54 protein-coding genes and 1 tRNA gene (2 of these 55 only partly in view) are annotated in these 56294 nt (G+C 62.1%); 27 read left to right on the forward strand and 28 right to left on the reverse strand.

Annotated features, from left to right (window positions below; translation table 11 throughout):
* Together CFR76_RS03960 and CFR76_RS03965 are read right to left on the reverse strand one after the other, a co-directional pair.
* Nucleotides 1-93, reverse strand: the start of a protein-coding gene (locus CFR76_RS03960) for a pyridoxal phosphate-dependent decarboxylase family protein (RefSeq protein WP_110555948.1). The gene continues 1341 nt to the left of window position 1, outside the view; 93 of the gene's 1434 nt are visible here — the first part of the coding sequence; its start codon is at nucleotides 91-93; its stop codon lies off the left edge, out of view.
* Between the two features lie 97 nt (nucleotides 94-190).
* On the reverse strand, nucleotides 191-1147 hold the full coding sequence (locus tag CFR76_RS03965) for a bile acid:sodium symporter family protein (protein WP_110555949.1): 957 nt from the start codon (nucleotides 1145-1147) through the stop codon (nucleotides 191-193).
* Between the two features lie 89 nt (nucleotides 1148-1236).
* On the opposite strand from CFR76_RS03965, the gene CFR76_RS03970 reads away from it, so the two are divergent.
* On the forward strand, nucleotides 1237-2169 hold the full coding sequence (locus tag CFR76_RS03970; RefSeq protein WP_110555950.1) for a hypothetical protein: 933 nt from the start codon (nucleotides 1237-1239) through the stop codon (nucleotides 2167-2169).
* A gap of 157 nt (nucleotides 2170-2326) precedes the next feature.
* On the opposite strand, the gene mfd is transcribed toward CFR76_RS03970, so the two are convergent.
* A complete protein-coding gene (mfd, locus tag CFR76_RS03975; RefSeq protein WP_110555951.1) occupies nucleotides 2327-5809 on the reverse strand; it encodes a transcription-repair coupling factor in 3483 nt (1160 codons plus the stop codon).
* Nucleotides 5806-6117: an FAD assembly factor SdhE gene (locus CFR76_RS03980; RefSeq protein WP_010507900.1), complete on the reverse strand. Its 312-nt coding sequence runs from the start codon at nucleotides 6115-6117 to the stop codon at nucleotides 5806-5808. Before CFR76_RS03980 ends, mfd begins: the two co-directional genes overlap by 4 nt.
* Nucleotides 6118-6221: 104 nt before the next feature.
* Between CFR76_RS03980 and recG the strand changes: the two genes are divergently transcribed.
* A complete protein-coding gene (gene recG / locus CFR76_RS03985) occupies nucleotides 6222-8369 on the forward strand; it encodes an ATP-dependent DNA helicase RecG (RefSeq protein WP_110555952.1) in 2148 nt (715 codons plus the stop codon).
* On the opposite strand, the gene acuR is transcribed toward recG, so the two are convergent.
* Complete coding sequence (acuR, locus tag CFR76_RS03990) at nucleotides 8308-9033, reverse strand: acrylate utilization transcriptional regulator AcuR (protein WP_456305899.1); 726 nt, start codon at nucleotides 9031-9033, stop codon at nucleotides 8308-8310. The genes recG and acuR overlap by 62 nt on opposite strands.
* Nucleotides 9034-9408: 375 nt before the next feature.
* On the opposite strand from acuR, the gene CFR76_RS18650 reads away from it, so the two are divergent.
* Both CFR76_RS18650 and CFR76_RS17665 read left to right on the forward strand, forming a co-directional pair.
* On the forward strand, nucleotides 9409-10089 hold the full coding sequence (locus CFR76_RS18650) for a cold-shock protein (RefSeq protein WP_038508088.1): 681 nt from the start codon (nucleotides 9409-9411) through the stop codon (nucleotides 10087-10089).
* Nucleotides 10090-10149: 60 nt separating this feature from the next.
* Nucleotides 10150-10332, forward strand: a complete 183-nt coding sequence (locus CFR76_RS17665; RefSeq protein WP_146222633.1) for a hypothetical protein — start codon at nucleotides 10150-10152, stop codon at nucleotides 10330-10332.
* 274 nt (nucleotides 10333-10606) lie between these two features.
* On the opposite strand, the gene smpB is transcribed toward CFR76_RS17665, so the two are convergent.
* From smpB to CFR76_RS04015, 4 genes are all read right to left on the reverse strand, one after another.
* Nucleotides 10607-11101 (reverse strand): SsrA-binding protein SmpB, encoded by a 495-nt coding sequence (gene smpB / locus CFR76_RS04000; protein WP_110555954.1) that lies wholly within the window; start codon nucleotides 11099-11101, stop codon nucleotides 10607-10609.
* A 3-nt stretch (nucleotides 11102-11104) separates the two neighbouring features.
* Nucleotides 11105-11983, reverse strand: a complete 879-nt coding sequence (gene dapA / locus CFR76_RS04005) for a 4-hydroxy-tetrahydrodipicolinate synthase (RefSeq protein WP_110555955.1) — start codon at nucleotides 11981-11983, stop codon at nucleotides 11105-11107.
* Nucleotides 11984-12136: 153 nt separating this feature from the next.
* Complete coding sequence (locus tag CFR76_RS04010) at nucleotides 12137-12982, reverse strand: prephenate dehydratase (protein ID WP_110555956.1); 846 nt, start codon at nucleotides 12980-12982, stop codon at nucleotides 12137-12139.
* On the reverse strand, nucleotides 12979-13716 hold the full coding sequence (locus tag CFR76_RS04015) for a 3-deoxy-manno-octulosonate cytidylyltransferase (RefSeq protein WP_110555957.1): 738 nt from the start codon (nucleotides 13714-13716) through the stop codon (nucleotides 12979-12981). The genes CFR76_RS04010 and CFR76_RS04015 overlap by 4 nt, the downstream gene beginning before the upstream one ends.
* Before the next feature lie 137 nt (nucleotides 13717-13853).
* Between CFR76_RS04015 and CFR76_RS04020 the strand changes: the two genes are divergently transcribed.
* The 3 genes from CFR76_RS04020 to serA all read left to right on the forward strand — a co-directional run bounded on the left by CFR76_RS04020 (nucleotide 13854) and on the right by serA (nucleotide 16528).
* Entirely contained in the window at nucleotides 13854-14357 is a 504-nt protein-coding gene (locus CFR76_RS04020; protein WP_110556072.1) for a c-type cytochrome, read from the forward strand.
* Nucleotides 14357-15166, forward strand: coding sequence for an inositol monophosphatase family protein (locus tag CFR76_RS04025; protein ID WP_110555958.1), 810 nt, complete (start codon nucleotides 14357-14359; stop codon nucleotides 15164-15166). Before CFR76_RS04020 ends, CFR76_RS04025 begins: the two co-directional genes overlap by 1 nt.
* A 96-nt stretch (nucleotides 15167-15262) precedes the next feature.
* On the forward strand, nucleotides 15263-16528 hold the full coding sequence (gene serA / locus CFR76_RS04030) for a phosphoglycerate dehydrogenase (protein WP_110555959.1): 1266 nt from the start codon (nucleotides 15263-15265) through the stop codon (nucleotides 16526-16528).
* Between the two features lie 200 nt (nucleotides 16529-16728).
* Here serA and CFR76_RS04035 read toward each other — a convergent pair whose 3' ends face one another.
* A complete protein-coding gene (locus CFR76_RS04035) occupies nucleotides 16729-17055 on the reverse strand; it encodes a superinfection immunity protein (protein WP_110555960.1) in 327 nt (108 codons plus the stop codon).
* A gap of 149 nt (nucleotides 17056-17204) precedes the next feature.
* Between CFR76_RS04035 and CFR76_RS04040 the strand changes: the two genes are divergently transcribed.
* Nucleotides 17205-17711 (forward strand): hypothetical protein, encoded by a 507-nt coding sequence (locus tag CFR76_RS04040; protein WP_025438561.1) that lies wholly within the window; start codon nucleotides 17205-17207, stop codon nucleotides 17709-17711.
* A 13-nt stretch (nucleotides 17712-17724) separates the two neighbouring features.
* On the opposite strand, the gene CFR76_RS04045 is transcribed toward CFR76_RS04040, so the two are convergent.
* Nucleotides 17725-19086, reverse strand: coding sequence for an MATE family efflux transporter (locus CFR76_RS04045; RefSeq protein ID WP_110555961.1), 1362 nt, complete (start codon nucleotides 19084-19086; stop codon nucleotides 17725-17727).
* Between the two features lie 113 nt (nucleotides 19087-19199).
* Here CFR76_RS04045 and CFR76_RS04050 point away from each other — a divergent pair, with 113 nt between their 5' ends.
* The 4 genes from CFR76_RS04050 (at nucleotide 19200) to CFR76_RS04065 (ending at nucleotide 23847) form a co-directional block, all read left to right on the forward strand.
* Nucleotides 19200-20453 (forward strand): restriction endonuclease subunit S, encoded by a 1254-nt coding sequence (locus CFR76_RS04050; RefSeq protein ID WP_244191775.1) that lies wholly within the window; start codon nucleotides 19200-19202, stop codon nucleotides 20451-20453.
* A 44-nt stretch (nucleotides 20454-20497) separates the two neighbouring features.
* A complete protein-coding gene (locus CFR76_RS04055; protein WP_110555962.1) occupies nucleotides 20498-20992 on the forward strand; it encodes a GNAT family N-acetyltransferase in 495 nt (164 codons plus the stop codon).
* A gap of 130 nt (nucleotides 20993-21122) precedes the next feature.
* Nucleotides 21123-22172, forward strand: coding sequence for an AI-2E family transporter (locus tag CFR76_RS04060; RefSeq protein WP_110555963.1), 1050 nt, complete (start codon nucleotides 21123-21125; stop codon nucleotides 22170-22172).
* 13 nt (nucleotides 22173-22185) lie between these two features.
* Nucleotides 22186-23847: a class I SAM-dependent DNA methyltransferase gene (locus CFR76_RS04065; RefSeq protein ID WP_110555964.1), complete on the forward strand. Its 1662-nt coding sequence runs from the start codon at nucleotides 22186-22188 to the stop codon at nucleotides 23845-23847.
* Between the two features lie 62 nt (nucleotides 23848-23909).
* Here the strand turns inward: CFR76_RS04065 and CFR76_RS04070 are convergent, their stop codons facing one another.
* Both CFR76_RS04070 and mtnK read right to left on the reverse strand, forming a co-directional pair.
* The gene (locus CFR76_RS04070) at nucleotides 23910-24224 is read right to left on the reverse strand and encodes a GrpB family protein (protein WP_110555965.1); all 315 of its coding nucleotides are present in this window, start codon (nucleotides 24222-24224) and stop codon (nucleotides 23910-23912) included.
* Nucleotides 24225-24286: 62 nt separating this feature from the next.
* A complete protein-coding gene (gene mtnK / locus CFR76_RS04075; protein ID WP_110555966.1) occupies nucleotides 24287-25519 on the reverse strand; it encodes an S-methyl-5-thioribose kinase in 1233 nt (410 codons plus the stop codon).
* 158 nt (nucleotides 25520-25677) lie between these two features.
* Here mtnK and bfr point away from each other — a divergent pair, with 158 nt between their 5' ends.
* Nucleotides 25678-26166 (forward strand): bacterioferritin, encoded by a 489-nt coding sequence (gene bfr, locus CFR76_RS04080; protein ID WP_110555967.1) that lies wholly within the window; start codon nucleotides 25678-25680, stop codon nucleotides 26164-26166.
* Here bfr and CFR76_RS17935 read toward each other — a convergent pair.
* Together CFR76_RS17935 and CFR76_RS04085 are read right to left on the reverse strand one after the other, a co-directional pair.
* The gene (locus CFR76_RS17935) at nucleotides 26135-26326 is read right to left on the reverse strand and encodes a hypothetical protein (RefSeq protein WP_025438553.1); all 192 of its coding nucleotides are present in this window, start codon (nucleotides 26324-26326) and stop codon (nucleotides 26135-26137) included. The genes bfr and CFR76_RS17935 overlap by 32 nt on opposite strands.
* 71 nt (nucleotides 26327-26397) lie before the next feature.
* Complete coding sequence (locus CFR76_RS04085; RefSeq protein WP_110555968.1) at nucleotides 26398-27033, reverse strand: hypothetical protein; 636 nt, start codon at nucleotides 27031-27033, stop codon at nucleotides 26398-26400.
* Between the two features lie 147 nt (nucleotides 27034-27180).
* Between CFR76_RS04085 and CFR76_RS04090 the strand changes: the two genes are divergently transcribed.
* A complete protein-coding gene (locus tag CFR76_RS04090; RefSeq protein ID WP_025438552.1) occupies nucleotides 27181-27630 on the forward strand; it encodes a Fur family transcriptional regulator in 450 nt (149 codons plus the stop codon).
* Between the two features lie 59 nt (nucleotides 27631-27689).
* Here the strand turns inward: CFR76_RS04090 and CFR76_RS04095 are convergent, their stop codons facing one another.
* Nucleotides 27690-28037 carry a hypothetical protein gene (locus tag CFR76_RS04095; protein ID WP_110555969.1) on the reverse strand — a complete coding sequence of 116 codons (348 nt, stop codon included), beginning with the start codon at nucleotides 28035-28037 and terminating at the stop codon, nucleotides 27690-27692.
* 287 nt (nucleotides 28038-28324) lie between these two features.
* On the opposite strand from CFR76_RS04095, the gene pgm reads away from it, so the two are divergent.
* Nucleotides 28325-29992: a phosphoglucomutase (alpha-D-glucose-1,6-bisphosphate-dependent) gene (gene pgm / locus CFR76_RS04100; protein WP_110555970.1), complete on the forward strand. Its 1668-nt coding sequence runs from the start codon at nucleotides 28325-28327 to the stop codon at nucleotides 29990-29992.
* A 15-nt stretch (nucleotides 29993-30007) separates the two neighbouring features.
* Entirely contained in the window at nucleotides 30008-30235 is a 228-nt protein-coding gene (locus CFR76_RS17940; protein ID WP_167402046.1) for a hypothetical protein, read from the forward strand.
* Nucleotides 30236-30268: 33 nt separating this feature from the next.
* Here the strand turns inward: CFR76_RS17940 and CFR76_RS04105 are convergent, their stop codons facing one another.
* Complete coding sequence (locus tag CFR76_RS04105) at nucleotides 30269-30772, reverse strand: YaiI/YqxD family protein (RefSeq protein WP_110555971.1); 504 nt, start codon at nucleotides 30770-30772, stop codon at nucleotides 30269-30271.
* An 844-nt stretch (nucleotides 30773-31616) separates the two neighbouring features.
* Here CFR76_RS04105 and CFR76_RS04110 point away from each other — a divergent pair.
* Nucleotides 31617-31967, forward strand: coding sequence for a zinc ribbon domain-containing protein YjdM (locus tag CFR76_RS04110; RefSeq protein WP_456305901.1), 351 nt, complete (start codon nucleotides 31617-31619; stop codon nucleotides 31965-31967).
* A gap of 150 nt (nucleotides 31968-32117) precedes the next feature.
* Here the strand turns inward: CFR76_RS04110 and CFR76_RS04115 are convergent, their stop codons facing one another.
* The 3 genes from CFR76_RS04115 to ruvX form a co-directional block, all read right to left on the reverse strand.
* Nucleotides 32118-33752: a dihydroxyacetone kinase subunit DhaK gene (locus CFR76_RS04115; RefSeq protein ID WP_110555973.1), complete on the reverse strand. Its 1635-nt coding sequence runs from the start codon at nucleotides 33750-33752 to the stop codon at nucleotides 32118-32120.
* 137 nt (nucleotides 33753-33889) lie between these two features.
* Entirely contained in the window at nucleotides 33890-34819 is a 930-nt protein-coding gene (locus CFR76_RS04120) for an MIP/aquaporin family protein (RefSeq protein ID WP_110555974.1), read from the reverse strand.
* A gap of 146 nt (nucleotides 34820-34965) precedes the next feature.
* Complete coding sequence (ruvX, locus tag CFR76_RS04125) at nucleotides 34966-35457, reverse strand: Holliday junction resolvase RuvX (protein WP_110555975.1); 492 nt, start codon at nucleotides 35455-35457, stop codon at nucleotides 34966-34968.
* 75 nt (nucleotides 35458-35532) lie between these two features.
* Between ruvX and gatC the strand changes: the two genes are divergently transcribed.
* The 5 genes from gatC to pdxR all read left to right on the forward strand — a co-directional run bounded on the left by gatC (nucleotide 35533) and on the right by pdxR (nucleotide 41411).
* A complete protein-coding gene (gatC, locus tag CFR76_RS04130; RefSeq protein WP_010511548.1) occupies nucleotides 35533-35820 on the forward strand; it encodes an Asp-tRNA(Asn)/Glu-tRNA(Gln) amidotransferase subunit GatC in 288 nt (95 codons plus the stop codon).
* 1 nt (nucleotide 35821) lies between these two features.
* Nucleotides 35822-37306 (forward strand): Asp-tRNA(Asn)/Glu-tRNA(Gln) amidotransferase subunit GatA, encoded by a 1485-nt coding sequence (gatA, locus tag CFR76_RS04135; RefSeq protein WP_110555976.1) that lies wholly within the window; start codon nucleotides 35822-35824, stop codon nucleotides 37304-37306.
* Nucleotides 37303-38751, forward strand: a complete 1449-nt coding sequence (gene gatB / locus CFR76_RS04140; protein ID WP_110555977.1) for an Asp-tRNA(Asn)/Glu-tRNA(Gln) amidotransferase subunit GatB — start codon at nucleotides 37303-37305, stop codon at nucleotides 38749-38751. The genes gatA and gatB overlap by 4 nt, the downstream gene beginning before the upstream one ends.
* 99 nt (nucleotides 38752-38850) lie before the next feature.
* Nucleotides 38851-38943: transfer RNA gene (locus CFR76_RS04145), tRNA-Ser, on the forward strand.
* Between the two features lie 995 nt (nucleotides 38944-39938).
* Nucleotides 39939-41411, forward strand: coding sequence for a MocR-like pyridoxine biosynthesis transcription factor PdxR (gene pdxR, locus CFR76_RS04150; RefSeq protein ID WP_110555978.1), 1473 nt, complete (start codon nucleotides 39939-39941; stop codon nucleotides 41409-41411).
* 116 nt (nucleotides 41412-41527) lie between these two features.
* Here the strand turns inward: pdxR and CFR76_RS04155 are convergent, their stop codons facing one another.
* The 3 genes from CFR76_RS04155 to CFR76_RS04170 all read right to left on the reverse strand — a co-directional run bounded on the left by CFR76_RS04155 (nucleotide 41528) and on the right by CFR76_RS04170 (nucleotide 44748).
* Nucleotides 41528-42448 (reverse strand): DMT family transporter, encoded by a 921-nt coding sequence (locus CFR76_RS04155; RefSeq protein ID WP_208623933.1) that lies wholly within the window; start codon nucleotides 42446-42448, stop codon nucleotides 41528-41530.
* Nucleotides 42449-42704: 256 nt separating this feature from the next.
* Nucleotides 42705-43517: a phosphonoacetaldehyde hydrolase gene (gene phnX, locus CFR76_RS04165; protein ID WP_110556074.1), complete on the reverse strand. Its 813-nt coding sequence runs from the start codon at nucleotides 43515-43517 to the stop codon at nucleotides 42705-42707.
* Nucleotides 43518-43545: 28 nt separating this feature from the next.
* The gene (locus CFR76_RS04170) at nucleotides 43546-44748 is read right to left on the reverse strand and encodes a 2-aminoethylphosphonate--pyruvate transaminase (RefSeq protein WP_110555981.1); all 1203 of its coding nucleotides are present in this window, start codon (nucleotides 44746-44748) and stop codon (nucleotides 43546-43548) included.
* 110 nt (nucleotides 44749-44858) lie between these two features.
* On the opposite strand from CFR76_RS04170, the gene CFR76_RS04175 reads away from it, so the two are divergent.
* Nucleotides 44859-45767, forward strand: coding sequence for a LysR family transcriptional regulator (locus CFR76_RS04175; protein ID WP_110555982.1), 909 nt, complete (start codon nucleotides 44859-44861; stop codon nucleotides 45765-45767).
* Nucleotides 45768-45854: 87 nt separating this feature from the next.
* Here the strand turns inward: CFR76_RS04175 and CFR76_RS04180 are convergent, their stop codons facing one another.
* The gene (locus CFR76_RS04180; RefSeq protein ID WP_110555983.1) at nucleotides 45855-46712 is read right to left on the reverse strand and encodes a LysR family transcriptional regulator; all 858 of its coding nucleotides are present in this window, start codon (nucleotides 46710-46712) and stop codon (nucleotides 45855-45857) included.
* 110 nt (nucleotides 46713-46822) lie between these two features.
* Here CFR76_RS04180 and CFR76_RS04185 point away from each other — a divergent pair, with 110 nt between their 5' ends.
* On the forward strand, nucleotides 46823-48145 hold the full coding sequence (locus CFR76_RS04185; protein ID WP_110555984.1) for an aspartate aminotransferase family protein: 1323 nt from the start codon (nucleotides 46823-46825) through the stop codon (nucleotides 48143-48145).
* A gap of 946 nt (nucleotides 48146-49091) precedes the next feature.
* Here CFR76_RS04185 and CFR76_RS04190 read toward each other — a convergent pair.
* From CFR76_RS04190 to CFR76_RS04205, 4 genes are all read right to left on the reverse strand, one after another.
* On the reverse strand, nucleotides 49092-50492 hold the full coding sequence (locus tag CFR76_RS04190; RefSeq protein ID WP_167402048.1) for an amino acid permease: 1401 nt from the start codon (nucleotides 50490-50492) through the stop codon (nucleotides 49092-49094).
* Between the two features lie 241 nt (nucleotides 50493-50733).
* A complete protein-coding gene (locus CFR76_RS04195; protein WP_167402049.1) occupies nucleotides 50734-51570 on the reverse strand; it encodes a DMT family transporter in 837 nt (278 codons plus the stop codon).
* A 101-nt stretch (nucleotides 51571-51671) separates the two neighbouring features.
* Nucleotides 51672-53054: an aminotransferase family protein gene (locus CFR76_RS04200; RefSeq protein WP_110556076.1), complete on the reverse strand. Its 1383-nt coding sequence runs from the start codon at nucleotides 53052-53054 to the stop codon at nucleotides 51672-51674.
* Nucleotides 53055-53092: 38 nt separating this feature from the next.
* Nucleotides 53093-53854, reverse strand: a complete 762-nt coding sequence (locus CFR76_RS04205) for an SDR family NAD(P)-dependent oxidoreductase (protein ID WP_110555986.1) — start codon at nucleotides 53852-53854, stop codon at nucleotides 53093-53095.
* Nucleotides 53855-54163: 309 nt separating this feature from the next.
* Between CFR76_RS04205 and CFR76_RS04210 the strand changes: the two genes are divergently transcribed.
* The 3 genes from CFR76_RS04210 to CFR76_RS04220 form a co-directional block, all read left to right on the forward strand.
* Nucleotides 54164-54838 (forward strand): GntR family transcriptional regulator, encoded by a 675-nt coding sequence (locus CFR76_RS04210; protein WP_167402050.1) that lies wholly within the window; start codon nucleotides 54164-54166, stop codon nucleotides 54836-54838.
* 187 nt (nucleotides 54839-55025) lie between these two features.
* A complete protein-coding gene (locus CFR76_RS04215) occupies nucleotides 55026-56108 on the forward strand; it encodes a phosphotransferase (RefSeq protein ID WP_208623926.1) in 1083 nt (360 codons plus the stop codon).
* Nucleotides 56109-56131: 23 nt separating this feature from the next.
* Nucleotides 56132-56294, forward strand: partial view of an aspartate aminotransferase family protein gene (locus CFR76_RS04220; protein ID WP_110555988.1) — the 5' end (the start) only. Its footprint extends 1184 nt past the window's final position; the window shows 163 of its 1347 coding nt (coding positions 1-163); the start codon lies at nucleotides 56132-56134; its stop codon lies off the right edge, out of view.

Here is a 56294-nt window from a genome sequence, read left to right on the forward strand (position 1 = left end):
ACGCAGGGTGGACAGGCGGTCGATCATGTCATCCACCATCTGGTGGCCAAGGGCGCGCAGCCCATCCCAGTTGTCCGGATCCAGTCCTGTCATCTCTCTCCACCATTCATGCGGTTGCAGGGCCAATATGGCCTGTCTGGCGTGCCTACATACCGGGCCGTACGGATATGCGCGAGGGGGAATGACCCGCTCAGTCCCCGTCCCCGCGCGCGCCCATGCGCCGGGCCAGCGTCGCGCATGCGAAAAGCTGGACCTGATGGTAGATCATCAGCGGCAGGACAATTAGCCCGACATCATCAGGCGAAAACAGCACGCTGGCGATCGGCACCCCCGATGCCAGTGATTTCTTGGACCCGCAGAACACGATGGCGATCCGGTCCCCACGGGGAAAGCGGCCCAGCCATCCCGTCAGCAGGGTCAGCCCCAGCACGATCGCCAGCAGCCCCGCGTCCACCACGCCCACGCGGCCAAGCTGCAATGGTGGCAGGCGATGCCACAGCCCCTGGGTCACGGCTTCGCTGAAGGCGGTATAGACTACGATGAGGATCGATCCCCGGTCGGAAAAGGACAGCAGTTTCTTATGCCGGTGCGCCCATTCCCCGATCCATGGCTGGGCCACCTGCCCCGCGATGAAGGGCACCAGCAGTTGCAGCACGATGGGCATGATCCCCCCGCCACTGCTGCCGGCGTGCCGGCCGAATACGATGCCGACCAGAAGCGGGGCCAGGAAAATGCCCAGTATGTTGGACAGCGTGGCCGAACAGATGGCGGCGGCCACGTTCCCCCGCGCGATGGAGGTGAACGCGATGGATGACTGCACCGTTGACGGCAGGCAGCACAGGAACAGGACGCCCGTCCACATGGATGCATCCAGCATGCCCGGCAGCACCGCGTGCAGTGCCATGCCCAGCAGGGGAAACATGACGAACGTGCATGACAGGATGGCAAGATGGATTCGCCACCCCAGCATCCCCTCCATCACCGCGCGGCGCGACAGGCGGGCGCCCTGCAGGAAGAACATGTTCGCGATCATGATGATGGCAAGGATATTGAATACCCTGGCCCCCACCCCGTGGCAGGGCAGCACGCTTGCCAGCGCCACGGTGGCCAGCAAGCAAGCCAGGAAGGAATCAATCCGGCGCAGCATGGGCCAATGAGTACAAATGTTTCATCATGGCGGTGGGCATATCATACCCGATTGCATCAGGCGCGTAATCACGCCAACTTGTGCCGCAAATGAAGAAATTACTCATCACCACCGCCCTCGCGGCCCTGTCCTGCATCGGGTCGGCCGGGGCCTCGGCCCTTCCCGGCACGTGTGGCCATGTACAGGTGGCCAGCAGCCAGCCCCGTGGCGACAGCACGCTGGCCGGTCATGGCTATGACCTGGCGCTGGCAGGGGGCGCGGACCAGACGTTTCATGCCACCGACATTGCAGCCAGCGGCACCGGGCTTGGTCCGCAGGCGCTGCGCGATATGGAGGACGTGGCCTCCCTCGTCATGCTGGCGACGCTGACGGGCCATCATTCCCAGGGCTGCGCGCAGGATTATTTCATCTCCGCCGCCACCCCCATCATGGACGGGCTGCGCGCGGGCCGCAGCTATGACCTGACATGGCAGGGCGGCGTACTGACCAATGGGGGGACAAAACTGTCCTTCCGCCGGGCGCACCTGCATCTGGCTGGTGCCAAAAGCGACAGCGCCCCGGCCACGCTGACATTGGACACACAGGGCATCGGCATAACCGGCACGCATAATACGCTACTGGCCAGCGCATTGCCGCAGCAGGCCACGGCCAATGCCTCGGTACCCAGTGATTCGCTGGTGCCGCTGGCCGCCGCCATAGCCGGCCACCCGCCGGAAAACGTACGCGTGCCCCTGCATGTCGCATCGCTGAACGCGCAGCGCGGGACCATGCAGATCACGGGCAATGGCGACGCCAACCTGACCGGCAATACCGATGCGTCATCCGCCACAGGCCACATACAGGTGCAGAACCTTGACGCCGTGATCGAGACCCTGCGCAATGCGGGGCAGACGCGGGCCAGCGCGGCGCTGATCCTGGCCAAGCTGTTCGGCCACAAGGCGGCAGCCGGTGGTACGTCATGGGATGTAAGCTGGGAAGGCGGCGTGATGACCGTCAACCACATTCCCCTGCCCATCCGTTGATACGCGCGCGGAAGTAATCGAAGTTTCCGGGTGCCGCCTTTTTCAAAAAGCTTCACCAAGAACTTCCATAATATTTCACGCGCTTCCATGCCCGGACCCGGCACCGTACAGCGCAGGATACGGATATTTTCGCACCCTGCGCTGGCGGGCGGGCTGTTCAGGCCGGGATGCTGGCATCCTCCCGCGCCAGCCTGAGCAGCGCCGTCAGCACCTTGCGCGCCTGCGTGATCCGCTGGGCGTTGGTCATTTCGCGTATGATCGCAAGCTTGTGGTCGGGGCGCAGGCGGACATTGGCTTCCTTCTGCCTTGCAATCCACGCCACCAGCCCCGCCGGGTTGGCGAACGTATTGCCACGGAACTGGATGACCATGCCCTTGGGGCCTGCCTCCAGCCGTTCCACCCCGGCCTCGCGGCACATGCGCTTGAGGGTGACGACATCCAGCAGGTTGCGCACCTCGTCGGGCAGCGTGCCGAAGCGGTCCACCAGTTCGGCTTCCATCGCCTCGACCTCCGCATCATTGGCCAGCGCCGCGATGCGGCGGTACAGGCCAAGGCGCACCGGCAGGTCGGTGACATAGGTGTCAGGGATCAGCACCGGCAGGCCAAGGATGATGTTGGGGGTCCAGTCGCGATCCTGCAGCTTGCGCCGCCCTTTTTCGGTGCGCAGGTCGGCTACCGCATCTTCCAGCATCTGCTGGTACAGCTCGATGCCCACTTCACGGATATGGCCCGACTGTTCATCGCCCAGCAGGTTGCCAGCCCCACGCAGGTCAAGGTCGTGGGACGCCAGCGTGAATCCCGCGCCCAGCGTATCCAGCGTCTGCATGACTTCCAGCCGCTTCTGCGCCGCCGCCGACAGCACATGTGTCTGTGGCCATGTAAGGTAGGCATAGCCACGCTGCTTGCCGCGCCCCACGCGCCCGCGCAACTGGTAGAGCTGGCCCAGCCCGAACATGTCGGCACGGTGGATGATCAGCGTGTTGACCGCGGGCATGTCCAGCCCGCTTTCCACGATGTTGGTGGACAGCAGGATGTCATATTTGCCGTCACTGAACTCGGTCATGACCCGTTCCAGTTCGGTCGGCGTCAGGCGGCCATGGGCCTGTACCAGCCGGGCGTCGGGCACGATTTCGTGCAGGCGCGCGGCCATGCGGTCGAGGTCCTCGATACGCGGCACGACGCAGAACACCTGCCCGCCACGGAAGCGCTCGCGCTGGATCGCCTCGCGGATCACCACGCTGTCGAACGGCATGATGAAGGTGCGCACCGCCAGCCGGTCGGTGGGGGGCGTTGCGATCAGGCTCATCTCGCGCACGCCGGTCAGCGCCAGTTGCAGCGTGCGTGGCAGCGGGGTGGCGGACAGCGTCAGCACATGCACGTCTTCGCGCAGGGCCTTCAGCTTTTCCTTGTGGGCCACGCCGAAATGCTGTTCCTCATCGACGATCAGCAGCCCGAGATCGGCGAATTTGACGGTCTTGGCCAGCAGGGCATGCGTGCCGATCACGATATTGACCGTGCCATCGGCCAGCCCCTTGCGCACGGCGGTCGCCTCCTTGGGCGTGACCATGCGCGAAAGCTGCGCCACATTGACCGGCAGCCCGGCAAAGCGGGCGGAGAACGTGCGGTAATGCTGGCGTGCCAGCAGCGTGGTCGGCACCACCACCGCCACCTGCGCACCCGACATGGCGGCGACGAAGGCGGCGCGCAGGGCGACTTCCGTCTTGCCAAAGCCCACATCGCCACAGACCAGCCGGTCCATCGGCCTGCCCGATGCCATGTCATCCAGCACGTCGGCAATGGCGCGGGACTGGTCCTCGGTCTCGACAAAGGGGAAGCGGGCGCAGAATTCATCCCACATCCCGTCCTCTGGCGTCAGCGCGGGCGCTTCGCGCAGGGCGCGCGCGGCCGCCGTGCGGATCAGTTCACCCGCCATGTCGCGGATGCGCTGCTTCATCTTCGCCTTGCGCGACTGCCACGACGCGCCACCCAGCCTGTCCAGCGCCACGTGGGCCTGATCCGAGCCGAAGCGGCTGAGCAGTTCGATATTCTCGACCGGCAGGAACAGCTTTTCATTGCCGTCATAGATCAGGCGCAGGCAGTCATGCGGCGCCGTGCCCACGCCAATCGTCTCCAGCCCGTCATAGCGGCCGATGCCGTAATCCTGATGGACGATCAGGTCACCTTCGGCAATTTCCGATGCCTCGGATATGAACTGGTCCGCCTTCTTGCGGCGGCGCGGCGGGCGGGAAATCCGCTCGCCCAACAGGTCCTGCTCGGACACGAAGGCCACGTTGTCGGCCACGAAGCCACGGTCCAGCCCCAGCGTCAGCAGGCCGACGATGCCGGGCCTCAGCTTCTGGGCCTCTTTCCAGGTGGCGCAGGTCTGCACCGGCAGGCGGTATTCACGCAGCAGCACGCCAATGCGTTCGCATGATCCCCGGCTCCATGCCGTGACGTAGGCGCGACGGCCCGTCTGGGACCATTCCTCCACCTTCGCATGCAGCATGGGGAAGACGTTTTCACGCCCATCGGTCACGGTTTTGGCGAACATCTGGCCGGGCCGGCCGCCCGCATCCATGCCCGGCGCGCCGTCAGGCTGGGCGAAGGGCATGAACACCACGGCCTTGCGCCCCGCGATCATCGCATCCCACCCCTTGCGGTCGAGATACATGAGGTGCGGCGGCAGCGGGCGGTAGGGTACCTCGCCTTCGCGCGTCGGCTGCTTGCGGGCGTCGTAATGGTCGGCAATCATTTCCAGCCGGGTGGCCAGCACTTCCTCTGCCTGGTTGGCCAGCGATATGGACACGCCGGGCAGGTAGTCCACCAGCGTTTCCATCTGTTCATGGAACAGGGGCAGCCAGTGCTCCATGCCCGCATGGCGCCTGCCTTCGGATATGTGCTGGTACAGCGGGTCACTGGCGGCGGCAGGGCCGAACAGGTCGCGCCAGCCGGTACGAAAGCGGGATATGGAGGCGGGATCAAGGCTGAAATCCGCCACCGGCCGCATGGTCAGGCTGTCGATCTTCGCGGTTGAACGCTGGGTGCCGGGGTCGAAGCGGCGGATGTTCTCCACCTCGTCGCCGAACAGGTCGAGGCGGACCGGCTCGCTGTCGCCCGCGGGGAAAATATCGAAAATGCCGCCACGGGTCGCGAACTCGCCCTGGTCCATCACCGTGTCGGTGCGGTTGTAGCCATGTGCGACCAGCAGTTCCGTGAGCAGCGGCGCATCAAGGCTCTCACCCGCCTTTATGGTGATCGACTGCCCGGCAAAGGCCGCGCGCGGCGGCACGCGCTGGACGATCCCCATGACCGTGGTCAGCACGATGCGGGGTGCCGTGGCCTTTTCCAGCAGGCGGGTCAGTGTCGCCACCCGTTCCGCCACGATGGCGGGATTGGGGGAGACACGGTCATACGGCAGGCAGTCCCAGCCCGGGAAACGCAGGATTTCCGCCCCCGGCGTGACAAAGGCCAGCAGGTCCGCGATGCGCGCCATGGCGGCATCGTCACGGCAGACATGCAGCACAGGCCCGCCCTGTTCGCCCGCCCTGCGCGCCAGCAGGAAAGCGTCATACCCATCCGGCACGCCCCATACGGGAAGTGGCGCGCCGGGTGCGAGCGAGAAACCTGCCGTATCGTTCATTTTCCGCCCCGGATCGCCGCAAGCCGCGCGGGGTCGGTGGCGTCGGCCATGATTTCCTTCATCATGGGGGTATTGAGTTCGTCCGGCACCGGGCGGCGGCCGCTCAGCCAGTCGGCCAGGTCGGCATCCGGCAGGTCCATCACCGCTTCCAGCGCGTCAAGCTGGGCTTCGGTCATGCCTTCCAGCCGGGGGGCGACAAAGCCCCCGATCAGCACGTCGGTTTCGTGTGTGCCGCGATGCGTGGCGCGGTAATATATCTTGCGCCGCCGTGTATCGAGGCGCGAGAGGTCAGGCGTTCTGGCTTCCATTGCGTTCCACCCATGATGGTTGTGTTTTGTTCCGTAACGCAGGTGTCCTATAGCCCTCATGCGGGCATCTGTCAGCCCGCATGACAAGCATGCCACCCCGCAGGATGAACCGCCGCGTGTCCGATACCGCCTTGCCGCCCGCCAATTCCCTTCTTGCCCCGCTGCTTGCGGGGGTGGAGACCCTGAAGGGGGTAAAACCCGCCACGGCCAGGCTGCTGGCGCGGGTGGCCGGTGGCGGGCGGGTGATCGACCTTCTGTTCCACCTGCCGGAATCGGTGGTGGACCGGCGCTACCGGCCCACGCTTGGGCAGGCGGAAACGGGGCGCGTGTGCACGCTGCATGTCACGGTCAGCCGCGTCGTGCCGCCAGCGCCCGGCGGTGGCCGGGGCAAGCGGCCATGGCGCGTTGTCGTGACCGATGGCACGGCGGATGCGGACCTGGTGTTCTTTTCCCCCCATCTGGTGCGCAGGCTGGAAGCGGGGCAGGACATATGCGTATCGGGCACGTTGGAACGTTTTGGCGACCGGCTGAACATGGCCCATCCCGACTATCTGGTGCCGGCCGCCCGCATGGCGGAAATACCGCTGCTGGACCCGGTCTGGCCGCTGACGGCGGGGCTGTTTCCCGGTCAGGTGCGCGCCGCCATCCGCGCGGCGTTCGATGTGTTCCCGCCCCTGCCCGAATGGCAGGACGCCAGCGTGCTGAAACAGCGGCAGTGGCCGGGGTTCGGGGACGCGCTGCGCACGCTGCACCGCCCGTATGACATGCCCGGCCTGCTGGAAGGTGATGCGCTGGTGGCCGCGTCCGAACGCGCCCGCGCCCGGCTGGCCTGCGATGACCTGCTGGCGCAGCAGGTGTCCATGGCGCAGGCGCGCAGGCTCAACCGGCTGCGGCCAGGGCGCGCGGTGGTGGGTGACGGCAGCCTGCGCCGCATTGCCCTGTCGCGTTTTGGCCATGAACCCACCACGGCCCAGGTCCGCACGCTGGCCGAAATCGACGCCGACCTTGCCGCGCCCCGCCAGATGACACGCCTGCTGCAGGGGGATGTGGGCGCGGGCAAGACGCTGGTCGCCCTTCTGGCCATGCTGGCGGCGGTGGAGGCAGGCCACCAGGCGGCGTTGATGGCGCCGACCGAGATCCTGGCCCGCCAGCACCTTGCCACCTTCCGCAAGCTGTCGCCCGTGCCGGTCGCCTTCCTCAGCGGCAGCGTGAAGGGCAAGGCCCGGCGCGAGGCGCTGGCCATGATCGCCGATGGCACGGCGCGGCTGGTGATCGGCACCCACGCCCTGTTCCAGGGCAGCGTGGTGTTCCACGACCTTGCGCTGGCGGTCATTGATGAACAGCACCGCTTTGGCGTGGAACAGCGTGCCCTGCTGGGGGAAAAGGGCACACGCACAGATGTGCTGGTCATGACCGCCACCCCCATCCCGCGCAGCCTGCTGCTGACGCAGTGGGGGGACATGCTGGTCAGCCGGCTGGATGTGAAGCCCGCGGGGCGCAAGCCGGTGCGCACGTCGCTGCATGCGCTGTCGGCCATGGGGGACCTGCTGGCGGGGATGGAGCGCGCGCTGGCGCGGGGGGCGCGGATATTCTGGGTCTGCCCGCTGGTCAGTGAAAGCGAGACAAGCGACATCGCCGCGGCCGAAGCCCGCCACGCCGCCCTGTGCGCCCATTTTGGCGAAAGCGCCGTGGGGCTGGCGCATGGCCAGCAGGATATCGCAGTGCGCGAGCAGTCCATTGCCGATTTCGCGGCGGGAAAGACCCGTATCCTGGTCGCGACCACGGTGATCGAGGTGGGCGTGGACATACCCGACGCCACGGTGATGGTGATCGAGCACGCCGAACGCTTCGGCCTGGCGCAACTGCACCAGTTGCGCGGGCGCGTGGGGCGTGGGCAGGCGGAATCCTACTGCCTGCTGCTGCATGATGCCGGACTGGGCCAGACCGCGCGGCGCAGGCTTGCGCTGCTGCGCGAGACGGAGGACGGGTTCCTGATCGCCGACGAGGATTTCCGCCTGCGTGGCGGCGGCGACCTGACGGGGCGGCGTCAGTCCGGCCTGCCGGGCCTGCGGCTGGCCAGCCCGCTGCATGTGGACATGCTGCTGCGGCTGGCGGCGCAGGACGCGCGGCGCATTGTCGACACGCCACCCGCCGAGGCCCCGGCCGCGCTGCGTGCGCGGGTTCCGGCCATCAGTTTGCTGCTTGAGCTGTTTGCGCGGGCGCGGGCGGTACGGGCGATCCGTGCGGGATAGCCGTGGCGGGCGGCCTGATGCCCAGCTCGGCCGCCGCCTGCGCAAGGTAGAAGGCTGCGTACAGGTCCAGCGGTCCGGGGTCATGTTCCATGCGCGCGCGCAGGACCGCCCCTTCCCACCCGATCCAGAAATGGCGTGACAGCCGCGCGCACAGCCGCCGCTGCGCCGCACTCGGGTGCGGGCCGCATGCCGCCAGTAGGCAGTCCGTCACGCGGAGTTCCCAGCCTTCGAGAATCGTCAGCAGCAATCCGCTGAACGAATCGGGCAGCATGTCGATTTCCTGTCCCAGGTTGCCGATCAGGCAGCCACGGCGGAAACCATGCTTCGTCATGCCTGCCCGCGCGTCATGCATGAAATTGAGCATGCGCTGCAGCGGCGGCGTCGCCCTGTCCGTCAGCCACAGGTCGAGCTTGGCGTTGAAATAGCTGGCGTAGCTGTCGATCAGCACCTGCCCGAAATCTTCCTTGCTGCTGAAGCAGTAGTAGAATGATCCCTTGGAAATGCCGGTCGCGTTCAGCACGTCGTCCACGCAGGTGGAAGAAAAACCCTTTTCTGTCAGCAGTCCAACACCTGCGCGCACCAGCATGGCGCGTGTACCTTCCGGCGCACGGGCGATTTTTGGGGGGCGGCCGCGCCCTCGGCGTGGGGGGAGTGTGTTGGGCATGGATCGTTTTCTTACCAGTATGGGGGCATGCCATCTGCGGCGTTGCCCATTGATAATGTGCGAATGCGAGTGGAAATCAAGCAACATTCATGAATTTAATCTACACCTTTTTCACGACTTTTTGCATCCCTGCCCCTCACAAACTGTTCACGAATGAAAATTCGTGTGGAAACCAAAGGCGGGAATATGCTTTGGTGTTGTTGATGCCGATGCGATTTATGCTAGGATCACCGTGGGACAGGGAATGTTTTCCTGCAATCGCGGCCGCCTGAACAGGGGGTAACGATATGCAGGCAGTCTCCATCCTGCAAACGTGCTTTCATTCGGTGATGTCCCCTTGGGGCAGCCACCACCTAGACCTCGGGATTACGACCGTTGAGAAGTAACAGGACCGACCGCAGCTCCCGCTCCCCGCGCCGCGGCGGGTTTGACGATGATTTCATGTCGTCGCCTTCATTTGGTGATCGCGGCGCCCCGCCGCCGCGCCGCTCCTTTGGTGGCGGAGGTGGTGGTCCCCAGATCGTCGCATCCGGCCCGGAAATCAGCGCCACTGTAAAGTGGTTCAACAGCGAAAAGGGCTTCGGCTTTGTCGAGCTGGCGGACGGTTCGGGTGACGTGTTCCTGCACGCCAACGCCCTGAACCCCACCGGGCACGCGACGGTCGCTCCCGGCACCACGCTGGTGGTGCAGATCGGCCAGGGTCCCAAGGGCCGCCAGGTCGCAAGCGTCGTATCCGTTGACGAGAGCACGGCCCAGCCCGAGCGCCCGCGCGCGGCTTTTGGCGCAGCACCCGGCGCGCGTGGCGGTTTCTCCCGCTCCGGTCGTCCCGCCCCCGACCTGTCGCATGCGCAGGACATGCGCGGCACGGTCAAGTGGTACAACGCCACGAAGGGCTTTGGCTTCATCACGCCGGAAAACGGTGGCAAGGACATTTTCGTTCATGCTTCCGCGCTGGAACGCTCGGGCCTGTCCGGCCTGACGGAAGGCCAGACGGCAAACGTGCAGGTTGTCGAAGGCCAGAAAGGCCCCGAGGCGGCAGCACTGTCGGTGGACTGATCCCCCTGCCCTGTCCCGCGCCCCGCCAGCATGGCGGTGCGGGCAGGATGAACGGATGAAATGAAACAGGGCCGTCCCGGTGTTGGGGCAGCCCTGTTTTTTATTGTGCCTTCCGCATCATATGCATGCGGATCAGCCTTGATGCCTGTGTGGCGCGTAAGAGCGCACCTTCAGGACAACGGCCTGATGGAAAAATTTCCGAAAGTCACCTGTTTTCAAAAAGGTGGATCGCCTATCGCCTGAAGCTTTTTGGGAAAAGCTTCATCAGAAATTTTCCTGAATTTGTAAGAAACTGTTTGAAAAGTCAGCTCATGATAGCGCTTTAAAATTAAAAGAAGTTTTTGGTGAAGCTTTTGCAAAAGCTTCGAAAGAACGCTGCCTTTTTGAAAAAAGGCAGCACCTGAAAACTTTTATTATTTTTATCAACGCGTTGTTTTCAAACAGTCTCGAATTTGTTTCATGGGCAGGCTTCTGAAGCAGCCTTTAAAAACATGCCCTGTCCCAAGGGGGTGGCGGATCAGTAGTCGCCACCCTTGTTACGGATCAGCCGGGCCTTGTCGCGCTGCCAGTCGCGGTCGGCTATGGCCTGCCGCTTGTCGGCTTTCTTGCGCCCCTCGCCCACGCCCAGCGTCAGCTTGGCAAGGCCACGGCTGTTGAAGTGGATGTCCAGCGGCACAAGGGTCACGCCATCGCGCGCGACTTCCCCCAGCAGCCTGTCCACCTGCTTCTTATGCAGCAGCAGCTTGCGGGGCGCGCGCGGTTCGAACCGCGACAGCACGCCGCCCTGGTATTCGGGGATATAGCTGTTGATCAGCCATATTTCCCCATTGCGTTCACCGGCATAGGCTTCGTTTATGGTGGCGCGGCCCATGCGCAGGCTCTTGACCTCGGGGCCTTTCAGCACAAGGCCGGCCTCCACCGTGTCAACGATGGTGTAGTTGAAACGGCCCTTGCGGTTCTGGGCTGCGATCCCGGTCGAGATCATGCCGCTGCCCTTGTTCCTGGGTGCCATGGCTCAGTCCAGCAGCCCGACGGCGGACAGGGCGGCCTTGACCTTTTCCCGGCTGGCGTCGCTCAACGGGGCCAGCGGCAGGCGGCATGTTTCCCCCATCAGGCCCAGCACGCTTGCGGCGAATTTGACCGGCACGGGGTTGCTTTCGCAAAACAGCGCGTCATGCAGCGGCAGCAGCCGGTCCTGCAGTTCCATGGCGTCCATAACATGCCCGTCATTCCAGCTCTGCTGCACCTGCGCGCACAGGGCGGGGGCGACGTTGGCGGTCACGCTTATGCATCCGTCGCCACCGGCGGCCAGGAAGGACACGGCGGTGCCGTCCTCGCCCGAAATCTGGTTGAACGGCTTTTTCACCGCGCGGCGCACCAGCAGCGGGCGCAGCAGGTTGGCGGTGGAATCCTTCACCCCGATGATGTTGGGATGCTGCGCCAGCCGCGCCATGGTCTCGACCGAGATGTCGATGACCGACCGGCCGGGAATGTTATACAGGATCAGCGGGATGTTGATGGCGTCCGCGACAGTCATGAAGTGGCGGTACACCCCTTCCTGTGTAGGCTTGTTGTAATACGGCGTCACCACCAGCACGCCCGCGGCCCCCGCCTGCTGCGCCTGTTGGGCCATGGCCACCGCTTCCGCCGTGCTGTTGGACCCGGCGCCTGCAATGACGGGCACGCGCCCCGCCACGGATTTTATGGTGAATTCCACCACCTTGGCATGTTCTTCATGCGTCAGGGTCGGGCTTTCGCCCGTCGTGCCGACCGGCACCAGGGCGGACGCGCCCTGCTGGACCTGCCAGTCGATGAATCGGCCCATGGAGGGCAGATCCAGCGACCCGTCCTCGTTCATGGGGGTAATAAGGGCGGTAATGGAACCCTTGAACATGGTTGTTTCCACCTGGATCCTGTGTCGTGGCTGTGCTTGCGCCGGTGGGTCCGGCACGTTGTGTCCTGTGGCCGGCCCCGGGGCGTGGGGCGGACAATACCGTTATATAGACAATGGCACGGGGGGCAAAACATGCCCGCCATGCCCGCCCCATCAGGGTTTTCGCCGGAAGGGCGATGCGGGATAGACGCCCAGGATCTCCTGCTGTTCCGAAAAGAACGAAAGTTCGTCCAGCGCGCGCGCCAGCGGCGGGGCTTCGGGGTGGCCTTCCACATCCATCAGGAACTGCGTGGCGGAAAATGATCCTTCCAGCATGTAGCTTTCCAGCCGCGTCATGTTCACGCCCGCCGTGGCAAGGCCGCCCAGCGCCTTGTACAGCGCGCCGGGCTGGTTGTTGACGCGGAACAGCAGCGTGGTCATGAACCCCGGCCCGGGCGGTGGCAGGGCATCGGGCCTGCGGGACGCGATGTAGAAGCGTGTGGTGTTATGGGCGGCGTCCTCCACATTGCGGCGCAGGATTTCAAGCCCGTTCAGTTCGGCCGCCAGGGCCGATGCCACGGCCACATCTTCCTTGCGCCCCCACCCGCGCACCATCTCGGCCGCGCCGGCGGTGTCGAATTCCACCACCGGGTCCAGCCCCAGTTCGGTAATGATGCCGCGTACCTGCGCCATGGCGACGGGATGGGTATGGATGCGGCGCGCATCGGCCAGCGTGCTGCCGGGTATGCCCAGCAGGCAATGCTCGACGCGCTGGAAATGTTCCCCCACGATGAACAGCCCCGCCTGCGGCAGCAGGGCATGGATGTCGGGCACCCGGCCCGCCAGGCTGTTTTCACATGCCAGCATGGCCAGTTCGGCCCGCCCGTCATGCACGGCGGTGATGGTCTGGGCGAATGTCTGGCATGGCAGCGTGGTCCAGCCGGGCCGCGCCTGCCGGCACGCAAGGTCCGAATACGCGCCGGGCCGGCCCTGGAAGGCGATGATGCGTTCCCCGTTCATGCCCCGCCCCCCAGCGTGGCGCGCGCGCGTTCAAGGTCGGCGGGCGTGTCAACGCCAAAGGGCGCGGTGGCGATCCGCGCGCAGCCCACGGTCATGCCGGCTTCCAGCGCGCGAAGCTGTTCGAGCTTCTCACGCTTTTCCAGCCCGCTTTCGGGCAGGCCGACAAAGCGGGCCAGCGCCGCGCGGCGATAGGCGTAGATACCGACATGGTGCCATAGCGGCCCGTCCCCCCACGGTATGGGCAGGCGGGAGAAATACAGCGCGCGGGCCACCTGCGCATCCGCCCCGAAGGTGCAGGCGACCTTGACCACGGATGATGCCCCCGCTTCCGCCTGATCGCGTACCGGGGCGACAAGGGTTGCGATATCGGTGCCGGGATCCGCCAGCGGGCGCAGCACGTCACGCAGGGTTTCGGGTTCAACGCCCGGCAGGTCGCCCTGCAGGTTGATGACGGTGTCATGCGCCCCCTGCGGGTCCAGATGCTGCAAGGCCTGCCATATGCGGTCGGACCCCGACGGCAGGGCGGGATCGGTCAGGACCGCCGTGCCGCCCGCGCGTTCCACCACATCGGCAATTTCACGCTCCGCCGTGGCGACGGCCACGGGGCCGATACCTGCGGCACGCGCGCGGTCCAGCACATGGACGATCATGGGGCGGCCGCCAATGTCGGCAAGCGGTTTGCCCGGCAACCGGGTCGAGGCCATCCGGGCCGGAATCAGGACAATGGGATTCATGGGATCTGGGTCTGGGCCATCCGTATCTGTGGCGGCGGCGGGGGCCGTCCGCTGCCGTGCGTGCTTCACACAGGGCGCGCGGCAGTCTAGGTAAGGAGCGGTTTTCATGCAACCGTATGGGAAGGACGCCCGATTTCATGGACAGTGTACGCCTTAACCAGATCGGGGCCGCCTGCCTCTGTGCAGCACTCGCGGTCGGGGCCAGTTGGGGCATCGCCCATACCGCCGTGCCGGAACAGGTCCCGGCAAAGCCCGGCGTGGCCATTCCCCACCCGGCGGCCGCCGCGGGCGCGTCCATTGACGATCTGGTGGCCAGGGCCAGCGTTGAAAAGGGCCACGCCATAGCCGACCGGCAATGCGCCATGTGCCACAGCATGGCTCCCCAGGGGCCGGCCATTATCGGGCCGGGCCTGTTTGGCGTGGTCGGCACGCATGTGGGCGATATCCCGGGTTACGAATTCTCGGACGCGCTGAAGGCGCACAAGGACGAGACGTGGACCAACACCACCCTGTCCGCGTGGCTGAAATCCCCTGCCGAATATGCATCGGGCACCAAGATGTCGTTCCCCGGAATCACATCGGAAACCGAACGCGCGGATGTGATCGCCTACCTCAATTCCCTCAGGCCGGAGGCGCATTGATGGCCGCCCTGCCCGCCGGGTTTCCGCGTGATGCGGTGCTGGAAGCGGCACAGGCCGCAGCCGATGTCGCGCGCAGCGTGGTGCTGCCGTTCTTCCGCCGGGGCGTGCGCGCGGATGACAAGAATGACGCAAGCCCCGTCACCATAGCCGACCGCACGGCGGAACGCGCGATTCGGGCCGTGCTGTCCGAGCGCCTGCCCGGTTTTGGCGTGATGGGGGAGGAATTCGGGCTGGAAGGCGGCGACAGCCCTTACCGCTGGGTGATCGATCCGGTAGATGGCACGCGCGCCTTCCTGACCGGGCGACCGACCTTTGGCACGCTGATCGCCCTGCTGCATGACCATGTCCCGGTTCTGGGCGTGATCGACCAGCCCGTGACAGGGGAACGGTGGATCGGCCTGCGTGGCGAGGCCACGCGCTATGTCTCCACCCTGCCCGGCACGCCGGTCACGCGGCCCTGCGCCGATGTCGGGCGGGCGGAGCTGTCATGCACCGCGCCCGAAATCCTTGATGCTCTCCACCGGCCCGGTTTTGACGCGCTGGCCGCCGCCGCCAAGCGCACGAGCTGGGGTGGGGACTGTTACGCCTATGGCCTGCTGGCGCTGGGGCAGATCGACATCATTGCCGAATGTACCATGAAGATATGGGACTGGGCCGCCCTTGTGCCGGTGGTGGAAGGGGCAGGCGGCCGCATGACCGACTGGGCTGGACAGCCGTTGCGCGCCGATGGTGATGGCACGGTCCTGGCGGTGGGGGATGGCGGCCTGCTGCCCCGTGTGACGCGGCTGCTGTCGCCGCCATTGCCATAAAGTAACGGTCGTAATTGATCTTTCCCCCTAGCGGGGGCACGGCCAATCGGATAGGGACGGACCCATCTTGACCGTACAGAAGCGGGAGCACGCGACATGACCAGCCAATCCAACGGACATCTTTCCCTTCCCAAGGACAAGATCCGCATCCTCCTGCTTGAAGGCATCCATGACAGTGCCGTAAAGCTGCTGAAGGACAACGGATACGAAAACGTCACCCGCCTGAAAACGGCGCTGGAAGGCGACGCCCTGCAGAAGGCGCTGGAAGGCGTGCATATCGTTGGCATCCGTTCGCGCACGCAGTTGACGCGCGACGTGATCGAGAAGGCTGACCGCCTGATCGCCATCGGCTGTTTCTGCATCGGCACCAATCAGGTGGACCTGGGTGCGGCGCGTGAAGCGGGCATTCCCGTGTTCAACGCGCCGTACAGCAACACGCGGTCCGTTGCCGAACTGGTCATGGGTGAGATCGTGATGCTGATGCGCCGCATCTTCCCCAAGTCGGAGGAATGCCACGCCGGCATCTGGAAGAAATCCGCCACCAACAGCTGGGAAGTGCGCGGCAAGACGCTGGGTATCGTGGGGTATGGTTCCATCGGGTCGCAGCTTTCCGTGCTGGCCGAAGCCTTTGGCATGCGCGTGTTCTATTACGACGTGATCGACAAGCTGGTGCATGGCAATGCAACCCCGGTCGATACGCTGGAAACCCTGCTGGAAATCAGCGACGTGGTCAGCCTGCATGTGCCCCAGACCCCGGAAACGGCGGGCATGATTGGCGAAGCCCAGATCCGTGCGATGAAGAAGGGTTCGTTCCTGATCAACAACGCCCGTGGCAACGTGGTGGACCTTGACGCGCTGGCCGCCGCCCTGAAGGACGGCCACCTGCTGGGCGCCGCGATCGACGTGTTCCCCAAGGAGCCGAAAGCGGCTGGCGAGGAATTCCAGACCCCGCTGCGTGGCCTGGACAACGTGATCCTGACCCCGCATATCGGCGGGTCCACGGCGGAAGCGCAGGAGCGCATTGGCGTGGAAGTGGCGCGCAAGCTGGTGGAATATTCCGATGTCGGCTCCACGCTGGGGGCTGTCAACTTCCCCACTGTGCAACTGCCGGAAAACCCGCACGGCACGCGCTTCATGCATGTGCATCGCAACGTGCCGGGCATCATGCTGCAGATCAACGAGATCTTTTCCTCCGAAGCCTGCAATGTCACCGCGCAGTACCTGCAGACGGCGGGTGAACTGGGTTACGTGGTGGTCGAAGCCGATACCGGCCGCGATGTGGAAAAGGACAATCGCATCCTTGACCGCCTGCGCGCGCTCAAGGGCACCCTGCGCGCGCGGCTGCTGTACAAGCAGCAGTAAGGCGCGCCTGACTGCATCGGGTCGATAAAAAGGGGGCATGCCGGTTGGGTGTGCCCCCTTTTTCGTCCTGCTGTCCGGGCTTTTGGCGCGAGCGCATCGGGAAATTCCGTCTTTGGGCCATCATGCAAATTGAAAGAAGTTTTTGGTGAAGCTTTTTTCAAAACGCTTTGAAGAACGCTGCCTTGTTTAAAAAAAGGGTCTCAGGGCACGCTCAGGAAGGTTGCCGGTTCGCTGCGCCGCAGCCGGGCATGGCGCTGGGTGTCGGTTTCCATCATGCACGCCATGAGCAGCGCAATCACCCACCCCACCCCGGTCATGCCGGTGGTGCAGTTCACCACCGCCACCACCGCCGCGTTATGCACCCTGCGCCGGCAGGCGATGAAGGTCGGCAGCAGGAACACCGCCATGCCGCCGGCCAGCCCGAGCGCAAGGACAAGGAACACGGCCGTGCCGATTTCCAGCCCGGTCCCCTGGATGGACTGCCAGCCGCGGTAGACCTCATAGGTGGAGGGAACATGGATATTCATCACACTTCATGCTAACCCTGAATGCAGGCGTGCCACCATACCATATCGCGCGCCGGGCCTTGGCAGCAGTGTGAACAGGCCGGCCCGTTATCCAACTTGTCAGGGTTCTTTGCAGTGCGCAGTCATGTGTGCCCCAATGGGGACAACCTGTGATCTGGGGTGATTTCCAGGCGGTGATCCAGCTATCAGCGGGTCTGAATGTCGCCATCCTCAGCTTTGTCGATATCAGCCTGCCCGCCATCAAGGAACGCAGGCGTGTCTTTGCCAAGGCCCGGCAGGAACTGGAACTGCATCGCGGTGGCACGGACCACCAGCATCCGGATGACGCGGAGGACTATGCCGCGGCCGTGCAGGCAATGGACCGCAAGCTGTTCCTGTTATGGCAGGAATCCTCCACCTTCATCCGCGAGGAGGAATCCCTTATCCGCTCCACCGGCGTGCTGGGGGTGTTTGGCGCGGTGCTCAGCCTCGGGCTGCTGTGGTACTCGGCCGTGCATTATGGCGGGATCATATCGCTGATGGGACGGGTGCTGATCATCCTGTCCTTCTGTTCGCTGCTGGGGGCGTTCCTCATCAATTTCATGACCGCGTCGCAGGCGGGCGTGTTTACAAAAAAATGCAATGCCATCCGTGACGAAATGCACAAGCGGCTATAGCCTGCGGACGCGTTCATTCCATTCTGCCAGCCGGGCGCATCCGCCATACGATGCGCGCCGCCAGCAGCACGAATACCGCCACCAGCCCGATCCCGTTGCCGCACCACAGTCCCGACGGTCCCATGCCGTGGCGGAAGGCCAGGTAAACCCCACCCGGAAATCCGATGCCCCAGTAACCCAGAACGGCCAGCACCATGGGGATCGCGGTATCGCCCTGCCCGCGCAGGATGCCGGTGGCGATGACCTGTGCCGCATCGGGGATCTGGAACGCCGCCCCCACCAGCAGCAGCCCCAGCGCAAGGCTGACCGCCTGCGCGTTCTCCGGCAGGGTGACATTCAGGTAGAGGCTGATGATGGCATGCCGCCCCAGCGCCAGCACCAGTGTCATGACACATGCGACGGCAATGCCCAGCACCATGCTGGCCCATGCGGTGCGTCGCATCATCACCGGGTCGGCCCGGCCGGTCCAGTATCCCACGCGGATGTTGCACGCCTGCCCCAGCGCCATGTATACCACGAAACACTGTACTCCCATGCCCAGCATGATCTGGAACGCCGCCAGCGCGCTGTTGCCCATCCGCGCGGCCTCCAGGCTGTTGGCCTGGAACAGCGTGACCTCCGCCATGGCGGCCGCCATCATGGGCAGGCCCGTGCGCAGCAGGGCAAGTGTCGGACCCCATTCATGCCCGCGCGGGCGCAGCGCCGTGCGCAGTTCTGGCCTGCGGGCCACGAACGCCAGCATGATGAGGGGCATGCACCATAACGTCACGACCGTGGCGGTGGCCGATCCGTACAGGCCCAGCGCGGGCAGGCCGAACCACCCATGGATGAGTGTCGCGTTCAGCACCCCGTTGACCACCGTGATGCAGGGCATGACGCGCATGAGGATCCCCTGCGCCCCCATGACCGGCAGCGCCGTGGTCAGGATTCCCTGCCCCAGCAGCGCGGGTGGCACGGCCCACATCAGCATGTGCACGAAATGGGTGACGGGCGCGCGCAGGCTGGCGGGTTCGTGCATCCATACCAGCAGCCGGTCCACATGCCACAGGCAGAACAGTTCGGGCACGCACAGGGCCAGCGCCACCGCCAGCATCGAGGTCATGATGGTGCCCAGGCTGGCATGGTCCTGCCGCCCGCGGGCCTGCGCCAGCAGGATGCCGCCTGCCTCGATCATGGCGGCAAGGATGGCGTTGAGCGTGAAGAACGTGCCGGTTGCAAGCCCCCCGATCGCCAGCGCCGACGCCCCCAGCCCGCCCAGGAGTATGTCATCGGTCGCACCCATAAGCATCTGGACGAACTGTGACAGGGCCATCGGCCCCGCAATGGCAAGGATGGAGCGGAATTCCGCCCCGAAGGCTTGTGTTGGACGCGTCATGCAACCCTGCTGTCAGCCATGGTCGGGCATGGCCATGTCTGCCGTATGGTAACAGGGTGGGCTTTTATATCATTCCGCTACATGCCGCCAGTGTCGGCCATGATTGACATGTCGTGTTTTTCCCGCCACCCGTACCCCATGACGCGCGACTGCTGGCAGGGGATGGCTGGTTTCAGGGGGGACTGGCCATGACGGCGCCATGCTGGCCCATGGTCCCGCTTGGGGCGCTGGTGGACTGCCTTGATGCGCGGCGGGTGCCGCTCAACCGCGCGCAGCGCGCCGGCCGGCCGGGGAGCGTACCCTATCACGGGGCCAGCGGTGTTACGGGATATGTGGACCGGGCGCTGTTTGACGGCCCGCTTGTCCTGCTGGGGGAAGACAGCGCCCCCTTTTTCGATCCGCTGCGCGATGTCGCATTTTTCCATGACGGCCCGTTATGGGCGGGCAACCATGTGCATGTGCTGCGCCCGCGCGCGGGCGTGGATGGCCGTTTTCTGGCGCATGCGCTCAATACCGTATCCCTTGGCGCGTTTGTGGAAGGTACGACCCGCCCCAAGCTGACCCGCGCGTGCATGAACAGCCTGCCCGTGCCCTGCCCGCCATTGCAGCGCCAGCACATGATCGCCCGGACGCTGGACCAGCACATGGACCGTATTGACCGGCAGTTGCATGAACTGGATGCACAGGCAGCGGCGGCGGATGAATACGCGCGGGCAATCATTCATCACGCCATCCTGCCCGATGGCGCGGCCTGGCCCGGGCCGGTGCCCACGCGCGGGGTAATGCGGCCCGTGGGCAGCGTGTTTGACATTGTGGGCGGCGGCACGCCCGCCACGGGCAACGCGGCCCACTGGGGGGATGATGTGACGTGGCTGACCCCGGCCGACCTGCCCGCCGGACCGCCCGCACGGGTGGGGCGTGGCGCGCGCGGGCTGTCCGCCGCGGGGCTTGCGGCGTGCCGGGCCACGCGGGTGGAGGCGGGCGCGCTGGTCATTTCCACCCGCGCGCCGGTGGGGCGTGTCGGCATGGCAACGGTACCCGTGGCCGTAAGCCAGGGCTGCAAGGCCCTTGTGCCGCGCGGGCAGGATGTGGACCTGCGCTATGCCGCCCTGCTGCTGCGCGTGGCGGGTGCGGAACTGCGGCGGCGCGCGGGGGGCAGCGTGTTCCCCGAAGTGGATACGCTGACCCTTGCCTCGCTTGAATTATGCCTGCCCCCGTTGGAACGGCAGCGCGCGGTGGCGCAAACGGTATGGGACAGGCTGGACCGGCAGGCCCGGCAGGCGTATGCCCGCGGGCAGCTACGTGCCGTGCTGCGTGAATACCGTCCTGCCCTGCGGCTGGCCTGCGTCAGCGGGCATGGCATGTAGGTGCGGATGATTGCGCGGCGGCGGCCGCGACGGGAAAGAGTGGAATGAATACAACAGGCGAATGCAGCGCCCGCATGCCGGGGTCATCCGGTGTGGACACGGACGTGGATATTGCCATCCTGCCCCGCCCCACCCGGGCGGATGAGGATGCGGTGCTAGCCATCCTGCGTGATTTCACGCGCGGCGTGGTGGGCTATATCGACAACCACGACCTTGTCATCGTGATCCGTGACCGGGCGGCGGGCACGATACGCGGCGGGCTGGTGGCGCAGTCACGCTGGGGGGAGATGCATATCGACATGCTGGCCGTCTCGCCCCGCCTGCGCGGGCGCGGCATGGGACGCAGGCTGGTTGACATGGCTGAACGCGAGGCCCGCAGGCGGGGCTGCACCCATATGTGGCTTGATACCTATGCGTTCCAGGCGCGCGCCTTTTATGAAAAGGTGGGGTTCGAGGTATTCGGGCAGCTTGACGGGCCGCCGCCTTTCTTTCCGCGTTATTTCATGCGCAGGCTGCTGTCGGGGCCGGACGGGCGCTGAACTGTCCGGTGGCGGCCATCATGAAATTGCGCGGATGGGGAAAACATGCGGCCACCTGCCACGCAGGGCGTGCTAGGGTGCCTGGTCTTTACGCCGAGCCTTGGAAAACAGCAGGAACAGACCACGCCATATGGATGAAAACCGGAGCCGGACCCAGTATATCGGGACCTTCATATTTGTCTGCGCGGTCGTGCTGTTTTCCGCGTGGATCGAACAGTCGTTCCTGTTCGCCTTTGTCTGGGGGGGTATCCTTGGCATCACGACCTACCCGCTGTATCACCGGCTGGTCGGGCGTGGCATGGGCAACCGGGTTGCGGCGGGGCTGATCGCGGCGGGGATTTTCGCGCTGCTGGCCGTACCCATGATCGCCATGGCGGTACGGGCGGGCATGGAACTGCCCTCGCTCATGGCATGGGGGCGCGGGGCGCTGCATGATGGCATTCCCGTTTCGCCGCAGATGGGGGAAATCCCGCGCATTGGCCCGCGCCTGTCGGCCCTGTGGCAACGTTACCTGTCCGACCCCGATGAACTGCGGCACTGGACCGGCGTCGCGTCGCGCATGTTCGCCACCGGCGACGGACGCGAACTGCCGCACCGGGTGATGGAAATGACGGAAACCTTCGTCATCGCAACGCTGTCGGTCTATTTCTACCTTGCCGCGTCACATGCGCTGGTGGCCGATATCCGTGCGGTCGGCCGCCGTTTCCTTGGCGAGCGGACGGGCGATGTCATGCGCAATACCGTGGGTGCGGTGCGCGGCACGGTCGCGGGGCTGGTGCTGGTGGGGCTGGGTCAGGGCGTGCTGGTGGGGGCTGGCTATTTCATCGCCGGCACCCCCCATCCCGCATTGCTGACGCTGCTGACGGCGGTGGTCAGCATCATTCCCTTCTGCGGGCCGATCCTGCTGTGCGCGACCACGCTCATGACCTTTGCCGCCAATGGCGTCACGCAGGCGATCATCGTGGCCGCGCTGGGCACCGTCGCCTATGGCGCGGGGGACCATTTTGTCCGGCCCAAGCTGATCAGCGGCAGCACCAGCATCCCTTTCCTTGCGGTGCTGACGGCCATTCTGGGGGGCTTGCACATGTTCGGGCTGCTGGGGCTGTTCATGGGGCCGACGGTCATTGCGGTCGCCCTGTCGCTGTGGCGCACGGCGGCGGCGGAAGAACAGGCGCGTTAAGGTCCGTCCGGTCGTGGCTGGCGCCGCCCGTCCACTGTTTTCGGCCGCCGCCATCTGGCGTGTGGCCGACCTGCTGCGTGGCGGCGTGGCGCCAGCGGAATACGGGCCGGTCATACTGGCGTTCACCATGTTGCGGCGGCTGGAACTGTCACGCGCCCGCCCCGCGCGCGGGCTGGATGCGGTGGCGCGCGCGGCCGACCCGCTGGCCTGCCTTGACCGCCTGATTGGCCGCCTGCCCGCCAGCGTGCGGGATATCACCGCCCAACTGGAGGTCATGCCCCTTGCCCGGCATCTGGCGCGTGCGGGCATGCTGGGGACGGTGGCGGCGCATTTCGCGGCCCTTGACCTGTCCCCCGCCCGGTATGGCACCGAGGCGATGGCCCGCCTGTTTGAGGAACTGGTCCACCACTTCGCCACCAGCCAGCGCACGGGCGCGCATTTCACCCCGCCGGAGGTTACGGACCTTATGGTGGACCTTGTCTTCGCCCCCGATGGCCCCGGCGCGCATCATGCCCTGTATGACCCGGCGGCGGGCACGGGCGCATTGCTGGGCCGGGCCGCGGACCGCCTGCTGGCGCGCGGGGTGACGGCCGACCTGTTCGGCCAGGAAATCAGCCCCCGCGCCTGCGCCCTGTGCCGCGCGGACATGCTGCTGCGCGGGCATGCGCCGGGGCATGTCGCCAGTGGCGACACACTGGCCCATGACGGGCATGCGGGCCGCCGCTTTGCCCGCATGCTGTCCAATCCGCCCTTCGGTCTGGACTGGCGGCATATCCGCGATGCGATACAGGCTGAACATGCCACAGGTGACGCCGGGCGTTTTGCCCCCGGCCTGCCCCGCGTGTCGGACGGGTCCATGCTGTTCATGCTGCATCTGGTCGCCCACATGCGCGGCAGGCGGGCTGGTGGCGCGCGCATCGGCGTGGTGACGCATGGGGCGGCGCTGTCCGGCGGGGGGGCGGAATCCGGTGAATCCGCCATCCGGCGGTATCTGGTGGAACATGGCCTGATCGACACGATCATTGCCCTGCCCACGGATCTGTTCGTCAATACCGGTATCGCGACCTATGTGTGGATACTGGATAACAACAGGCCCGCTGCATGGCGCGACAGGGTCCGCCTGGTTGACGCCACCGGCCTGTGGCAGCGCGCCACGTCCGGCAGTGGTGAAAAGCGGCGCGAGATGACACAGGCCCATGTTGCCGCCGTGGTGCAGGCCTGCATGGCCGATACGGCAATGGACATCATCCAGCGCGCCGGGCCGGATGGCGCGCCGGCATCATGGCAGGTACTGGCGCACGACATCCCCACCCCGGATGACGCGACGGACGGGCGCCGCGCCGCGTTTTCACGTATCCTGCCGGGGCGGGAATTCCTGTACCATGGCCTGACGGTGACGCGGCCCGCGCGTGATGGCGCACCGGCGCGCACCACCTTCCGCGTCGGGATAGAACATGACCCGCAGGCATGGTTCAGCCGGATGGTCCAGCCATATGACCCTGAAGCCCGGCTGGATGCCGCCCGCACCGCCATGGGCTGCGCCATTTCCTTCGCGCGGTATTTCAGCCACGACGCCGCGCCGCGTCCGCTGGCGGAAATCGAGGCGGAACTGCGCCGGTCCATGGCGCGTCTGGTGGCCCTCATGCCCGGTGGGGATGAAGGGAAACGGGCATAGGCGTTCTGGAAGAGGCCTGATCCTGGCTGAAAAAGGCCTCTCCGGAAACCTTTGTCGGCAGGTCATTCCAGGGCAGCCATGGCCATGGTTTCCCTGTGCTGGATCCGTTGCGACTGGCAGTCCGAATAGGCATGGGAACCCTCAGGGAGCCGTTGCCGGCATCGCTGCTTGAACGCATCATATGCCGCCGTCGCGTCGGGGCTGGCGCGCAGATCGTTACGAAAGGCCGCATGGCGGGTGATTTCGGGTGAACTCTGCCGGTAGCCGTGCAGTTGCACCCGCCGGATGCCGGCAATGGCGGTGGAGCCTATGTGTTCGACCGCGGCGATCACGCCGGGGAAAGCCCTGTGCAGCTTTTCACCCTTGGCTGTCGCCATGTCGTGCCAGCGTGGGTCACATGGGGTGGCATCGTGTCTCTCCCGCGGGCCGGATCACCCGGCTACAGGCCGACCTGTCCCTGTTCATCAAGATAGTACAGGAAATCATTGATGGCGTGGAATTCGCCCAGGTGGTCCAGTACATGATAGGCGAAGGCCAGCGCCCCGGCCCGGCATGCCGCACGCTGCTTCGGGTCGGCTATCATGTCGAAATCCGCCGTATGGGCGTAACCGATGATGCGGCGGATGATCTCTATCCCCGCAAAACCGATGGTGTCGCCCATGACTTCATCCATGAACGCATGCTGGGCCACATGGGCTGCGGGGCCATAGGCCAGCGGGCGCAGCGTGCCCGGCGGCGGGGTCTCGTTGCCCTTCCATAACCCCATGAACTGTTCATGGAAACTGCCCCAGAAGGCCGCGATATCGCGCAGCGCGGCCTTGCGCGCCGCCCGTTCGGGCGTTGCGAAGTAATGCAGCACCAGGTTGCCCACGAACATGCCGCAATCGAACCCGATGGGGCCGTATATCGCGAATTCCCCATCAATCACGCGGGTGTCGTCCGCCGTACTCATGATCGAACCGGTATGCAGGTCGCCATGCAGCAGCGCCTGTGGCTGCGACAGGAAACGCCGGCGCAGGTTTTCAACCGCCAGCAGGGTCGCGGCGCTGGAACGGATATCCAGCACGATGGGGGTCAGGATGGGGTCGTGCCAGTGGTTGCGCGGGTGGTCGCGGTACGGGTCATCCAGCACAAGGTCCAGCGTGATGCGGGTCAGGGCAACGTTGGCGGCAAAGGTGCGCCGCGTGGTGAACACCTCCTCGAACGGACGGGCGAGCAGCGATGTGCCAAACGCGGCATGCGCGATGAAGGTGCCGATGCGCGGTGCCACCCCGGGCCAGTCCGCGCCCTGCATCAGCGCCGTGCGCAGCACGGTATGGCCTGACAGGCTTTCGACAATCAGGACATACAGGCCGGGGTCGAAATACAGGCATTCCGTCGTAAGCCCGCCCACCAGCGGCAGCACCGCGCGCAGCCATGCGGCTTCGAAAAACGTGCGGTCCAGCGGCATCTTCCATGCCGGGTCCACGCGCACATGTGGCAGGGACTGCTTCAGGCAGACCTCCCCCGCAGGCCCGCCGACCAGGAAGACGTTGTTGAGGTTGCCGTCACTGACCTCGCGCACCCGCCACTGCGCGGGCGCGCCACCAAGGCGCGTGGCCACGTCCGGCAGGCCCGCGATCAGGTCACGTATGCCGTTCGCGTCCAGCGTGTGGTAGGGGGTCTGGGTCATGCGGCTCTCCTCATGCCATGCGCCGCGTGCTGCGGGGTTACGGGGCGTGGCAGGGTCGCGCGCAGTCGGCGGTTATGCAACGCTTTTTTATAATTGAGCGCGGGCAGGCGCCGCAGTAACCCGGATGGATAAACATTGAGCAGGAGAGGAACGCGCACATGCCGATCAAAGATCCGAAGGTGATCGAACACCTGAACACGCAACTGACGAACGAACTGACGGCCATCAACCAGTATTACCTGCACGCCCGCACGCTGCGCCACTGGGGCGTGACGCTGCTGGGCAAGAAGGAATACGCGGAATCGATCGAGGAGATGAAACACGCCGACTGGCTGATCGAACGCATCCTGTACCTGGGCGGCCTGCCCAACGTGCAGCGCTACAACCAGATCCTGGTGGGGCAGGACGTGGAGGAAATCCTCAGATGCGACCTGAAGCTTGAGGAAAAGGCCATTGGCGACCTGCGCGCGGGCATCGCCTATTGCGAAAGCGTGCGTGACTTCGTCTCCCGCGACCTGCTGCTGAAGATTCTGGTCAACGAGGAGGAGCACGAGGACTTCCTCGACCGCCAGTTCGACCTGATCCGCCAGGTGGGGATCGAGAAATACATCCAGCTCAATTCCGCTCCCGCCCCCGATCAGGACTGACCATCTTACGGCTGGCGCCACGCGGCCCCGCCTGCCCGTGGGGGCGGGTGGATGGCGGTGGCGCCGCGCCTTCCTGCCACGCAAGGATGTCGAGCAGTTCAAGGAATGCGTTTTCCACGAACATGCAGGCGTGGCGCATGGACAGCCGGGGTGATGGCATGGCGGGTCATCCTGTTATCATGCGGCGATGCGCGACCGGCCGGCGCGCGTTCCCCCTTGTTTTGATCGGTCCTACGGACCGCTGCTCCGTGCGACGGTGGCGTTGCCGGGCCACATGACGTGGGCTGTGTCCATGTCGGCGCCATGCCAGCGCAGGGCCGCAAGGCAGCCCGCGCCCACGGGCTGCGGTACTGCGGCGGGCATGGCGGGGGCGACACCATGCATGCCGGTCGTCGCGGCGGCGGGTGGCCGCGTCCAGCGCAGGCTGCCGCCCCCGCCATTATGGCCCCGGCGCGGCAGCCAGTATCCCGCGCCCGCCATGCAGGCCCCAAGCTGGGTGACGGCGGCGGCAAAGGGGGCGAGGACGTGATGGTGGGTGAAAACCGGCCGCAGCGTGCGGCGTACCTCGGTCTCGCGCCCTTCCTGCGCGGCGGCGGCGGCGATGAGGAAGCGGTTTTCCGTGCCCGTCAGGTGCGTCGCGCTACAGATCGCCACGTCCATCGGGCCGTTGTGGTAGGCGCGCAGCCGCTCCAGCGCCATGTGGAAGGCATCGGCCACGGCGGCGAAATCCGACCGGAAGCACGGCAGGGCCAGGCCGGGCATATGGCCCGCCCCCCCGCCCGCGCCGCTAAGGCGGCGTACGCACCAGACCAGCAGGCGTTCGCTGCACGAAAGATCATTCATGAAAACTGTCGTGTTGGTCATTATCCGCTCGGGCCTTGGCGAAGCCCGCTCCCTGTTATGTCGGTGGGATGACGATAATGAGAAAGATTATCATTTGCAATTAAAATCGACGCGCGGAACGCCCTATCCCTACTGGACCGCGGTGGTCGGTCTGGATTACGTTACAGAACGATGAAAGAGCCGAATTCCCCCGATTCTCCCCTGGCGGACCTATGCCGCCAGCGCGGCCTGAAACTGACAGGCCAACGTCGGACGATTGCCTTCGTCCTGTCTGATAGTGATGACCATCCGGATGTGGAGGAACTGTACCGCCGCGCGGTTGAAGTGGACCCACGCATTTCAATCGCGACGGTGTACCGCACCGTGCGCCTGTTTGAGGAAAACGGCATCCTGCAGCGCCGTGACTTCGGCGGCGGCCGCGCGCGGTACGAAGTGGCGGATGGCGACCATGGCGATCACTATCACCTGATCGACGCCGATACCGGCAAGGTCATTGAATTCGAGAATACCGAACTGGATTCCTTGCTTGAGGGTATCGTGCGCCAGATGGGCTACGACCTTGTCACGACCCGCCTGTCCGTTGTCGGCCGCAGGACGGTGAAGCCGCGCACACGCGGCTGATCCCCGCATCCCACCCGGCATCATCCCCCTGCCCTGCCTTATGCCGCGCCCCGTGGCGGTCAGGGCGCGGGGTCTGGCGCCATCCATTCGGGGTGGCGGCGTTCGACCCATTCCAGCATGCGCGCGGTCAGCCTGCGCAGCGCGGGCACGTCCTCCGCCAGCAGGATAAGGCCCAGCGGCAGCATCCATACCCCCAGCACCGGCAGGAAGCTCAGCAACCCGCCCACGATCAGCAGGCTGCCCAGAATGGCCCGCAGCCATGCCCGCCCCGGCTGCAAAAGCCCGCGCATGGCCTGTTCGCCCCGCGCGGGCAGGCGGCGCAGCAGCCGTTCCAGCCGCTGGCGGCGCAGTTGTTCAGGGTCCATGTCTGCCGACACAGGGCCATTGGGCGGGTGGGCGCTGTCCATGAACGTATGATGGGGTCATTCCCCCGGCCCTGCAACCCATGCGCGGGAACGTGATGGAGGGACAGGAAGGCGGAAAAGGCCCGAATTTTGATATAGTTCAATGCCTGTATCGCACCTCACGCGCCAGTGTCCGGGCATGATGCATGTCCTTTTCCGTCCCATGCACCGTTATCCGCGCGGGGTGCCCCCATGCGTGGGGGTGGTTTGCGGGTGGACGCTGCCTGTATCGGGCTGTAAGGGAATTTGTAGAATATGCGCTTTTTCATATCGTATTTTGGGAGCAGTCAATGCCCAGCATAAGCCCATTTGCCGGCAAGCCGGTCGATCCGGACCGTCTTGTCAATATCGACGCCCTGCTTGACGCCTATTACACCCGCAAGCCCGACCCCGCCATTGCAACGCAGCGCGTGGCGTTTGGCACGTCGGGGCACCGTGGTTCCTCGCTGACCACCAGCTTCAACGAAAACCACATCCTGTCGATCAGCCAGGCGATTGCCGACTACCGCAAGGGCGCGGGCATAACCGGGCCGCTGTTCATCGGCATTGACACCCACGCGCTTTCCCGTCCCGCGCTGAAATCCGCGCTGGAAGTGTTCGCGGCCAATGGCGTGGAAGTCCGCATCGATGCAAAGGACGGCTATACCCCCACGCCGGTCATCTCGCACGCGATCCTGACCTATAACCGCGATCGCAGCACGGACCTTGCCGATGGCGTGGTGATCACCCCGTCACATAACCCGCCGGAAGATGGTGGCTACAAGTACAATCCCCCCCATGGTGGCCCGGCGGATACCGACATCACCAAGGTGGTGGAAAACGCGGCCAATGACTACATGGCCAAAAAGATGGAAGGCGTCAGGCGCGTCAGCCTGGAGGACGCGCTGAAGGTCCCCACCACGAAGCGCCATGATTACATCACGCCATACGTGGATGACCTGGCCGCCGTGGTGGACATGGACGTGATCCGTGAATCCGGCGTGTCGATCGGCATTGACCCGCTGGGTGGGGCGGCGGTGGATTACTGGCAGCCGATCATCGACAAATACGGCATCAACGCCACGATCGTCAGCAAGGAAGTGGACCCGACCTTCCGCTTCATGACCGCCGACTGGGACGGGCAGATCCGCATGGACTGTTCCTCCCCCTACGCCATGGCGCGCCTTGTCGGGATGAAGGACAAATTCGACATCGCCTTCGCCAATGATACCGATGCCGACCGCCATGGCATCGTGTCGGGCCGGTACGGGCTTATGAACCCCAACCATTATCTGGCCGTCGCGATTGAGTACCTGTTCAACAACCGCGAGAACTGGAACCCCAGCGCGGGCGTGGGCAAGACGGTGGTCAGCAGCAGCATGATCGACCGCGTAGCCAGGGAAATCGGCCGCAAGCTGGTGGAAGTGCCGGTCGGGTTCAAGTGGTTTGTCGATGGGCTGTACAACGGCACGCTGGGCTTTGGCGGGGAAGAAAGTGCTGGCGCGTCCTTCCTGCGCCGTGCCGGCACGGTGTGGAGCACGGACAAGGACGGCATCATCCTTGGCCTGCTGGCAGCCGAAATCACCGCCCGCACCAAGCGCACCCCGGGGGCTGCGTACGAGGACATGACCAAACGCCTGGGCACGCCGTACTATGCGCGGATCGACGCCCCGGCCGACCCGGAACAGAAGGCCATCCTGAAAAACCTCTCGCCCGAGCAGATCGGCATGACCGAACTGGCGGGTGAGCCGATCCTCAGCACCCTGACCAACGCACCGGGCAACGGGGCGGCCATTGGCGGGCTTAAGGTTTCGGCCAAGGACGGCTGGTTTGCCGCCCGTCCCTCCGGCACGGAAAACGTCTACAAGATCTACGCCGAAAGCTTCAAGAGCGAGGCGCACCTCAAGGCCATCCAGACCGAGGCACAGGATGCGATTTCCGCCCTGTTCGCCAAGGCTGCCCAGAAAAAGGCTGGCTGATCCGTAATATGACCCATGTCCCGTTACCGGGGCATGGGCTGGCGCCGCCCGCCCGTCTTGGGCAGGCGGATTTTTTTGGAATTGCTGCTGGAAAACCGGAAGAAAGTTTTTGGTGAAGCTTTTTTCAAAAAGCTTCGAAAGAATGCCGCCTTATTTAAGAAAAAGGTGACACTCAAAAACTTTTATTGTTTTTTATCAATGAGTTGTTTTCAAACAGCTTCTCAAGGAACGCCGCCTTTTTGAAAAAAGGCGGCACCCAAAAACCCTTGTTCCTTATCAATCAGTTGTGGTTGAAGGCGGGATGACCGGCGGCGTGCGCCCATGGCCCGCGGCCTGCCTGCGTGCCCTGACCACCGCCGTGTCCAGTGCGGACAGGAATGTGGAACGGTCGGCGCGGGTAAAGCCACGGCTGCCCTGCATGATCGCGCCGGTATCACGCAGGTCCGTCATCAGGTTGCGCATGGCCAGCGCCATGCCAATCGCATCCTGGTCCAGTATCCGCCCGCGCGGTTCCAGCACGCAGGCCCCGTTCGCGACACAGCGCGCGGCCAGCGGGATATCAGCGGAAATGACAATGTCATGGGCCGCGGCATGGTCGGCAATCCAGTCATCCGCCACATCCATGCCCTGTGTCACCACCACCCGTTCAACCAGTGGCGTGTCAGGCACCGCGATCATGCGGTTTGACACCACGTAGGTCCGCAGCCCGTAGCGCAGCGCCACGCGATAGGTCTCGTCCCGTACGGGACAGGCATCGGCATCAATGAAAATCCGGGTCACTGCATGCCGCCCCCGGATGGGAAGGCGGGCAGGCTGTAACCAGGCTTGGACACGTATAACAACATGCCGACTGTACTAGGCCCGCATCCAGCCTGTTGGCAAGGTGACGGGGCCGGATTCATGATCCGCGCCCCGCCCGTACGTGCGGGGGCGAAATGTAATCGTGAAGCATGCACCGTGCGTTTTTGCTTTTGATTCCGGGGGGAATACGTCACTATATTCCCTAACAAGTCAGAGGAGGAGGCTGCCATGCGTTACCTCATCGATCATGCGCGCGAGGGCTTTGGCGTCGCGTTGTTACTGGGCATGCTGGCTGTCGAACGTTTTTTCCGAAAGCAGGCTGTCCGTTAGGGCAGCCCCGAAACACGGGTCGCACCGGATGGAATATCCTTCCTTCCAGTACCGTCATCGCTGCTGCGTACGGATGCGTGAAATGGCATGTGTGGCGTTGCTTGCCAGGCGCTGCCCTGTTCTGGCACGCAACCGTGGCGCGGTACGGCGGTTATCCCCCCCTTGAAGGCCAGAATAGCTGGAGGGGAGAAAACCAGTGCGAAACCTTGCGCGGATGATGGTGGTAACGGTCCCTGGCTGTCTTGTCGGGTGTGACAGGCCAAGGCCCGCCGGTGGCGGGTCGGACGGGGGTGGTGGCCCCGGTGTCAGCACCCATGGCGGTACCGCGCCGCAGTAGCAGGCACCATAATTCAGGCGGAACCGGGTTACCTGCCCGGGCAGGCGGTCGGCTGGAACATGGCTGGGCGGGTGCAAAAGCAGGTGGTCGCATGATCCATGTCTTTCCTGCATATGGGTCCGTGCTGTATGAGCGCGGTCCCAGAGAGTGAGGATGATGATGGAAGCTGACATGACATGCCCCCAGTGCGGGTGCGAACACGTCTATCCCGATGGCAGCCTGTGGAACTGCCCCGAATGCGGGTATGAATGGAACCCGCAGGATGCCGCCCCCGCGACGGAAGGCACGGCGGAAATACGCGACGCCAACGGCAACGTACTGGCCGATGGGGACAGCGTGACCGTTATCAAGGACCTGAAGATCAAGGGTGCGTCCTCGGTCATCAAGGGCGGGACGAAGGTCCGCGGCATCCGGCTGGTCGATGCGACGGATGGGCACAACATCGCCTGCAAGATCAGCGGCGTGGGTGCGATCAACCTGAAATCGGAATTCGTGAAGAAGGCCTGAGCGAATTTAAAGGTTTTCTGGTGAAGCTGTTTCCAAAAAGCTTCGGGAGACGCCGCCTTCCTTGAAAAAAAGGCGGCGCCCGGAAACTGTTTCCGGATGACTTTGGCGGGGACAGGAAAAAAACAGTCACCTGTCCCCTGCCCTGTCGGTTCAGCCAGCCGCCAGCCCTTCCAGCAGGCGCGCCACGGCCTCGGCCCCCGGGTCGGGCACGTCGCGCACCTGCGCGCTGGGCACATAGGCGGCGCGTCCGGCACGCGCGCTTTCCATCGTGGTGGTGGACTGCGCGCCCTGCCGTGCCGCCAGCGCCACATCGGGCAGGCTGCCGCCGGTCGCCAGCACTTCCAACGCGGGATACAGCGCGTCGATCATGGTGCGGTCGCCCGGCTTCGCGCCGCCGCATTCCATCATGTGTTCCAGCCCGTCGCGCAATGCCTGCCGCCAGGGTTCGGGGCTGCGTCCGGCCGCCGAGAACATGATGGCGAACAGCACGCCACTCGACCCGCCCGCATGCTGGGTCAGGATGTTGCTGATGGTCGTCATGAGGTGATGCGGATCGGCCAGCGGCAGGCGGTCGAGCGCCGCCGTGATCTCACGCGCGGCCCCGGCGAAGGTGGACCCGGCATCCCCGTCCCCGATCCGGCCATCCAGTTCGTTCAGTGCCGCTTCATTGGCGACCAGGACCTCCGCCCCGCGTTCGATCACATGCCGTAGCGCGGGGTTGGGTGTCGCCGGATACGGGAAGGCATCGGGCATAGGCGGCATGGGCACGACGGCGGGGCTGCCCAGCGGGGCAATGCCGGGCCATGCGCGCGGCTGCGCCGGGGCCTCCAGCGCCGTGGTGATGGCTTCATCCAGTTCGATCAGCGTGAACGAAAAACCGTTCATGTCCAGCGCGGTCATAAGCGGCGCCGGGCCGATGACGTGCGATACCCGGCGGGCCAGCGGCGTATGGCTGAAGGCTTCCAGCAGCAGCGCCATCTCCACCTCCGGCACCGTGCCAAGGTTGTTCAGCACCAGCGCGAAACGGGTGTTGCGGGCCGCCGCAGGCAGGCTGGCTTCCAGCGTGTCGGCGGCGATGCATACAAGGTCGCGGGCACTGGCCATGGCAATGCGCTGGGCGCCGGGTTCGCCATGAATGCCAAGGCCCAGCTCGGCCTGGTCGGCTGCAAGACGGCTGGCGCGGCCGGATTCATAGGGATTGCAGTCTTCCAGCGCCAGACCGATGGTGCGCATGCGCTTCACCCCGTCGCGCACGAATTCCGTCAGGCGCGCCAGAGGCCAGCCCTGTGTCGCGCCATGGCCCGCCAGCTTGTGCGCCAGCACCGTTCCCGCCACCCCACGCGGCGTTGTGGAACCCGGCAGGGCGATATCATCGCCCACAATCACCACTTCCACCTGCTTGCCCAATGCGCGCGCGCGTTCCGCCGCCAGGCCGAAGTTCAGGCGGTCGCCAGTATAGTTCTTGACCACCAGCAGGCAGCCCGCCTCCCCCGTTGTGGCCAGGATGGCGGCCACGATCGCGTCCACACAGGGCGATGCAAACAGTGCGCCACAGACCGCCGCCGTCAGCATCCCGCGCCCGACAAAGCCCGCATGGGCGGGTTCATGGCCCGACCCGCCACCGGAAATGACCGATACCTGCGCACGGTCCGGTTCGCGCTGCATGATGACGCAGGTATCGGGGTAGCCATCCAGCCGGCACAGGTGGTTGCCCGCGGCCGATCTCAGGAACCCGTCCAGGGCCTCGGTTACGATGGTGTCGCGCGTGTTGAAAAAACGCTTCATTATTATGGTCTCTCCCTCGACGGCCATGCCGGGCATGGCGGCTGGCGACTATGGCCGTTAATGCCGCCCGAACAAAACAACGGAATATGTCATTCGTGGGTTGCGCCAGATGCGGGCCAGCCCGCTGGCCTGGTCCCTCAGGCCGGACCCGCGCCGGGGGGCATGTGGTCGGGGTCGTCGGGATGGTTGAGCTTGCGGTGCGGGTCATCCAGTCCCGGCACACGGCCATGGTGGCCGAAATTGACCAGTCGCGCCTCCAGCAGGTGCAGCTTGCCCAGCAGGTTCATGCGGATGGCCATGACCGCAAGCGACGCCCCCGCGAACGGCCCCACCACATAGATCCACAGCCCCGTCCACTGCCCCGCGAACAGCGCGGGCGCCAGCGTGCGCGCGAAATTGACGCTGTTGCCCGACAGCCATGCCGTGATCGGGTTCATGACCAGGAAGAACAGCCCGCCCGACCATGGCGTGATGAACTTCCATTTCGGGTGGGCCGCCAGCCAGTACAGCATGGCGATCAGGGCGGCGGTCACGAACATTTCCGACCACATCGCCCACCAGACCGAAATCTGACCATATGGTACCGTCGCCCCATAGCGCACGGCCACCGCCATGTTACCCCACCATGCAATCAGCCGGCCCGCTTCATAAACCACGGCCGTGCCAAGGAAGGCGCCGATGACCTGCGCGATCATGTAGTTCAGCGCGTCCACGCCCCCGATGCGCTTGGCCAGCGAGAACGCAAGGGTCACGGACGGGTTGATATGCGCCCCGCTGACCTTGCCGAACGGCGTCATGGCGGCCGCCGTGCCCGACAGGCCAAAGCACAGGCCGCATAGTGCGGTCTGGATATAGGGATGGCGCATGAGCGGCGATGAAAGCGGGCTGCCCGGCGCCGTCAGCAGGATGACCGCGCTCAGGCCGAGAATCATGAGGATGGCGGTGGCGATCGCCTCGCAGAAATACAGCTTCCAGTGGAAGGGGTTGTGCGGGTGCGGGTCGCCTGCCAGCGGGCGGTCATGCACATGGACGTGCAGGTAGGGCAGATGCAGGTGCGGCAGGCGCATGGCCGGTATCCTTGTTTATGCAACATGGGTCCGGCGGAAAAAGGCATAGGGGGAAGGATCACCTCCCGGTGCGCGCCGGTGGTAGAAACCACCATAGCAGTCCCCGCACCGCGTGGGTCCGGTTTTGGCACAATCCAGTCATGCCATCACGAATTCGAAAACGCCCCTTCCCGTGGGGGGATCGAGGCATCAAGGGCCGCCTGCAATATGTAGGCCGCCGCCATCTGGTCCACCACCTCGCCCCGGCGCTGGCGGGTCATGTCGGCTTCCGCGATCAGGAAGCGGTTTACGGCGGATGATGACAGCCGTTCATCCCACATCGCCGCCGGCAGCCCCGTCATGTCCGACAGGTTGCGCGTCCAGTCCCGTGCCGCCTGCGCCGCCGGGCCAAAGCTGCCATCAAGCGACAGCGGCAGGCCGACCACCAGCCCGCCCACGTCCTGCATGCGGGCGATCTTGCTGATTTCGGCGGCGTTGACCGACAGTTTCGCACGTTTCAGGCCCATGTGGGGGGACGCCAGCATAAGCCCCACATCCGACAGGGCGACGCCAATCGTCTTCTTTCCGGGGTCAAGGCCAAGCAGGCGCTGGCCGGGGCGCAGGGCAGCGCGCAGATCGCATATGTTGAACAGGGGCATGGTCGGGGGTATGTTCCTTCTCGGTCCTGCGCCGCAGGATATTCTTCCCCTGTTACGATGGAAAGTTATTGCTTCATGTCGCTTGATCCCGCGACCGTCCGCCGCATTGCCAGACTGGCACGGATTGGTATTGACGAGTCTGATCTTCCTGCCCTGCAAGGGGAGCTTAACGGGATCCTCGGCTGGGTCGAGCAGCTGAACGAGGTCGATGTCGAAGGGGTCACCCCCATGGTCGGCACGGGCCACGCCGCCCTGCGCACCCGTGACGACGTGGTGACTGACGGCAACTGCCGCGACGCCGTGCTGTCCAACGCGCCCGATGCCGTTGGCCCCTTCTATACCGTGCCCAAGGTTGTTGAATAAGATGAGCCTGACCGAACTGACGATTGCCGATGCGGCAGCGGGCCTGCGCGCGCGCAAGTTCAGCGCCACCGAACTGGTGCGCGCGCATACGGACGCCATCGCCGCGCTGAACCCGCGCCTGAACGCCTACATCACCACCACGCCGGACGCGGCGCTGGCGGCCGCGACCCATGCGGATGCAGCGCTGGCCAAGGGCGAGGCAAAGCCCCTGACCGGCATCCCGCTGGGGATCAAGGACCTGTTCTGCACCAATGGCGTGCGGACCACGGCGGCCAGCAATATCCTGAAAAATTTTGTCCCGCCCTATGAAAGCACGGTGACGGCCAACCTGCTGCGCGATGGCGCGGTGTTTGTGGGCAAGACCAACCTGGACGAATTCGCCATGGGGTCGGCCAACATCACCTCCGCCTTCGGCCCGGTGGAAAACCCGTGGAAGCGCAAGGGTGATGATGCAGCACTCGTGCCCGGTGGCTCGTCGGGCGGGTCGGCCGCCGCCGTGGCGGCAGGACTTGCCATGGGGGCGACCGGCACCGATACCGGCGGGTCCATCCGCCAGCCCGCCGCCTATTGCGGTATTGTCGGGCTGAAGCCGACCTATGGCCGGTGCAGCCGCTTTGGCACCATTGCCTATGCCTCCTCGCTGGATCAGGCCGGTCCCATGGCGCGCAGCGTGCGCGACTGCGCGATCATGCTGCAGTCCATGGCGGGCTTCGATGTGCGCGACAGCACCAGCGTCAACCGTGACGTGCCGGATTATTCCGCCGCCGTCGGCCGCAGCCTGAAGGGGCTGAAGGTGGGCATCCCTGCCGAATACCGCGCCGAGGGCCTGTCCGCCGAGATCGAGGCGGCGTGGCAGCAGGGCATCGAATGGCTGAAGGCCGCAGGGTGCGAGATTGTCGATGTCTCCCTGCCCCACACGAAATACGGCCTGGCCACCTATTATATCGTGGCCCCTGCCGAATGTTCGTCCAACCTGGCCCGTTATGACGGCCTGCGTTTTGGCGAACGGGTGGAAGGTCCGACGCTGGACGCCATGTACGAAGCCACCCGCCGCGCGGGCTTTGGCCCCGAGGTGCGCCGCCGCATCATGATGGGGACGTATGTGCTTTCGGCAGGCTATTACGATGCCTATTACCTGAAGGCGCAGAAGGTCCGCAGCCTGATCCGCCGCGACTTTACCGAAAGCTTCCAGAAGGTTGACGTATTGCTGACCCCCACGGCGCCGACGCCCGCGTTCGCGCAGGGGGAAAAGACGGATGATCCGGTCCAGATGTACCTGAATGATATTTTCACCGTGCCGGCGTCCATGGCCGGCATGCCCGCCATGTCCGTGCCCGTCGGGCTTGGGGCCACCGGCCTGCCGCTTGGCCTGCAACTGATCGGACGCCCGTTTGACGAGGAAACCCTGCTGGCCGCAGGCAGCGCGCTGGAAAGCGCCGCGGGCTTCACCCACCGGCCTGCCATCCGTGCGGAGGGCGCGAAATGAGCTACACACTCGAAGGCAGGACCGGCACGTGGGAAATCGTGGTGGGTCTGGAAGTCCATGCACAGGTCATCAGCCATTCCAAGCTGTTTTCCGGTGCCTCCGCTTCCTACGGCGGGGAACCCAACACCCATGTCAGCCTTGTTGATGCGGGTTTCCCCGGCATGCTGCCGGTCCTGAATCACGAATGCGTGGCGCAGGCCATCCGCACCGGGCTGGGGCTGCGCGCGCGCATCAACCTGGAAAGCCGGTTCGACCGCAAGAACTATTTCTACGCCGACCTGCCGACTGGCTACCAGATCAGCCAGTTCACCCACCCCATCGTGGGCGAAGGCACGGTCGAGATCGAGCTGGGCGACGGCACGGTACGCCATATCGGCATAACCCGCCTGCATATGGAACAGGATGCGGGCAAGTCCATGCATGACCAGGACCCGACGCGGTCCTTCATCGACCTGAATCGCGCCGGTGTCGCGCTTATGGAAATCGTGAGCGAACCCGACATCCGCAGCCCGGAGGAAGCCGGCGCCTACCTGCGCAAGCTGCGCCAGATCCTGCGCTACCTTGGCACATGCGACGGTAACATGGAGGAAGGGTCCATGCGTGCCGACGTGAACGTGTCGGTGCGCAAGGCGGGCGAGCCGTTCCGCACGCGCTGCGAGATCAAGAACGTCAACTCCATCCGCTACGTCATGCACGCGATCGAGGTCGAGGCCACGCGCCAGATCGCAGTATGGGAGGACGGTGGCGAGGTCGATCAGGAAACCCGCCTGTTTGACCCGTCCCGCAATGAAACCCGTTCGCTGCGCAGCAAGGAAGACGCGCACGATTATCGCTATTTCCCCGATCCCGACCTGCTGCCGCTGGTCGTGGAACAGGCATGGGTGGATGAACTGGAGCGCGCCCTGCCCGAACTGCCTGATGACAAGCGTGACCGCTTCGTCAAGCAGTATGGTATCCCCCGCTACGACGCCAGCGTGCTGGTGGCCGAGCAGGCCATTGCCGATTACTATGAGGAAGTGGCCAAGGGCCGGGACGCCCGCCTTGCCGCCAACTGGGTCACGGGCGACCTGTTCGGCGCGCTGAACCGCACGGGCCGCAGCATTCAGGACAGCCCGATCTCGGCGCAGGCGCTGGGCGGGATGCTGGATCTCATGGCCGACAAGACGATCAACGGCAAGATTGCCAAGGAAGTCTTTGAGGACATGCTGGAAACCGGCGACAGTGCCGCCGACATCGTGGACCGCAAGGGCCTGAAGCAGGTCACCGATACCGGCGCGATCGACGCCGCCGTGGCCGACGTGCTGGCGCGCAATGCGGACAAGGTGGCGGAATACCGGGGTGGCAAGGATCGCCTGTTCGGCTTTTTCGTAGGCCAGGTGATGAAAGCCATGGCCGGCAAGGCCAATCCGGCCATCGTGAACGAAGCCCTGAAAAAAGTTCTGTAAAAACGGGGTTTAGTGCATTTTGGGGCTTTGCAGGGTTGCGGCAACACGCTAAAAGCAGCCCTGCAAACGCCGTGTTACTTATAATGCGCGCTCTTCGGCGGAGGGGTGGCCGAGTGGCTGAAGGCGGCGGTTTGCTAAACCGTTATACGATGTCAAGTCGTATCGAGGGTTCGAATCCCTTCCCCTCCGCCAGAACTTCTTGTAAATAAACAGGAAATTGCCAAGCGCCCTTTGGGGCGCTTTGGTCGTTTCTGGGTGGTTTTTCAGGCTGGTGTGGTGGACGCTGCAAAAATCCGTCCCGCCAGGAACGCGACGCGCCTGTTTCTTGGTGATCAAGCAAGCCCGGATGATTCTGTTCGGCCGCTGTCACGGAACTGTGTCCAAGGTGGCGGGACAGGCGATAGATATTTTCAGCCATGGTGCCGTGAAAGCCTGTCGCTGGCATAAAAGGAGATCAAAGCTGGCATATGCCATGGATACGCTGGGGGCACTGGCTGGCCCTGCATGTTATGTCAGGCAGTCGGGATAATCGCGTCGGGGTTGGACATCTTGCCGCCGCCATTCAGGCTACGACAGACGGGCGCATTGGACTGGCGTGTATCGACACAGGGCCATGCGGGCGAAAAGCCTGTCGAGGCAGTAAGGACATTGGGGCTTGCTTGCGGGTTGTCAGGTTATCCAGGGTCAGACGTGGGATCGTTCTGCCGCCACGCCAATAGGCTTTCGGGCGATTTTTGCATGGATCATGTGATGCGCGTAAGCGCGCCAGGGATCACGGGCATCATGCTTCAATACGCGCAAGCCGTCATGTTAGCGCATTCGCATGTTTTATGCTCAGGAACGCCGCTACATGCGCGCAGGGTATATAACACCCTCCGGATATTTATCTGGATAAAAGTATAGGTCCCAATCCTAAGTATTGATGCAGATGTCAGCTTGAAACCGATCTTGACAGGAAAGAACTCCAAGCCGGTTTCCAGGTCTGATCAATCGTTACAACAAAAAAATGAAATGACAGGCCATGCGGCAAAAATTTGGGTTTTTGATCCGTTCGTTTACTTCATCCTGTATTTCAAGGCTTTTTTACAAAAATCTGATTGTTGAATGATCATAACAATTATGTTTATTATCATCAGTACCTAGTCAGCCTCTTAATATGATTTTTAGTTCGGAACAGGGACGTGAGAATGGATATCGGGTGGAGAAAAATTTTTGCCTCACACTCGAAAGATGAGAAAGAAACACTTCAGGAAAATATCCGCAAAAAACTCGTTGCTGCCATTGAAAGCGGCAAGATCCGTTCCGGCACCCGCCTTCCCTCAAGTCGCCAACTGGCGGATTTCCTTGGCATTGCCCGCATAACGGTGGTCATGGCCTACGAACGGCTGATTGATGACGGGTATATCGTCAGCCGCTTGCGTAGCGGTATGTATGTTAAAGACGAAGTCAGCCGTCATCTTGCCAGACAGGAAGATGAACAGGCGGCACGCCCTGAAAATCTGGTTAACTGGGACAAGCACATAAAATTGCAGGTATCAAACCTGAGGAATATTTCAAAACCAAGGAATTGGCAGGACTATAAATACTGTTTTTTATTCGGGCAGCTTGATTCAAGCCTTTTCCCTACAAGGGAGTGGCGGGAAAGCATGAAAAAAACCGTTAATCTCAGGGGGCTGGGTCTTTGGGTTGGCGACATGATTGATGAAGATGACCCCGACCTTCTTGAACAGATATGCCTGCAAATCCTACCCCGACGGGGCATATGGGCGTCGGAACAGGAAATTATCATTACAGTCGGGGCACAGCATGCCCTTTTTATGGCGTTGAAAATACTCGTATCATCATCAACAGATTTTGGTATTGAAGACCCTTCCTATACTGACGCGCGCAATATGGTCCAGCTTCATACCTCCCGGATAAAAAATCTGAAGATGGACGATCAGGGGGTCATACCCGATGATGATTTCAGCCAATGTCAGGTTGTACTCCTTACTCCGGGGCACCAATGCCCAACTACCGCCATCATGTCCCCACAACGCCGTATGGAAATACTGGAAGTCGCCCAAAAGAAAGACATGGTCATTATAGAAGATGACTATGACGCAGACCTGTTTTCAGAAGGGCAGGCCGGATCAGCCCTGAAAAGCATGGATACGCAGGGACGTGTCATCCATATCGGGAGCCTGTCCAAAATACTGGCGCCGGGCCTGCGGATTGGTTACATCGTGGCGTCCCCTGCCATAATACGGGAATTGCGTGCCCTACGTCGGCTTATGCTCCGTCATCCCCCACGCAATAACCAGAAAACCCTGAGCGTGTTTATCGCCTTGGGCCATTACAGATCCCACTTGAAAAAAATGGGCGCGCAGTTACATGAGCGTGCAATATTAATGGATAAATTGCTGCCCCATTACCTGCCGAACTATAAAATCATGCGATCTGCCGGTGCATCCAGTTTCTGGATTCAGGGGCCTGCCCATCACGATGCGACAAAACTGGCCCATGAGGCCAGAAAACATGATGTATTAATCGAACGGGGCGATATATTCTTCAGTAACCCGAAAGCCGGGCAATCATGCTTCCGCATGGGGTTTTCCTCCATTCCCTATGAACGGATCGAAGACGGACTGAAAATACTGGGGTCACTTATTCCATCCTGACCAGAAATATTATTTGGCCAGTATTCGTCATGGTTCTTATCTATTGTGAAAATAATATGACATATGCCTTAACAGTCCCGCATGGATGCGCTGTGTGTCCAGCGCATAACCCGATGTCATGTTTTTCTGTGGGCGGCAATGCATGAAAGTACGCTGCTGACCACCAGCAGGAATGCCATCACTTCCAGGGGATGCGGCGCCCTTTGTTCCCACAGAAAGCCATAGAGCAATGCAAACAGGGTTTCAAACAGGATCATCTGTCCGACCATGGTGAGAGGAAGGAGACGACTCATCCGGTTCCACAGGGCATTGCCACAGATTGAGGCAAGGAACGCGATCCCGACCGAAACGGATATGAAACGCTCCCATCCCTGCGCGGTATGATGGGTATTGGCCAGCAGCCAGGCCATGGGGGCAAGCAGCACGGCCTGGGCGCCAGTCATAACGCCGGTAAGCAGGTTCCATTCATGTCCTGAAATATGATGAAGCCGCCCGAGGCAACGGCTGTTCCACACCACATAGGTACTCCATGATGTCAGCGCGGCCAAGGCGCAGAACAGTCCGGATATGGATGATCCCGAAGGTGTCGCCACAAGAATGGCCTGACCGCCGATACACAACACGCCTGCGCCGCATAGGACCAGCGATGGGGCAAGCGCCCTGAGGGAGACAGCACCAGCCTCACGGCTTCCGATCAAGGTTACGATGACGGGAAGGAAGCCGGTAATAAGCGAAGTCAGGGCTATGCCGCCTAGCTGCACGGCCATGGAAAGCAATATATAGTAAAGGACATTGCCCAGGAGCGCGAGCCAGAACAAGGCCAGCCAGTCCTGCCGTGTCACGGTGCGGGAAAGTACAGGCCAGCGGGGCGCTATCAATACGCAGGCAAACACGCCATAGGCCAGATAACGGCCGACCGCGAGTTGCATCGGCGTAAAGCTTCCCACCAGTTCCGGCGCCAGGAAAACCAGTCCCCACAAGGCCCCTGCCCCGGCGCCACATAAAACGCCAAGGGGAACCTGCCGGGGGGGCACCAGAAGTGTCTTTGTCGCGCTCACTCTATTTTTCCCTTCGTGGAGCGTGACATATTATTACGTTCCTGAATTTTGTAATCCCGATTATGACTTAAAATGCAACAAAAACGCGTTTATGATGAAATCCGGCTTTATGCTGGCCGACCCCTCAATACCCGTACCCGGATAATCCTGCCGCCCGGGGTTGATATTTCCGGGCTGTTGCCCCTGCCCTGCGTGCCCCCTTTCCGCCACGCGCAGGTATTCCTGTGGATGGCCCTCAGGGATATTCGCCACGGGCCATGCGGCCGTCGAATGCCCATAACACAGGCAGGAGGTCCGCGACCGAATCAATAACCACATGCGCGCCCGCCGCGGTCAACTGGGCGTAAGCCGCTGCACGCCTTGCCGCGAATTCCGTGGCTGGCAGGGCCGCCATTTCGTCCGATGCGCAGCCAAGGGCGTTGCCACTCAGCGCCACGCCGACCGTCCATGCGCCTGCGTTGAGGCCTTCACCGATCCCCACGGGGGTATCGTCAACCTTTACGGTGGCACGGGTGGGCCAGACGCTCATCTGCGCCAGGGCATGCCAGATCATGAAGGGGCTGGGTCGGCCTTCCGGCGTTTCCCCCGAACAGACAAGGCTGTCGACATCAACCCCCTGCCGCGCGGCGACAGGCTGGATTTCGTTCATGATTTCGCGTGTGTAGCCCGTCGTGGACCCGATCTTCAGCCCGCCCTGCCGCATGGCCGCCAGCACGTCCGCCGCACCGGGGATGATATCGGCGTGCCTGCTGGCGACCGAGATGTTTTTGGGCACGAAGACGGCATATATCGCATCGATGTCCTGCTCGGTTGGGGGGCTGCCATGGCGCTGGCGCCATGCCGCGTGAATACGCGGCTGGGCCAGCAGGGCCGCGATATGCGGACGCTTCGCCATGCCCATCGGCAACCGCGCTTCCTCGATCGTAATGGCCACGCCGAATTGCGCGAAGGCTTCGACAAAGACCCCCATCGGGGCGCGTGATCCGTAATCGACCAGCGTGCCGGCCCAGTCAAAGATGACGGCCCTGAGATGCCTGAATGACTGCATTTTTAAAATTTCCTGCTCGAAAAACGGTTCAGGCCAGGGCGGCGGCATCGCGCGCCGCCAGGCTGGCGGTGGACGGCGCGGCATGGGGAACGCCCAATACCGCCAGGGATTCCTGTGCCGCGCTAATGACCCTTTGCATGACATCCGGCCCGAAATGGCCAATGCAGCCGATACGGAAACTGTCGACACGTGTCAGTTTTCCGGGGTAAATGATGAAGCCTTTTTCTTTCATCAGGTCATAAAAATTCCTGAAATCAAATAATTCATGCCCCGGCGTAAGAAACGTAACAATAATGGGAGACAGCCATTGTTCTTCCAGCAATGTCTCGAAGCCCAGCGCCTTCATGCCGGCAACCAGCGTGTCACGGTTGGCGGTATAGCGTGCGAGCCGGGCAGGCTGGCCCCCCTGGGCCATATACAGCCGCAAGGCTTCAACAAAGGCGGCCACGACATGGGTGGGGGGTGTAAAGCGCCATTGCCCCGTGGTGTTCATGGTGCGCCACTGTTCGTGCAGGTCCAGGCTCAGGGAGTGGCTGCGTCCCTTCGCCTGCTCGAACGCCGTCTTGCGGGCAATGATGAATCCAAAACCCGGCACGCCCTCGATGCATTTATTGGCGGATGAAACCATGGCTTCGTACTGCAGGGTTGCAATGTCAAGGTTGACGGCGCCGAATGCGCTCATGGAATCAATCAGGAACCTGCGGCCGTGCGCCGCCGTAACCGCGGCGATTTCCTCTATCGGGTTCAGGATGCCGGAACTCGTTTCGCAATGCACGACAATGACATGGGTAATGGCCGTATCTTCCGCCAGTATCCGGGCGACTTCCGGCCCGCGCGGCGGACTGAAATCCCCCTTGTCCAGCACCCGGCATGCGCGGCCCAGATAGCCAAGTGTCCTGGCTATACGCTGCCCATAGGCGCCATTGGCAAGCACCAGCACCTTGCCGTCATGCGGGACAAAACTGCCAAGCATGGCTTCGACACAGAAGGTGCCGCTTCCCTGCATCGGGATACAGTCATAATCGGTGGCATTGCCCGCGATTTCCAGCACGGTACGCCGCAATTCAGCGGTCAGGTCGCGGAATTCCTGATCCCACGATCCCCAGTCCCGCATCATGGCCGCACGTGTTCGGGGCGCGGTTGTAAGGGGGCCGGGGGTCAGGAGATAATGGTCGGGTTCCGCCCGCAGGTCGTGCGGGTCAAGGGAAGCGCGCTCGATTGTATCTGACATGTCACCACTCGCCTGATTGGGAATGGACATAACAGAGCGGAATGATTTAGATTTGTAAAATCGATAAAATTGATCCTTTCAACGATTTTTCTTATACGGCAGTCAAGCCAGTGCAATATGTCCAGCTTCGCGCTTTTCATGCTGTCGCCGAACATGGCAGCTTTTCCCGTGCAGCCGGGGCGCTGGGCCTGACGCAGCCCGCGATTTCCGATCAGGTGCGGCGTCTGGAGCAGGAATTTGGCGTCACCTTGTTCAACAGGCGGGGCCGTGTGGTAGAACTGACCGATCTGGGACGACGGCTGTTACTGACCACACGGCAGATGTTTACTTATGAACGCAATGCACGCCAGTTACTTTCGGCAGAAGGCGCATTGGATGCGGGCAGCCTGCTGATGGTAACGGACGCGCCGGATCTGGCCGTTAAGATAATAGCAGCTTTCCGCATACATTATCCCAACGTCATCATTTCCCTATCCATTACGAATGCGGAAGCCTGCCTGGCCCGTGTGCTGGATAATACGGCGGATATGGCCGTATGCGCCATCTATCCATCGGATTCCCGTATTCGTGGCCAGGAATTGCGGCGTGAAAAATTGATGGCCATCGTCCCCGATACCGATGACTTTGATGAACATGGCCTCACTTTTTCAGAATTCGTACAATATGGCCCCATTTTCCGCGAAGCCCAGTCTATTACGCAACGCCTGCTTTCCAAAGAACTGAGCCGGCGCGGCATCCAGGTTACCCCTACCCTCCTGATTGATGGCCGTGAAGGCATGATTGAGGCCGTGGCCCATGGCCTGGGCGTCGCCGCCATATCCCCCAGCGAATTCATAGGTAATGACCGGGTCCGTCTGGTGCCCCTTATCGGGGCAGAGGAAGAAATGATCGAATATATCGTCTCCCTTGCCGATCGCCCGCCATCAAACCTGCTGGACGCCCTTCACGCCATTGCGCCTGAAATGGAAGCATCATCCGTTTCCTCTCCTGCGCAGGCAACATCACGGCGCAAGTCATGATGAACAGCCGCAATAGGATCATGTAATCCGCCGCATGGCTTGCGATGGCGGTCCGTTAGCCGGGCAATCCATGGACTTCACGCCGCATCATAATTTGGGCAGCGTGTGGCGGATATGCGCGGCAAACCGTTCGGCCAGGTCGTTGCCTGCAACCTTGTCAAACGCGATGGTTATCCCCAGTTGTGGCAGGCCCGGCAGGCTGGCGTCCGGCCCCAGTTCCAGCAGGTCAGCCGGCACGGCGGGACGGGTCAGCACGGCCACGGCCTGGCCGGAACGGACAACGGCCGTCAGCCCCGCCAGGCTGGCGCTGGCATAGGCGATCCGGAAATTCCTGCCATCATGCTCCAGACTGTTCAGGACAGCCTGATGGTCAAACGTGTCCACTTCCGTCAGGGCAAGGGGGAGCGGCGTGCTGTTCCAGACCGGAAAGCCCGCCCTGCCCACCCATACCAGTGGCTCCACACGGATAACATCATCGTTTGCATGCGGGTTGACGATGGAGACAAGGGCCAGATCCAGTTGGTGCCGTTCCAGCATCCTGTTCAGTCTTTGCGTTGACCCGCAAACGATTTCAATCAGCACATCCGGATGCGCACTGGTAAAGCTTCCGACCAGGCCCGGCAGGAAAGCGGCTGCATAATCATCCGGACAACCAAAACGCACGCTGCCGGACAGGCCCCGCCCTGTCAGGTCAGCCAGCGCGCGGTCATGCGCGCGCAGGATGTCACGCGCATGCGCCAGCAGGCGAAGGCCATGCGCGGTCAGTGTCACACCACGCCCACCCCGGTTGAGCAGGCAACGACCCGTCAGTTCTTCCAGCCGTTTGACCTGCATGCTCAGGGCGGACTGGGTTTTGGCCAGCCGCAGGGCAGCCCGGCTGAGCGATCCGGTATCGGCTATGGCGCTGAAGGACCGTAAGAGGTCAATTTCCAGATTATAGGACACGATATCAATTTTTCTTATGCCTTGTATAAAAACTATTCGCTGCGCTTGATGCTGTCAATGCCATATCATTGCGGAAAATCATGGTCACACGCCCGCAGGAGCGCGCATACATGCCTGAATCCAGAAACCCTGAATCCGGAAACAATGATCCCGAATTCTGGGAAAACGCACGCAAGCACCTTATCCGTTATGGTGGCTCCTTCGAGCACCTGATCATCGAACGCGCCAAGGGCAGCTTTGTGTACGATGCCGACGGGCGCGCCATCCTTGACTTCACTTCCGGCCAGATGAGCGCGGTCCTGGGGCATTGCCACCCGGATATAGCAGCCGTCATTGCTGAAGGCAGCCGTAACCTTGATCATCTTTTCAGTGGCATGCTGTCACGCCCGGTTGTCGATCTGGCGACAGCACTGGCGCAGACGCTACCCGAAGGGCTGGACCGCACCATTTTGCTGAGTACGGGCGCGGAATCCAATGAAGCGGCAATCCGCATGGCCAAGCTGGTCACGGGCAGGTATGAAATCGTAAGCTTTGCCCAGTCGTGGCATGGCATGACCGGCTCGGCCGCATCCGCAACCTATAGCGCAGGCCGCCGGGGTGTTGGGCCATCGGCCGTAGGCTCCTTCGCCATTCCCACGCCATTCCCCTATCGGCCCCGTTTTGAAAAGAACGGAATTTATGACTGGAGCGCCGAACTGGATTATGCCTTTGACCTGGTGGACCGGCAATCCACAGGTAATCTGGCGGCGTTTATTGCAGAACCCATCCTGAGTTCTGGCGGTATTATTGATCTTCCGGTTGGTTATCTGGCCCTGTTGCAGAAAAAATGCCACGAACGCGGCATGCTTCTGATTGTTGATGAAGCCCAGACCGGCGTGGGCCGCACCGGCATGATGTACGCGTTCGAACGCGACGGCATTGTGCCCGATATCCTTACATTATCCAAGACATTGGGGGCCGGCCTGCCGTTGGCGGCGATGATCACGTCCGCCGAAATCGAAGAAAAGGCCCACAGGCTCGGCTATCTCTTTTATACAACCCACGTGTCGGACCCCCTGCCTGCGGCGGTCGGCCTGAAAGTTCTGGAAGTCGTCAAGCGGGATAATCTTGTTGAACGTGCCAGGCTCATGGGCCAGCGACTGGAAGCGGGCCTTCGTTCCCTGCAGGTGCGCCATGAATGTATTGGTGATATTCGCGGGCGCGGCCTGCTTCTTGGCATGGAAATTGTAAAAGACCGCCAGACAAAGGAAGCGGACGGCGCACGGGGCGAAGCCATTACACGGGCCTGCATGAAGCTTGGCCTGAGCATGAATGTCGTGCAGCTGCCGGGCATGGGCGGCGTCTTTCGTATTGCCCCGCCCCTGACCGTAAGCGAGGCGGAAATCGATCTGGGGATTGAACGCCTTGGCCAGGCGATTGAACAGACTTACTGAAAGACTGTTTGAAAACAACTTATTGATCAAAGAAAATAAAGGTTTTTGGGCGCCGTCTTTTTGAAAAAAGGCGGTGTTCCTTGAAGCTTTTGCAAAAAGCTTCACCGAAAACGTCCTTATGACTGCAAGATGTTTCCGGGAAGACTGTTTCAAGCAGTCCTTGATGGCGGCATAAATATTTTCCGCAGTCAACCAATCGATGCCGCCTGACAGTTCAAAAATATTAAATACGTTACTTGTTACGCCTGTTTCCAATATATCATTTAAGAACAATAAAAGTTTTTTTGGTGCCACCATTTTATAAGAGACTGTTTGAAAAGTCAGTTCATGATAGCGCTTTAAAATTAAAGGAAGTTTTTGGTGAAGCTTTTTGCAAAAGCTTCGAAAGAATACCGCCCTTGTAAGAAAAAGGCGGCACAAAAAAACTTTTATTTTTTTTATCAATGAATTGTTTTCAAACAGCTTCTAAAAAAGGCAGCGTTTTTTGAATCCTTTCAAAAATCCGCGTAAAATTTATTTTTAATTTCATGGTAATATTATCAATAAAAATATCGTTCTTCTATGGTGCTTTTATATTTGAAATAATATTTCAGGCTCAATCAATATGCGATCCAGCCAGCCATTGCAGCGCTAGGGATCAAGGAACCATCACTTTGTGGCGCAATAAAACGAGTTGGAAACCAGGGTGCCGTGATTGATGGCTCTGTTCGATGGCTTGTTCCCCTTATGCCGGTGCTGGGTGGCGGTACTTGCATTCTGATTGTCTGTAACGGCGGCATTGATCGTTGCAAGCAGGGAAAAGCCATGGATTGATCGCCCCGGCCGGACCAGGCAAGCCATTTACCCGTATCCCGGCTGCGTCATGCCGCTTTCCCTATCAGGGCATGGAAGATGAAATCGTCGAGACCCCCTTAAAACCAAGGGTTTCTAGATGAGGACTGAACGCCTACCCAATACCGGGTTTTTCATGGACATCCTGCCGGATGATACTTCCGTCATTTGGTTTCATACCCGAACACCTGCTGCGCAAAAGCGAAATGCTGGTGATCACGATGACAATAAAGGAGCTGAATTCTATCTCAAAACGTGTCTGTGCCTCGAACATCATGATAACCAGAACCAGCAGAAAGGAACCAGCCGTCAGGTAAGACAGGGTCGGGAACAGCCACATGGGGCAGTCCGGCGTCTGGTTCTGGCCGATCATTTTCTTGCGTAGCCTGATCTGCGCCAGGGCCGCCAGAAAATAATCAAACAGGATCAAGGCACCGCTTGCACTTAACAGGAACGTAAAGATACCCCCCGGCGACAGGGTTGAAAACAGCGCGACAATCGCTTCGACGCCGGCCGCCATGATGATTGCCGCGGTTGGCACGCCCGTGCTGCCCCGCCGTGCCAGAAAGAACGGGGCATCGCCAAAGGTCGCCATTTCCATCATGACGCGGGATGTCACATAAATTGCTGAATTAAGGCATGACATGACCGCAATGAACATGACAAAGGCCATCGCCGTCGTCGCATAGGGAATATGTAACTGGTTCAGGGCGGCCAGAAACGGGGAAAAGCCGCTATGGACCTCATTTACAGGCAGGATATATAAGATGAGCGCGACTGAAATGACATAAAAAAGCAGGATCTTGATCGGCACGGAGTTGGCGGCGCGCGCGACACTCGCGCTGGGATTGCGCGTTTCCAGGGCGGCGACAGTCGCTATTTCCGATCCGGTCAGGGACATCATGATGGTCGGGATGATGGTGATGACGGCCAGGACGCCATGCGGCAGCACGTTCCGCATGGTCACGGCCGACTGGATCGGGGCGGTATTGATAAACCCGAAAATAGACAGGATGCAGACTGTTATAAAAATACAGACCGCGCTGATTTTCATGAAGGACAGCCAGTATTCGAATTCGCCATACCCACGGACCGAAAACAGGTTGCTGGCCGTCATGATCGCGATCAGGATGCCTTCTATCGCCACCCTGGGCAGGCCGATCCAGTTTTCGATCAGGCCAGACCCCGCGATCACTTCCGTACCGGCGATGATGGCCCATAATATCCAGTAGGCCCAACCCGCGACAAAGGCGGCATGCCCGCCCAGGCCGCGACGGATCTGGATAATGAACGATCCGGATTGAGGGGCGTTCAGAACCATTTCCCCCAGCATCCGCATGATCATCATGGTCTGGACACCTGCAAAGACATAGGCGAGCAGAACGGCGGGACCGGCACGGGAAATGGCGGCGGAAGAACCGACGAACAGGCCCGCCCCGATGACGCCGCCAATCGCGATCATGGAAACATGCCGTTCGCGAAGTTGCCCCGCCGTATTGTCGTTTTCATCAGCCATCAACGCATAACCTTGCATATATATTTGCAAAATTCCAACATGGACCACGATCATTCTTTATGGGGAAGGAAAAAGCAACAGGTTCTTTTTAACGAAAAATCATGTGTAACAATCACGTAAATTTACAGTATGCCAATCAATTCATTCCCAAACATCGCCGTATTATTTATGGCATATTATGAAACCCTGACTGGGGCACCCCACCGCCATGCGGGATGACCCGACAGGCCGATACCGGCCATCAGGCCATGCGTAACATCATGGCGCCGGCAAGAATGATACAGACGCCCGTCACACGGCGCGGTGTCGCCGGTTCCTTGAGGAACACCCATGAAATCAGGGAGCCGAAAAGAATGGATGTCTCACGTAATGCGGCAATCATGGCAACGGGCGCGACCGTCATGGCCCATAATGCCAAGCCATATGATGCGGTCGTTCCCCCGCCCCCGATCAGGCCCTGCATCCAGTAATGACGGATATAGTGCTTGAATCTGCCCGGCATGGTACAGAACGCGCCGATCCCCATGGGCAGGCCGGTCAGCAGGAAAATCCACAGGGTATAGGTAATCGGGGCGCCAGAGCGGCGAACGCCAATACCATCCACCATCGTATAGGCCGCGATGATGATGGCGGTAAACAATATCAGGCGTAGCCCATCCCTGTTTTCCTCATGATGGCCATCCAGCGCCATGCTCAGTATGCCTAGGCAGATCACACCGATACCCAGCCAGGCCGTTAGGGATAGGGATTCACCCAGCAGGGAAGCGCTTAGAATGGCAACGATGAAGGGCGCGCTGCCTCGCATCAGCGGATAGCCCAGGCTCATGTCAACAAGATGGTAAACCCGTGCGATCAATATGTAATATATGACCTGCAGCATGGCGGACACGCATATGAACATCCAACTGGCTGGCAGTGGCTGCTTCAAAAAAGGCAGGATCAGCGCGGAAATCACGGCCGCACTACTTGTAACCAGAACGGTTATAAGGATTTTGTCCGTGTTTTTCTTGACAATGGCGTTCCATGTCGCATGCAGCAGCGCGGCAAACATCACCACAAGAAAGACAGAAAGCGACATCACCGCGAACCCTGGAAATCCATCAGACATCCCTGTCAGGCGCAGGAAACCCCGCGGCGCCTGACAGGATTGAATTATTCATGTATTTATATCAAATACGCTTATCCGAAAACAGTGGTCAGCGCCCTGTCAAGCGTATCCATGATCTGTTTTACTTCATCCGCATTGATACTGAGCGCGGGGCTGAAGCATAACGTGTTATTCATGCCCGGCAGTGAACGGTTGGTCATGCCAATGATGACACCGTCTGCCATGCATTGCTTTACAACGGCCTGGACAAGTTTCTCGTCCATGGGTTCCTTTGTTATCCGGTCCTTGACCAGTTCCGCGCCGCAGAACAGCCCTTTGCCCCGCACGTCACCAATGACCGGGTGCTTCGCCATCAGTTCATGCAGGCCGGCCATGAAGCGCTCGCCCATCACCAGCGTATTTTCCAGCAGTCCCTCATCCTCGATAATCCGCATGTTTTCCAGTGCGGCGACGGGGCCAGACAGGCAGCCGCCAAATGTGGAAATATCCCGGAAATAATTCAGCGGGTCATCAGGGTTGTCCTTGAACAGGTCGAATACGGCCTCGGTCGTGATCATGCAGGAAATGGCGGCGTATCCCGATGCCACGCCCTTCGCGACGGTTACAAAATCCGGCCTGATGTCGTAATTCTGGTAGCCAAACCACCTGCCTGTACGGCCGATCCCGCAGACGACTTCATCTATATGGAGCAGAATATTGTATTTCTTGCATATTTCCTGAACGCGCGGCCAGTAGCCGACAGGCGGGGTTATGACCCCTCCCCCCGCTGTGATCGGCTCCAGGCAGAGTGCGCCGATCGTATCGGGGCCTTCGCGCAAAATGACCGCTTCAATGGCATTGGCGGCCGCCACGCCATAATCCGGGGCATCGGGGTACTGGTTGCGGTATTCCAGGCAATGGGGCACCTCGACAAAACCGGGCGGGAAAGGACCGTAATCCGCGCTGCGCTGCGGCTGGCCGCATGCCGCCAGCGTGCCAAGCGTCGTGCCATGGTAGTCGCGTTCGCGGAACAGGATCTTCCATTTGCGCCCCCCATGATGGCGGGCCGAAATCTGGCGCACCATCTTGAAGACCTTTTCGTTCGCTTCCGATCCTGAATTGGCATAGTAGACCCGGCTCATGCCGGGCATTTTTTCAACCAGCCGCTCGGAAAACAGGGCCGCGCCGACCGATCCGGCCGATCCGGCAAAATAGTTCAGCCTTACCAGTTGGTCGCGCACGGCATCGGCAATGGAAACCCGGCCATAGCCTACATTCACTGTCCACACACCGCCGGAAACGGCATCAAGATATTCCCGTCCCCTGATATCCCACAGCCGCAGCCCCTTGCCTTCCACCATGATGGGCGGGTCCACGGTCTCGTACTGCTTGTGCTGTGACAGGTGGTGCCAGACGTGGTTCCTGTCCGCCTCGATGATGTGGCGGTTGTCGTTGCCATCATGCATATGGTTCATGATCATTTTTCCCTGTTTGTGCTATTTTTTTGGAAAATTCAGCCTTTGCCGATGCCGCGCCTGACCGCCATGCCACCAGCGGACTGACAGACCGGCATCATTTCGATTTCATTGATGTTTACATGGGAAGGCAGGCTGATGACCCAGCTTATGGTCTCGGCAATATCATCTGGCACCAGCGGGAAGGTATCCGCATAGACCGCGGCTGCTTTTTCATCATCCCGCAGGCGTACGTTGCTGAACTCGCTGCCCCCACACAGGCCGGGCGCGATATTGGTCGCCCGTATGTGCGTGCCCAGCAGGTCGCAGCGCAGGTTGCGCATGAACTGCGCCACAAATGCCTTCGTGCCGCCATACACGTTCGATCCCTGATAGGGATACCGGCCGGCCGTGCTGCCGATCGAGATGACATGCCCCTTGTTCCGGGCCACCATTCCGGGCAGGAAGGCGCGCGTCATGTGCACAAGCCCGGTCACGTTGGTCTGGATCATTTCATCCCAGTTTTCCAGGTCGGCATCCTGTGCGCATTCCAGTCCCCGGGCCAGTCCCGCGTTATTGACCAGGACATCGACCGCGCGCCATTCCGGCGGCAATGTCTCTGGCAATGCCTTGACGGCGGCTGAATCGGAAACGTCCAGTTGTACGGGAAGAAGGTTTTCCCCCAGTTCGGCCTGCAGTTCCTCCAGCCGTTCAATGCGGCGGCCCGTTGCGATGACACGGTAACCATCCGCCACCAGCCGTTTTGCAATCGCCCATCCGAACCCTGCCGTGGCACCTGTAACCAGAACCGTTCCCTGCATTATTTCTCTCCACTTGCATCAGGCAGTAAAAACATGATGGTGCCAGTAGTGACCGCGCGCGTCGTGAATCATAGAGCCAGTTGGGACAAAAGAGCGTGCCAATGCCGCCCGCGGGTAATGTTCGGGCGCATGGCGTCTTGATCAAGGGCGCGATCGGAAACGAACCGGGTGATTGCGGCCGGCCATCATGATCCGTGGGGCGTGACGTCAGGCCGGGACGGCCCCCTTCCCCGCCCTCGCTATTGCCCGCGGGAGTGTGTACATTGGGCGCCAGTCATTGAGCATGATCGTCATGAAAGGCTGGATCTGGTGACGGGACTAAAAAAAATCGGGCGGCAGAGCCTGGAGGCCCAGGCGACGACGGCGATTGAACAGGCCATCATCAATGGTCACTTCAAGCCGGGGTCCCGCCTGACGGAAGTGACGTTATCTGAACAACTGGGCCTGTCGCGCGGGCCGATCCGGGCTGCGTTGGCCAAGCTGTCGACTGCGGGCCTCATTGTGCAGCATCCCTATGCCAGTTGGGAGGTCATTGCCTTTTCCGACAAGGACATATGGGAACTGTTCACCCTGCGGGCCTCACTGGAATGCCTGGCGATCGAACTGGCCATGCAGCGCTTTTCCCCCACGGTAAACCAGCGTTTGCAGGACGCCTTGGAAACGCTGCGGGACGCCTGCGCTAGGGATGATTTCGCAGCCACCACCAGCAGCGATTTCGCATTCCACAAGACGATTGTCGAACTGTCGGACCATGGGCTGCTGGTGGAGCATTTTGAGCGCGTGGAAATGCGCATCAAGATGCTGATCAGCTCCTCCAACCTGCGCCTGCCCTCCTCCGCCGAACTCCTCGCGCAGCATGTGCCGATTGCCGATGCCTTTGCCCGGCAGGACACTGTTTTGAGCCAGCAGGCCCTGCGCGCGCATATCCTGGGTGAAGGCCGGGCGCTTGTTGACGATTATGAAAGGGCGCATCTGGCCGCCTGAGCCATCATAGGGTTTTTGGGTTTTTTCCATTGTTATCAGGACCTGCCGGGGGCGCCGGGGTGTGCATTCATGCACCGCAATGCGAATGGGAGATTGTAGACAACCTACAACCCTGCGTATGCTGCCCGGACATTCCGATTCGGATAAGAAATAAAATCATTCAAGACAAAGGTCAGGCAAGATACCCATGGCTCCTTCCAGATCATATGATCCACCCCCCACACTCATGGGGGATCTGGCGGCCGATTTCGTAAGGATGCCCGAAGCGGAAGCCGGACAGGTCGGCCTTTCCCACTACGGGATACGGGGAACGGCCGAACGGCTTTCAACGGAAAAGGACGACACGTTCCGCCTTGCGACGCCGGATGGCCGTCATTACATCCTCAAGATTGCCAATCCGGCTGAACCGGAAGATGAAATCGCGGCACAGGTCGCGCTGCTGGAGCATCTGGCGCTCGGGGCGCCGGCATTGCCGGTGCCGCGGGTCATTCCCGATCATGGGGGGCAATCCCTGCCGGTCTTTACCGACGCGGCAGGACAGGTCCGCCGCATGCGGCTCATGTCCTATCTGGCTGGCAGGCCGCTCGACAGCACGGATACGAATGGCCCCGAACGCGAAAAGGTGGGGGAACTCGAAGCTGCCCTGCGCCTGGCATTGGCGGATTTTACACATCCGGGCTGTAACCGGACCGTGTTGTGGGATGTGCGCAACCTTGCGCTGCTGCAGCCCCTGCTGGATGAAACAGGCAATGCCAGCCAGCGCGCGGCGCTGTCGGATGCGATGGCCCGCTTCCTTGACATGCAGCCGGAAATCGACCAGTTGCGGATGCAGGTTGTGCATAACGATTTCAGCCGGTCCAATATCATCGTCGATCATGACGCCGGACAATTCGTCACGGGCGTTATCGATTTTGGTGACGCCGTCCACACGGCCATTGCCATAGATGTTTCGACAGCCCTGCTTAACCAGCTTCCCCCCCGCGTTGATGATCCCGCGCGGGAAAACATCTTTACGCAGGGATACGACCTGTTGCGCGGCTACCTGCGCGTTGCGGACCTGACCGAAGCTGAAATGCGGCTGCTTCCGCATCTGGTCATGGGGCGCATTGTCGCCCGTACCCTGATTACGTTATGGCGTGCGCGCCTGTTCCCCGATAACGAAACCTATATCATGCGCAATACCCATCAGGGCTGGGCACAGCTTGACTGGTTTCTCATGCGTAGTCCGGATGAAGTTTCGCGGACATTCGTTTCAGGCTTTCAACAGTAAATCCCGCCAAAAAGGTGCCCCGTATGACAACGCCCCCCAAACACGCCACCATGGTCAACGCCTTCAGCCCGGACAACATGGCGTCGCTTGACCCGGCAATGCAGGATTCCGTCAAGAAGCGGCTGCGCCTGCTTGGCCCGGCCTATCGCCTGTTCTACCAGAACCCTGTCCAGGTAAGCAGGGGGT

Origin of the sequence: Komagataeibacter swingsii (assembly GCF_003207895.1) — a bacterium.
Classification (GTDB): Bacteria; Pseudomonadota; Alphaproteobacteria; order Acetobacterales; family Acetobacteraceae; genus Komagataeibacter; species Komagataeibacter swingsii.

What these genes read in the sequence shown, in the direction of transcription:
- CFR76_RS04090 (WP_025438552.1), top strand. Translation starts at nt 27,181, where the DNA reads ATGAAAGAGCCGAATTCCCCCGATTCTCCCCTGGCGGACCTATGCCGC.
- mtnK (WP_110555966.1), bottom strand. Translation starts at nt 25,519, where the DNA reads ATGACCCAGACCCCCTACCACACGCTGGACGCGAACGGCATACGTGAC.
- CFR76_RS04095 (WP_110555969.1), bottom strand. Translation starts at nt 28,037, where the DNA reads ATGGACAGCGCCCACCCGCCCAATGGCCCTGTGTCGGCAGACATGGAC.
- CFR76_RS04195 (WP_167402049.1), bottom strand. Translation starts at nt 51,570, where the DNA reads ATGTCGCTTTCTGTCTTTCTTGTGGTGATGTTTGCCGCGCTGCTGCAT.
- CFR76_RS17665 (WP_146222633.1), top strand. Translation starts at nt 10,150, where the DNA reads ATGAAACAGGGCCGTCCCGGTGTTGGGGCAGCCCTGTTTTTTATTGTG.
- CFR76_RS04205 (WP_110555986.1), bottom strand. Translation starts at nt 53,854, where the DNA reads ATGCAGGGAACGGTTCTGGTTACAGGTGCCACGGCAGGGTTCGGATGG.
- CFR76_RS04055 (WP_110555962.1), top strand. Translation starts at nt 20,498, where the DNA reads ATGAATACAACAGGCGAATGCAGCGCCCGCATGCCGGGGTCATCCGGT.
- CFR76_RS04025 (WP_110555958.1), top strand. Translation starts at nt 14,357, where the DNA reads ATGGCCGCCCTGCCCGCCGGGTTTCCGCGTGATGCGGTGCTGGAAGCG.
- CFR76_RS04215 (WP_208623926.1), top strand. Translation starts at nt 55,026, where the DNA reads ATGGCTCCTTCCAGATCATATGATCCACCCCCCACACTCATGGGGGAT.
- phnX (WP_110556074.1), bottom strand. Translation starts at nt 43,517, where the DNA reads ATGCAGTCATTCAGGCATCTCAGGGCCGTCATCTTTGACTGGGCCGGC.
- gatB (WP_110555977.1), top strand. Translation starts at nt 37,303, where the DNA reads ATGAGCTACACACTCGAAGGCAGGACCGGCACGTGGGAAATCGTGGTG.
- CFR76_RS04045 (WP_110555961.1), bottom strand. Translation starts at nt 19,086, where the DNA reads ATGACGCGTCCAACACAAGCCTTCGGGGCGGAATTCCGCTCCATCCTT.
- mfd (WP_110555951.1), bottom strand. Translation starts at nt 5,809, where the DNA reads ATGAACGATACGGCAGGTTTCTCGCTCGCACCCGGCGCGCCACTTCCC.
- CFR76_RS03980 (WP_010507900.1), bottom strand. Translation starts at nt 6,117, where the DNA reads ATGGAAGCCAGAACGCCTGACCTCTCGCGCCTCGATACACGGCGGCGC.
- pdxR (WP_110555978.1), top strand. Translation starts at nt 39,939, where the DNA reads ATGGATATCGGGTGGAGAAAAATTTTTGCCTCACACTCGAAAGATGAG.
- CFR76_RS03970 (WP_110555950.1), top strand. Translation starts at nt 1,237, where the DNA reads ATGAAGAAATTACTCATCACCACCGCCCTCGCGGCCCTGTCCTGCATC.
- gatA (WP_110555976.1), top strand. Translation starts at nt 35,822, where the DNA reads ATGAGCCTGACCGAACTGACGATTGCCGATGCGGCAGCGGGCCTGCGC.
- CFR76_RS04060 (WP_110555963.1), top strand. Translation starts at nt 21,123, where the DNA reads ATGGATGAAAACCGGAGCCGGACCCAGTATATCGGGACCTTCATATTT.
- CFR76_RS17940 (WP_167402046.1), top strand. Translation starts at nt 30,008, where the DNA reads ATGTCCCGTTACCGGGGCATGGGCTGGCGCCGCCCGCCCGTCTTGGGC.
- dapA (WP_110555955.1), bottom strand. Translation starts at nt 11,983, where the DNA reads ATGTTCAAGGGTTCCATTACCGCCCTTATTACCCCCATGAACGAGGAC.
- CFR76_RS04070 (WP_110555965.1), bottom strand. Translation starts at nt 24,224, where the DNA reads ATGGCGACAGCCAAGGGTGAAAAGCTGCACAGGGCTTTCCCCGGCGTG.
- acuR (WP_456305899.1), bottom strand. Translation starts at nt 9,033, where the DNA reads ATGCCCAACACACTCCCCCCACGCCGAGGGCGCGGCCGCCCCCCAAAA.
- CFR76_RS04010 (WP_110555956.1), bottom strand. Translation starts at nt 12,982, where the DNA reads ATGAACGGGGAACGCATCATCGCCTTCCAGGGCCGGCCCGGCGCGTAT.
- CFR76_RS04110 (WP_456305901.1), top strand. Translation starts at nt 31,617, where the DNA reads ATGATGGAAGCTGACATGACATGCCCCCAGTGCGGGTGCGAACACGTC.
- CFR76_RS04015 (WP_110555957.1), bottom strand. Translation starts at nt 13,716, where the DNA reads ATGAATCCCATTGTCCTGATTCCGGCCCGGATGGCCTCGACCCGGTTG.
- CFR76_RS04170 (WP_110555981.1), bottom strand. Translation starts at nt 44,748, where the DNA reads ATGTCAGATACAATCGAGCGCGCTTCCCTTGACCCGCACGACCTGCGG.
- CFR76_RS04020 (WP_110556072.1), top strand. Translation starts at nt 13,854, where the DNA reads ATGGACAGTGTACGCCTTAACCAGATCGGGGCCGCCTGCCTCTGTGCA.
- ruvX (WP_110555975.1), bottom strand. Translation starts at nt 35,457, where the DNA reads ATGCCCCTGTTCAACATATGCGATCTGCGCGCTGCCCTGCGCCCCGGC.
- CFR76_RS04190 (WP_167402048.1), bottom strand. Translation starts at nt 50,492, where the DNA reads ATGGCTGATGAAAACGACAATACGGCGGGGCAACTTCGCGAACGGCAT.
- pgm (WP_110555970.1), top strand. Translation starts at nt 28,325, where the DNA reads ATGCCCAGCATAAGCCCATTTGCCGGCAAGCCGGTCGATCCGGACCGT.
- gatC (WP_010511548.1), top strand. Translation starts at nt 35,533, where the DNA reads ATGTCGCTTGATCCCGCGACCGTCCGCCGCATTGCCAGACTGGCACGG.
- CFR76_RS04120 (WP_110555974.1), bottom strand. Translation starts at nt 34,819, where the DNA reads ATGCGCCTGCCGCACCTGCATCTGCCCTACCTGCACGTCCATGTGCAT.
- CFR76_RS04185 (WP_110555984.1), top strand. Translation starts at nt 46,823, where the DNA reads ATGCCTGAATCCAGAAACCCTGAATCCGGAAACAATGATCCCGAATTC.
- CFR76_RS17935 (WP_025438553.1), bottom strand. Translation starts at nt 26,326, where the DNA reads ATGCCATCACCCCGGCTGTCCATGCGCCACGCCTGCATGTTCGTGGAA.
- CFR76_RS04200 (WP_110556076.1), bottom strand. Translation starts at nt 53,054, where the DNA reads ATGAACCATATGCATGATGGCAACGACAACCGCCACATCATCGAGGCG.
- CFR76_RS04115 (WP_110555973.1), bottom strand. Translation starts at nt 33,752, where the DNA reads ATGAAGCGTTTTTTCAACACGCGCGACACCATCGTAACCGAGGCCCTG.
- smpB (WP_110555954.1), bottom strand. Translation starts at nt 11,101, where the DNA reads ATGGCACCCAGGAACAAGGGCAGCGGCATGATCTCGACCGGGATCGCA.
- serA (WP_110555959.1), top strand. Translation starts at nt 15,263, where the DNA reads ATGACCAGCCAATCCAACGGACATCTTTCCCTTCCCAAGGACAAGATC.
- recG (WP_110555952.1), top strand. Translation starts at nt 6,222, where the DNA reads ATGAACCGCCGCGTGTCCGATACCGCCTTGCCGCCCGCCAATTCCCTT.
- CFR76_RS03965 (WP_110555949.1), bottom strand. Translation starts at nt 1,147, where the DNA reads ATGCTGCGCCGGATTGATTCCTTCCTGGCTTGCTTGCTGGCCACCGTG.
- CFR76_RS04035 (WP_110555960.1), bottom strand. Translation starts at nt 17,055, where the DNA reads ATGAATATCCATGTTCCCTCCACCTATGAGGTCTACCGCGGCTGGCAG.
- bfr (WP_110555967.1), top strand. Translation starts at nt 25,678, where the DNA reads ATGCCGATCAAAGATCCGAAGGTGATCGAACACCTGAACACGCAACTG.